49 protein-coding genes and 1 tRNA gene (1 of these 50 running past the window's edge) are annotated in these 57,671 nt (G+C 53.4%); 46 read left to right on the top strand and 4 right to left on the bottom strand.

From position 1 onward, the window contains the following. The 19 genes from NFS35_RS22855 to NFS35_RS22765 all read left to right on the top strand — a co-directional run. Positions 1-290, top strand: partial view of an ABC transporter permease gene (locus NFS35_RS22855; protein ID WP_251209375.1) — the end only. The gene continues 2,299 nt to the left of window position 1, outside the view; 290 of the gene's 2,589 nt are visible here — the last part of the coding sequence; its start codon lies beyond the left edge, outside the window; its stop codon occupies positions 288-290. Positions 291-442: 152 nt separating this feature from the next. Beyond that, positions 443-1,357: a chemotaxis protein gene (locus tag NFS35_RS22850; RefSeq protein ID WP_251209374.1), complete on the top strand. Its 915-nt coding sequence runs from the start codon at positions 443-445 to the stop codon at positions 1,355-1,357. 104 nt (positions 1,358-1,461) lie between these two features. Next, positions 1,462-2,250, top strand: a complete 789-nt coding sequence (locus NFS35_RS22845; RefSeq protein ID WP_251209373.1) for a hypothetical protein — start codon at positions 1,462-1,464, stop codon at positions 2,248-2,250. Positions 2,251-2,319: 69 nt separating this feature from the next. Then, positions 2,320-4,107 carry a hypothetical protein gene (locus NFS35_RS22840; protein WP_251209372.1) on the top strand — a complete coding sequence of 596 codons (1,788 nt, stop codon included), beginning with the start codon at positions 2,320-2,322 and terminating at the stop codon, positions 4,105-4,107. A gap of 77 nt (positions 4,108-4,184) precedes the next feature. Beyond that, on the top strand, positions 4,185-4,820 hold the full coding sequence (gene hisH / locus NFS35_RS22835; RefSeq protein ID WP_251209371.1) for an imidazole glycerol phosphate synthase subunit HisH: 636 nt from the start codon (positions 4,185-4,187) through the stop codon (positions 4,818-4,820). Positions 4,821-4,842: 22 nt separating this feature from the next. Next, positions 4,843-5,601 (top strand): imidazole glycerol phosphate synthase subunit HisF, encoded by a 759-nt coding sequence (hisF, locus tag NFS35_RS22830; protein ID WP_251209370.1) that lies wholly within the window; start codon positions 4,843-4,845, stop codon positions 5,599-5,601. Positions 5,602-5,681: 80 nt separating this feature from the next. Then, entirely contained in the window at positions 5,682-6,356 is a 675-nt protein-coding gene (locus NFS35_RS22825; protein WP_251209369.1) for a uracil-DNA glycosylase, read from the top strand. Between the two features lie 51 nt (positions 6,357-6,407). After that, positions 6,408-7,685, top strand: a complete 1,278-nt coding sequence (locus NFS35_RS22820) for a diaminopimelate decarboxylase (protein WP_251209368.1) — start codon at positions 6,408-6,410, stop codon at positions 7,683-7,685. A gap of 59 nt (positions 7,686-7,744) precedes the next feature. Beyond that, a complete protein-coding gene (locus tag NFS35_RS22815) occupies positions 7,745-8,851 on the top strand; it encodes a S66 family peptidase (protein ID WP_251209367.1) in 1,107 nt (368 codons plus the stop codon). Between the two features lie 153 nt (positions 8,852-9,004). Further along, positions 9,005-9,087: transfer RNA gene (locus NFS35_RS22810), tRNA-Leu, on the top strand. 182 nt (positions 9,088-9,269) lie between these two features. Continuing rightward, positions 9,270-9,590: a hypothetical protein gene (locus NFS35_RS22805; RefSeq protein ID WP_251209366.1), complete on the top strand. Its 321-nt coding sequence runs from the start codon at positions 9,270-9,272 to the stop codon at positions 9,588-9,590. Positions 9,591-9,716: 126 nt separating this feature from the next. Beyond that, positions 9,717-10,688 (top strand): aldolase catalytic domain-containing protein, encoded by a 972-nt coding sequence (locus NFS35_RS22800; protein ID WP_251209365.1) that lies wholly within the window; start codon positions 9,717-9,719, stop codon positions 10,686-10,688. 180 nt (positions 10,689-10,868) lie between these two features. Further along, on the top strand, positions 10,869-12,140 hold the full coding sequence (locus NFS35_RS22795; protein WP_251209364.1) for an O-acetylhomoserine aminocarboxypropyltransferase/cysteine synthase family protein: 1,272 nt from the start codon (positions 10,869-10,871) through the stop codon (positions 12,138-12,140). A 66-nt stretch (positions 12,141-12,206) separates the two neighbouring features. Further along, the gene (locus NFS35_RS22790) at positions 12,207-12,554 is read left to right on the top strand and encodes a hypothetical protein (protein ID WP_251209363.1); all 348 of its coding nucleotides are present in this window, start codon (positions 12,207-12,209) and stop codon (positions 12,552-12,554) included. A 137-nt stretch (positions 12,555-12,691) separates the two neighbouring features. Further along, entirely contained in the window at positions 12,692-15,388 is a 2,697-nt protein-coding gene (gene polA / locus NFS35_RS22785; RefSeq protein WP_251209362.1) for a DNA polymerase I, read from the top strand. Between the two features lie 166 nt (positions 15,389-15,554). Next, positions 15,555-16,160: a dephospho-CoA kinase gene (gene coaE / locus NFS35_RS22780; RefSeq protein WP_251209361.1), complete on the top strand. Its 606-nt coding sequence runs from the start codon at positions 15,555-15,557 to the stop codon at positions 16,158-16,160. A 21-nt stretch (positions 16,161-16,181) separates the two neighbouring features. Continuing rightward, positions 16,182-16,979, top strand: coding sequence for an MBL fold metallo-hydrolase (locus NFS35_RS22775; protein WP_251209360.1), 798 nt, complete (start codon positions 16,182-16,184; stop codon positions 16,977-16,979). Positions 16,980-17,152: 173 nt separating this feature from the next. Further along, positions 17,153-17,425: an ACT domain-containing protein gene (locus NFS35_RS22770; RefSeq protein WP_251209359.1), complete on the top strand. Its 273-nt coding sequence runs from the start codon at positions 17,153-17,155 to the stop codon at positions 17,423-17,425. Between the two features lie 63 nt (positions 17,426-17,488). Further along, entirely contained in the window at positions 17,489-18,853 is a 1,365-nt protein-coding gene (locus NFS35_RS22765; protein WP_251209358.1) for a PFL family protein, read from the top strand. Between the two features lie 67 nt (positions 18,854-18,920). Here the strand turns inward: NFS35_RS22765 and NFS35_RS22760 are convergent, their stop codons facing one another. Continuing rightward, a complete protein-coding gene (locus NFS35_RS22760) occupies positions 18,921-20,204 on the bottom strand; it encodes a tRNA(Met) cytidine acetate ligase (protein ID WP_251209357.1) in 1,284 nt (427 codons plus the stop codon). A gap of 317 nt (positions 20,205-20,521) precedes the next feature. On the opposite strand from NFS35_RS22760, the gene pta reads away from it, so the two are divergent. The 5 genes from pta (at position 20,522) to NFS35_RS22735 (ending at position 27,926) form a co-directional block, all read left to right on the top strand. Continuing rightward, positions 20,522-21,523, top strand: coding sequence for a phosphate acetyltransferase (gene pta / locus NFS35_RS22755; RefSeq protein WP_251209356.1), 1,002 nt, complete (start codon positions 20,522-20,524; stop codon positions 21,521-21,523). Positions 21,524-21,580: 57 nt separating this feature from the next. After that, entirely contained in the window at positions 21,581-22,777 is a 1,197-nt protein-coding gene (locus tag NFS35_RS22750) for an acetate kinase (protein WP_251209355.1), read from the top strand. A gap of 170 nt (positions 22,778-22,947) precedes the next feature. Beyond that, complete coding sequence (locus NFS35_RS22745; protein ID WP_251209354.1) at positions 22,948-24,063, top strand: C39 family peptidase; 1,116 nt, start codon at positions 22,948-22,950, stop codon at positions 24,061-24,063. Between the two features lie 101 nt (positions 24,064-24,164). Continuing rightward, the gene (gene gltX / locus NFS35_RS22740; RefSeq protein WP_251209353.1) at positions 24,165-25,616 is read left to right on the top strand and encodes a glutamate--tRNA ligase; all 1,452 of its coding nucleotides are present in this window, start codon (positions 24,165-24,167) and stop codon (positions 25,614-25,616) included. Between the two features lie 210 nt (positions 25,617-25,826). Continuing rightward, the gene (locus NFS35_RS22735) at positions 25,827-27,926 is read left to right on the top strand and encodes an ATP-dependent helicase (RefSeq protein ID WP_251209352.1); all 2,100 of its coding nucleotides are present in this window, start codon (positions 25,827-25,829) and stop codon (positions 27,924-27,926) included. Here NFS35_RS22735 and NFS35_RS22730 read toward each other — a convergent pair. Further along, on the bottom strand, positions 27,830-28,150 hold the full coding sequence (locus NFS35_RS22730) for a DUF1292 domain-containing protein (RefSeq protein ID WP_251209351.1): 321 nt from the start codon (positions 28,148-28,150) through the stop codon (positions 27,830-27,832). The two genes, NFS35_RS22735 and NFS35_RS22730, sit on opposite strands and share 97 nt — an antisense overlap. A 163-nt stretch (positions 28,151-28,313) precedes the next feature. On the opposite strand from NFS35_RS22730, the gene NFS35_RS22725 reads away from it, so the two are divergent. The 13 genes from NFS35_RS22725 (at position 28,314) to NFS35_RS22665 (ending at position 43,804) form a co-directional block, all read left to right on the top strand. Then, positions 28,314-30,194 carry an alpha-amylase family glycosyl hydrolase gene (locus NFS35_RS22725; RefSeq protein ID WP_251209350.1) on the top strand — a complete coding sequence of 627 codons (1,881 nt, stop codon included), beginning with the start codon at positions 28,314-28,316 and terminating at the stop codon, positions 30,192-30,194. Between the two features lie 112 nt (positions 30,195-30,306). Then, the gene (locus tag NFS35_RS22720) at positions 30,307-30,585 is read left to right on the top strand and encodes a hypothetical protein (protein WP_251209349.1); all 279 of its coding nucleotides are present in this window, start codon (positions 30,307-30,309) and stop codon (positions 30,583-30,585) included. A 239-nt stretch (positions 30,586-30,824) separates the two neighbouring features. Then, positions 30,825-31,874 carry a lactonase family protein gene (locus NFS35_RS22715; protein WP_251209348.1) on the top strand — a complete coding sequence of 350 codons (1,050 nt, stop codon included), beginning with the start codon at positions 30,825-30,827 and terminating at the stop codon, positions 31,872-31,874. A 65-nt stretch (positions 31,875-31,939) separates the two neighbouring features. Continuing rightward, on the top strand, positions 31,940-33,091 hold the full coding sequence (gene aroC, locus NFS35_RS22710; RefSeq protein ID WP_251209347.1) for a chorismate synthase: 1,152 nt from the start codon (positions 31,940-31,942) through the stop codon (positions 33,089-33,091). A 26-nt stretch (positions 33,092-33,117) separates the two neighbouring features. Continuing rightward, the gene (gene tgt, locus NFS35_RS22705; RefSeq protein ID WP_251209346.1) at positions 33,118-34,254 is read left to right on the top strand and encodes a tRNA guanosine(34) transglycosylase Tgt; all 1,137 of its coding nucleotides are present in this window, start codon (positions 33,118-33,120) and stop codon (positions 34,252-34,254) included. 111 nt (positions 34,255-34,365) lie between these two features. After that, on the top strand, positions 34,366-34,686 hold the full coding sequence (gene yajC, locus NFS35_RS22700) for a preprotein translocase subunit YajC (protein ID WP_251209345.1): 321 nt from the start codon (positions 34,366-34,368) through the stop codon (positions 34,684-34,686). Between the two features lie 177 nt (positions 34,687-34,863). Next, positions 34,864-35,949 (top strand): 3-isopropylmalate dehydrogenase, encoded by a 1,086-nt coding sequence (gene leuB / locus NFS35_RS22695; protein WP_251209344.1) that lies wholly within the window; start codon positions 34,864-34,866, stop codon positions 35,947-35,949. Next, positions 35,950-36,300, top strand: a complete 351-nt coding sequence (locus tag NFS35_RS22690; RefSeq protein WP_251209343.1) for a MazG nucleotide pyrophosphohydrolase domain-containing protein — start codon at positions 35,950-35,952, stop codon at positions 36,298-36,300. Continuing rightward, positions 36,297-37,964: a dihydroxy-acid dehydratase gene (ilvD, locus tag NFS35_RS22685; protein ID WP_251209342.1), complete on the top strand. Its 1,668-nt coding sequence runs from the start codon at positions 36,297-36,299 to the stop codon at positions 37,962-37,964. Before NFS35_RS22690 ends, ilvD begins: the two co-directional genes overlap by 4 nt. A 208-nt stretch (positions 37,965-38,172) precedes the next feature. Next, positions 38,173-39,855 (top strand): biosynthetic-type acetolactate synthase large subunit, encoded by a 1,683-nt coding sequence (gene ilvB / locus NFS35_RS22680; protein ID WP_251209341.1) that lies wholly within the window; start codon positions 38,173-38,175, stop codon positions 39,853-39,855. A gap of 21 nt (positions 39,856-39,876) precedes the next feature. Then, entirely contained in the window at positions 39,877-41,286 is a 1,410-nt protein-coding gene (locus NFS35_RS22675) for a L,D-transpeptidase (protein ID WP_251209340.1), read from the top strand. A 133-nt stretch (positions 41,287-41,419) separates the two neighbouring features. Continuing rightward, positions 41,420-42,502 (top strand): 3-phosphoserine/phosphohydroxythreonine transaminase, encoded by a 1,083-nt coding sequence (gene serC, locus NFS35_RS22670; protein ID WP_251209339.1) that lies wholly within the window; start codon positions 41,420-41,422, stop codon positions 42,500-42,502. 117 nt (positions 42,503-42,619) lie between these two features. Continuing rightward, positions 42,620-43,804, top strand: coding sequence for a phosphoglycerate dehydrogenase (locus NFS35_RS22665; RefSeq protein WP_251209338.1), 1,185 nt, complete (start codon positions 42,620-42,622; stop codon positions 43,802-43,804). Positions 43,805-43,966: 162 nt separating this feature from the next. Here NFS35_RS22665 and NFS35_RS22660 read toward each other — a convergent pair whose 3' ends face one another. Further along, complete coding sequence (locus NFS35_RS22660; RefSeq protein ID WP_251209337.1) at positions 43,967-44,251, bottom strand: hypothetical protein; 285 nt, start codon at positions 44,249-44,251, stop codon at positions 43,967-43,969. 34 nt (positions 44,252-44,285) lie between these two features. Next, positions 44,286-44,426 (bottom strand): hypothetical protein, encoded by a 141-nt coding sequence (locus tag NFS35_RS22655; RefSeq protein WP_251209336.1) that lies wholly within the window; start codon positions 44,424-44,426, stop codon positions 44,286-44,288. Between the two features lie 234 nt (positions 44,427-44,660). On the opposite strand from NFS35_RS22655, the gene NFS35_RS22650 reads away from it, so the two are divergent. From NFS35_RS22650 to NFS35_RS22610, 9 genes are all read left to right on the top strand, one after another. Continuing rightward, the gene (locus NFS35_RS22650) at positions 44,661-45,914 is read left to right on the top strand and encodes a DUF1015 domain-containing protein (protein ID WP_251209335.1); all 1,254 of its coding nucleotides are present in this window, start codon (positions 44,661-44,663) and stop codon (positions 45,912-45,914) included. Between the two features lie 31 nt (positions 45,915-45,945). Then, the gene (gene glgB / locus NFS35_RS22645) at positions 45,946-48,420 is read left to right on the top strand and encodes a 1,4-alpha-glucan branching protein GlgB (protein WP_251209334.1); all 2,475 of its coding nucleotides are present in this window, start codon (positions 45,946-45,948) and stop codon (positions 48,418-48,420) included. 38 nt (positions 48,421-48,458) lie between these two features. Then, complete coding sequence (locus NFS35_RS22640) at positions 48,459-49,673, top strand: efflux RND transporter periplasmic adaptor subunit (protein WP_251209333.1); 1,215 nt, start codon at positions 48,459-48,461, stop codon at positions 49,671-49,673. 64 nt (positions 49,674-49,737) lie between these two features. After that, the gene (locus tag NFS35_RS22635; protein ID WP_251209332.1) at positions 49,738-50,856 is read left to right on the top strand and encodes an RND family efflux transporter; all 1,119 of its coding nucleotides are present in this window, start codon (positions 49,738-49,740) and stop codon (positions 50,854-50,856) included. Then, on the top strand, positions 50,843-51,934 hold the full coding sequence (locus NFS35_RS22630; RefSeq protein WP_251209331.1) for an efflux RND transporter periplasmic adaptor subunit: 1,092 nt from the start codon (positions 50,843-50,845) through the stop codon (positions 51,932-51,934). The genes NFS35_RS22635 and NFS35_RS22630 overlap by 14 nt, the downstream gene beginning before the upstream one ends. 11 nt (positions 51,935-51,945) lie before the next feature. After that, entirely contained in the window at positions 51,946-54,783 is a 2,838-nt protein-coding gene (locus NFS35_RS22625; protein WP_251209330.1) for an ABC transporter permease, read from the top strand. A gap of 88 nt (positions 54,784-54,871) precedes the next feature. Then, positions 54,872-55,546, top strand: a complete 675-nt coding sequence (locus NFS35_RS22620) for an ABC transporter ATP-binding protein (RefSeq protein WP_251209329.1) — start codon at positions 54,872-54,874, stop codon at positions 55,544-55,546. After that, positions 55,536-56,558 carry an ATP-binding cassette domain-containing protein gene (locus NFS35_RS22615; protein ID WP_330640417.1) on the top strand — a complete coding sequence of 341 codons (1,023 nt, stop codon included), beginning with the start codon at positions 55,536-55,538 and terminating at the stop codon, positions 56,556-56,558. The genes NFS35_RS22620 and NFS35_RS22615 overlap by 11 nt, the downstream gene beginning before the upstream one ends. Beyond that, complete coding sequence (locus NFS35_RS22610; RefSeq protein ID WP_251209328.1) at positions 56,558-57,451, top strand: mechanosensitive ion channel family protein; 894 nt, start codon at positions 56,558-56,560, stop codon at positions 57,449-57,451. The genes NFS35_RS22615 and NFS35_RS22610 overlap by 1 nt, the downstream gene beginning before the upstream one ends. Positions 57,452-57,671: the final 220 nt, after the last annotated feature.

Below are 57,671 nucleotides of genomic sequence, written 5' to 3'. Positions count from 1 at the left end.
TGCGTTCCGTGGGGATGACCGGGCAGGAGTTCAGGCGCATGATATGGCTGGAAGGCGTGTTCTACGGAGGCAAGGCGCTGTGCATCGGCATCCCGGCGGGGCTGCTGATATCCGCGCTGTTCCACAGAGGGCTGGGGAAGAGATTCGTGATGGATTTCCGGATTCCCTGGACGGGCATATTGGTGTCCGTTGCCGCCGTAGCCTTGCTGTTATATATCATTATGCGCTATTCCATGGCTAAAATCAACAGAAAGAATATCATAGACACCATCCGGAATGAGAATATTTGAGGTCAAAAAATTTTGGTAAGTTTTGAAGATTATAGTTTCCTTTTCCGCACAAATATGTTAAGATAATACTATAGGCTTTTCTCTAGCACGATAAAGAGCGGGAACTATTCTTATTTTGGATAGAATCCGGCCAGGAAAGGATATGGATAAATATGGACGACAGCAAGATTTTATTGGAAAACGGCACGAACGAATTGATGATTTTGGAATTCAAGCTGGGCGACAACTACTATGGCATCAATGTGGCGAAAATCAGGGAGATTACGAAATACGAGCCGGTTACGCCGATTCCCAATGCACACCCCAGCATAGAGGGCGTATTCATGCCGCGGGATGTGATGATTACGGCAATCGATTTGAAGAACTGCCTCGGACGCGGTGAGTCGGAACCCAAGGGACTATTCATCATCACGAATTTCAATAAGCTGGATATCGCGTTCCATGTGGACAGCGTCCTGGGTATCCATACAGTGTCCTGGACGGAGATCATCAAGCCTGAGGTCACGATTTCCACTGCGGAGGAGGGCGTAGCCATCGGCATCGTCAAGAAAGAAGACAGATTGATTATCATTCTTGACTTTGAGAAGATTGTCACGGACATCAATCCCGAGACCGGGCTGAAGATTTCCGACATCAACGAACTGGGAGAGCGGCACAGGAGCACGGTTCCCATTCTGATTGCGGAGGACTCTGCCCTGTTGAACAAACTGATTGTGGACTGCCTGAAGAAAGCAGGATATGAGAACCTGATTCATGTGGAGAACGGAAAGCAGGCCTATGATATCATAACGCATTGTAAGCAGGCGGGTACGCTGCATGATAATGTGCGGGTGGTCATCTCCGATATCGAGATGCCGGAGATGGACGGACACAGGCTGACCAAGCTGATTAAGACGGACGAGGCCACGGCGAGGATTCCGGTAGTCCTGTTCTCATCTCTCGTGAACGACGAGATGCGCAGAAAGGGTGAAGCGTTGGGAGCAGACGCTCAGCTGTCCAAACCTGAGATAGGCAATCTGGTAAAAATAATAGATCAGCTTGTTGAGGAAAGACACTTGAATATATAAAAGTCTGAAAAAGCTGGGATGTGCTCCCAGCTTTTTCCTGTAAAAAGACTTCGGATTTGACAACATGGAAGAGAGGCTTTTCGATGGAAGAGGAGCATTCCAGGGTGGGTAAGATGAAGAATGATGAGATTCTGGAAACGTTTGCACAGTCGGATATGGTGCTGGTAGGACTGGGAGAGGATTTCGACGGAACGGGATTTCTGCGCCGGGAGGAAATGTATCGCTTTGGCGGTGAAAAGTTAAAGGAAAACGGTTTTCACTGGCTGATACCCGCGTGGAACGAATTCTGCGTGAAAAAGACCGGGAACGCTGCTCTGGACGCGGGATTTGAAAAGCTGGCGGGCATCCTGGGGGGAAAGAATCATTTTGTGGTCTCCGTATCCATGCACAGCAGGGCGGGCTCGGTGGGCAGGGTGGTGATGCCCTGCGGCTCTTCGCAGATGAAGCAGTGCGTTGAAGGCTGCGAGGGGACGCTGCTTGCGGTGACGGAGCAGGACAAGGACAGGATGAACCGCTTTTTTGAGGAACTGTACGCGGGCCGCTTCCCGGAGGAGGGCTTTTCCCTGTCAGAAACCTGTCCGGAGTGCAGCGCCGGGTTGGTGCTGAATAATGTGTACGCGGAAAATTATAATGAAGCGGGATATCTGGAACAGTGGAGGCTCTATACAAAATGGCTCCAGGGAACCCTGAATCACAAGCTGTTCGTGCTGGAGCTGGGTGTGGGGATGCGTTTTCCTTCCGTGATTCGCTGGCCTTTTGAGAAAGTGGCATTTTTTAACCAGAAAGCATATTTATGCAGAGTTCATGAAAAATTGTATCAATTGACAAAAGAATTAGCAGAAAAGGGATGTGGAATTTCAAAGAATGCGATTGATTGGCTGGGAGAGCTGTGATAAAATAGGAATGGATATTTTGAGCCGGTAATAATGAAGAGGGCATTCATAGAAATCGGAGGAGAAGACATGTCTTCCAATGAGAGAAACATAAATGGAAATGAAGAAACTGAAAGCTATGGAATAGACGCTGTCACAGAAATGTCGGCAGAGGAGATAGAGAGGCTTTTGGCTGAAAGCGCGGGGACAGGTTCAGGGGAACAGTCTCCTGGGGAGGATATTCAGGAGGATGTCCTGGATATGCTGGAGAAAACCGAGAACCATGATGACGATCTGTCGGATATTCAGGATATGCTGAAAAAATCTGACAGAAAGGAGACGATTGATGCGGGCGACGCGGAAGAGGCAGACGTTCAGCGGAACCCGGTAGATAAGCTGCTGGCAGATATAGAAGGAACTGCAGAAGAGGTGGAAAAGCCCATGAGCGCCAAAGAACGGAAAGCGCTGGAGAAGCAACAAAAAGCGCAGGAAAAGGCCGAAAAGGCTGCAAGGAAAAAGGCGGACAAGGAAGCAGCGAAAGCCGAGAAGCTCCGGAATAAACGCGGCAGAGATGCGGAAGAGGCCGCGGAGCCGGAGAAGAGCAGGAAAGGGGGGACTGGAGAGATAGAAGAGTTCGACCTGCTCCAGGACAAGGACCTGCTTGACAGCATTGTCTCCGATGCGGGGAAACTGGGAGACGAGAAGAGGGATGATGATTCGCGGGAAGGGAAAGGCTTCAGCGTGAATCAACTGGGAGAAGAATATGATGCTGCCCGGGAGAGGGAGACATTAGAAGCGGAAAGGATGAAAGAAAAAAGCGTGAAGCCAGAGAAAGAAGATACAGCGGAATCCAATATCATGGAATTGGATATGGAAGAGATAGATGCTTTTATTCCTGATATCTCCAGTGAACCAAAGGAAGAGCCCAAACCGAAGCAGAAGGGCGGTCTTATGACCAAAATCATTTCGATGCTGATGGAGGAGGAAGAAGAGCCGGAGAACGAAGACATTCCGCTTTCGGATGAAAATCAGGAAATCCTTCGGGATTTAGACCAGGAAAAGGGCGCCGGGGACAAAGGAAAGAAAGCAAAGAAAGCGAAGAAACCGGCGAAGAAAAAGGAGAAGAAGAAAAAAGCACCGAAGCCTGCCAAGCCGCCGAAACCGAAGAAACCAAAGAAAGAGCCTGAGCCTTATGCGGGCAAGAAGATTACCTTTAAGAAAGCATTGCCCATTCTGCTTTTGGGTGCTACGGTGGGAGCGGTGGTGTTCATCTTCGTGAATCTGGCAGTGGATTTTTCCGTGAAGCAGGAGGCGGCGGAAGCTTACAAAAATGGGGATTATGAGACCTGTTACAAGAACCTGTACGGCAAGAAGCTCAGCGATGAGCAGGCACAGATGTATGGAAAGGCAGAGAGCATTCTCTACATGGAGCAGGAGTGCCGCAAATACGATATTGTCATGCAGTATGGCACCGAAGTGCAGGCCCTCGACAGTCTGCTCCAGACGGTGAATGAATATCCGGCGGTTCATGAGTATGCCGCTCAGTGTGAGGCCCTGCCGGAGGTAGAGGAAATCTATGCCAGAATCATCGGCATCCTTTTTGACAGATATGGCATCACAGAGGACCAGGCTAAGGAAATCGCGGCGATAGGTAGCAGCATAGAGTATACCAGAGCCGTCACCGCTGTGGCGGGGGGTAAAGGCTATGGCGCCGGAAGCACTCCGGCAGTACCCCTGCAGCCGGAGGATGTTCCTGAAGAAATCCCGGAAGAAGTCCAGGGAGAGCCGGATAATCAGCCGGATGAAAGCGCGGAAGCGCTTCCGGATGAACTGCCGGAAGAGGCAGGGCTTGACGATGGCCTTTTCTTAGATGACTGATGCAGGAAGACGGAATTGCGATAAATAGTTGCTGCAATAATGCTTAAGACATGGACAGAATGTGAGATAAGAGCAGTATGATTGCGATAATCGATTATGATGCCGGAAATATCAAGAGCGTGGAGAAGGCCCTGATTCATCTGGGACAGGAAGCGACAGTTACCAGGGACGCGGAGACGATTCAGAACGCGGACGGCGTAATTCTGCCGGGTGTGGGGGCTTTCGGGGATGCAATGGGAAAGCTGCGCGCTTATGGCCTGGTGGACGTGATTCGCCGGTATGTGGACAGCGGCAGGCCTTTTCTGGGAATCTGCCTGGGACTGCAGCTTTTGTTCGAGGGCAGCGAAGAGAGCCCGGGCGTGGAGGGGCTCCGTATTCTGAGAGGACAGATTCTGCGGATTCCTCAGGAGAAAGGGCTTAAAGTGCCGCATATAGGCTGGAACAATCTGCGCTATCCCCGGAGAGGGCGCCTGTTCGAGGAAATCGGCGGGGAGGACGCACAGAACGGCAGCTATGTCTATTTCGTGCATTCATATTATCTGCAGGCGGCAGAGGAGGAAATCGTCACGGCCACCGCGGAATACGGCGTGACAATCCATGCTTCTGTGGAAAAAGGAAATGTGTTCGCCTGTCAGTTCCATCCGGAGAAGAGCTCGGAGACCGGAATGGGGATTCTGCGGAATTTCTGCAGGGTATGCGGGTTGGAAGATTGATTTGTCAGGCAGAGGAGACAGAATGCATACAAAGAGGGTGATTCCCTGTCTGGACATCAAGGACGGCAGGGTGGTAAAAGGAATCAATTTTGTGAATCTGAAAGACGCGGGAGACCCTGCGGACGTGGCGGCAGCCTACGACAGGGCCGGCGCGGATGAGGTGGTGTTCCTGGATATCACGGCTTCCTCGGACAGCAGGGCTACCCGGACGGAGTGGGTGCGCCAGGTGGCCTCGGAGCTGTTCATCCCTTTCACGGTGGGCGGAGGCATCCGCACGGTGGAGGATTTCAGGGCCATTCTGCGGGAGGGCGCGGACAAGATTTCCGTGAATTCGGCGGCAATCATGAATCCAGGGCTGATATCCGACGCGGCGGATAAATTCGGAAGCCAGTGCGTGGTGGTGGCCATCGACGCCAAGAGGCGGCACTCCGGCGGCTACAGCGTATACAAAAACGGCGGCCGGGTGGACGTAGGACTGGATGCGGTGGAATGGGCCATGGAGGCGGAGCGGCTGGGAGCGGGGGAGATTCTGCTGACCAGCATGGACGGAGACGGCACCAAGGCAGGATATGATCTGGAGCTGACAAAAGCGGTGGCGGATGCGGTGGAGATACCCGTAATCGCGTCCGGCGGCGCAGGGAGGCCGGAGCATTTTTATGAGGCTTTGGCGGAAGCGGGGGCCGAGGCGGTGCTGGCGGCGTCGCTGTTTCATTATAAGGAACTGGAAATCCGGCAGGTGAAAGAGTACCTGCGGAGCCGGGGAGTCAGCGTCAGGCTGTAGGGAGAGGATAATTGCCTGCTTTTGCTTTAGAATGGATGTTCTGGCATATACAATATGAGGAAGGATGAGGGATACAAACGATGGGAATGATTTCAAATGACTGGCTGGCGGAGCTGGGGACGGAATTCAATAAACCTTATTATAAGACTTTGTATGAGTTCGTGAAGACAGAGTATAATACCACACAGGTGTTTCCGCCTGCGGACGATATTTTCAATGCCTTTCATCTGACTCCCTTAAGCAAAGTGAAGGTGGTCATCATAGGGCAGGATCCCTATCACAATGTGGGACAGGCCCATGGGCTATGCTTTTCCGTAAAGCCGGAGGTGGACGTTCCGCCATCCCTGGTGAATATTTATAAGGAACTGCAGGATGATCTGGGGTGCTATATCCCCAATAACGGCTATCTGGTAAAGTGGGCGGAGCAGGGCATTCTGATGCTGAATACGGTCCTGACAGTCCGTGCCCATCAGGCGAATTCCCACAGGGGGAGAGGCTGGGAAGAGTTCACGGACGCGGCTATACGTGTCCTGAACAAGCAGGACAGGCCTATTGTCTTCATCCTCTGGGGCCGTCCGGCCCAGATGAAAGAGAAAATGCTGGACAATCCGAAGCATTTGATATTGAAAGCAGCACATCCAAGCCCTCTGTCTGCCCGCAATGGATTCTTCGGCAGCAGGCCTTTCAGCCAGACCAACAGGTTCCTGGAGGAGAACGGACTGGAGCCTGTCGACTGGCAGATTGAGAATGTATAATCCGGAATTCCAAGTCGCCTGTGCCGACTTTGGAGAAACAGAGGAGGACTAATGGAAAAGAAAGCATTTGTCACAAAAGAACAGATTGAAGAAATCGTAAAATCATATCCAACCCCCTTTCATATCTATGATGAGAGGGGGATTCGTGAGAATGTGGAGGCTTTGAAGGAGGCCTTTGCCTGGAATAAAGGATATAAGGAGTTTTTTGCGGTGAAGGCCACGCCCAATCCTTTTCTGATTCAGATTCTGAAAGAGTACGGCTGCGGCTGTGACTGTTCCTCTTATACGGAACTGATGCTCAGCGAGGCGGTGGGGCTGCGCGGGGAGGACATCATGTTCTCCTCCAACGAGACACCTGCGGAGGAGTTCGCCCTGGCGGCAAGACTGGGTGCCACCATTAATTTAGACGATATTACGCATATTGATTTCCTGGAAAAGACACTGGGTTATCTGCCGAAGACCCTGAGCTGCCGCTTCAATCCGGGCGGATATTTTTCTCTGGGGACGGACATTATGGACAATCCCGGGGATGCTAAGTACGGCTTTACAAGAGAACAGATGTTTGATGGTTTTCGGATTTTGAAAGAAAAGGGAGTGGAGCATTTCGGCATCCATGCCTTTCTGGCCAGCAATACGGTGAGCAATGAGTATTATCCCACGCTGGCGGGGCAGCTGTTCGAGCTGGCGGTGGAGCTGCAGAAAGAGACAGGGGCCCATATCGCTTTCGTCAATCTGTCGGGGGGAATCGGGATTCCCTACCGGCCGGACCAGGAGCCCAATGACATCCGGGCCATCGGAGAGGGCGTAAGGAAAGCATATGAAGAGATTCTGGTGCCTGCCGGCATGGGGGATGTGGCGGTGTATACGGAGCTTGGGCGCTATATGACGGGGCCTTTCGGGCATCTGGTGACCAGGGTGATTCACGAGAAGCATATCCATAAGGAATATGTGGGGGTGGACGCCTGCGCGGTGAATTTGATGCGTCCGGCTATGTACGGGGCCTATCACCATATCACAGTGCTGGGCAAGGAGGATGCGCCCCATGACCATATGTATGACGTGGTGGGGTCTCTGTGTGAGAATAATGATAAGTTCGCCATTGACAGAATGTTGCCCGAGGTGGAGATTGGAGATTATATCATAATCCATGATACCGGCGCTCACGGTTTTTCCATGGGATATAATTATAACGGGAAATTGAAATCGGCGGAGCTGCTGCTTCGTGAGGACGGGAGTGCAGAGCTGATTCGCCGGGCGGAGACGCCGAAGGACTATTTTGCTACTTTTGACGGATTTGAGGTATTTGACAGGATGTTCCCGGAAGCTTGACTGACTCGTGGGCCGGGACGGCAGAATGGGAAATGTAATAAAGAGCAGGGAGAATTGACATGAGATATCCGAAATTTTTGTCCCGGGGAGGCACAATCGGGTTTCTGGCGCCGTCTTTTGGGTGCAATATCGAGCCGTACCGGACGGCTTTCGATCATGCCGTCAAGAAGTGGCAGGGGATGGGATACCGCACGGTATTCGGCCCGAACTGCTACGCCGGGGAGGGCATCGGCATCAGCAATACGCCTGAGAAATGTGCCAGGGAAGTGATGGAGATGTTCCTCTCAAAGGAGGCGGGTTGCCTGATTTCCTGCGGTGGGGGAGAACTGATGTGCGAAGTCCTGCCTTATGTGGATTTCAGCAAGCTCGCGGAGGCCGAGCCGAAGTGGTACATGGGGTATTCTGACAATACGAATCTGACCTATCTGCTGGCGACTTTGGCGGACACGGCTTCGGTCTATGGCCCCTGTGCGCCCTCCTTTGGCATGGAGCCATGGCATGAGGCCCTGGCGGACGCATTCGGCATCCTGACGGGGCAGGATGCCGCGGAAAGGGATACAGAAAAAGCAGGAGACGGCCGGAACAGCAGCGAGAGGATTTCGGCAGGATGCAGGGCCGTAGTACATGGATACGAGATGTGGGAGAAAGAATCCCTCAAAAGCGAGGAGAACCCGCTGGCACCCTATAATCTGACGGAAAAGCGCAGCATCCGCAGTTATCTGGGCAGAGAAAGCGTTTCGGGAGATCTGCGGTTTCAGGGCAGGCTTCTGGGAGGCTGCCTGGATTGCCTGGTGAACCTGCTGGGTACCCGTTTCGACAGGACCAGGGAATTCACGGAGAGATACCGGGAGGACGGCATTATCTGGTTTCTGGAGGCCTGCGACCTGAACGTATTCGCCATCCGCCGCGGCCTGTGGCAGATGGAGGAGGCTGGCTGGCTTTCCCATGTAAAGGGATTCCTGATTGGCAGGCCCGCAAACGGAGAGGCTATGATGGGGCTGGATGCTTACGGCGCGGTGCTGGAGGTGGCCGGGCGCAAGAATGTGCCGGTCATCATGGATGTGGATCTGGGACATCTGCCTCCCATGATGCCGGTTGTCGTGGGAAGCATGGCGGATGTGGCGGTGCATGGGAATGATATCCGGATTGAGATGCAGTATGTTTGAGGGCTGCCTGGATATAATTTTTAGACAATTTCTTAAAAAAGAATAAATAGTGCGAAAGTGGAAAATGGAAAATTATTGCTTGTCAAAGGACATTTTCTGTGATAGAATTGATGTGTTGTGAGGGATTTTCTGCATAAGCTTCGCAGCATATAGGCCGGCGTGTCGGAATGGCAGACGAGGCAGACTCAAAATCTGTTGTGGGCAACCACGTGCGGGTTCAAGTCCCGCTGCCGGCATCATTTAAAATCGCTTGGATACCAGTAAAATCATGGGTTCCGGCGGTTTTTGTTTTATATTAGGGTGTTGTAAGCAGGAAGATTCAATTTGTGGAGAAGATACCGGAAGATTTACTGGAGAGGACATAGCGTATGTGAAAGCGTTTTTTGATTTTTGCCATCTGGCGGAAGGGGGGAAAAGCATGGATGAAGTGAAAATGCTGATTTCCTGTGTTGTGGAAAAAGAGGGCAGGAAAATCGTGCGGCTCTCTTTTCTGCGGGAAATGGAAGAAAGGCATTCCATGGAAGAAAAGCATTCCATGGAAGAAAAGCATTCCATGGAAGAGGGGCACTCCATAGATTACGCGGAGGGCATCCTGCCCGAGGGAATCGTGGTGAAGTCAGAGGGCTTCACGGAGGAGGAAGTGAGTAAGCTGGAAGCCTATATAAGGGCGAACAGAAAGGATATCCTGAAACAGGCGAAAGAGATTAATCCCCTGCGGAATTGGATAAATGGAAAATAACTCTTGACTTCCGCACTTTAAACCGCTAAAATCATAAGGAGCGATGAAATGAATCAGCGGCATGAATGAAGATATATCCGTGGTAAAGATATTTTCAGGCCGCAAATGCAGAAGGAGTGAGAAGCCATGAAAGAAATATCGAATCTGATTGCGTACCGCCCGGATGTCAAGGTAGTGGATGCCACGCTGCGCGACGGCGGACTGGTAAATAATTTCTATTTTACCGATGAATTTGTAAAAGCGCTGTATCTGGCGAACCTGCGGGCCGGCGTGGACTATATGGAGTTCGGATATAAGGCGTCTAAGGAAATGTTCGATGAGGATAAGTTCGGCAAGTGGAAATTCAGCAAGGATGAGGATATCAGGAAAATCGTGGGTGAGAATGCCACGGATCTGAAGATTGCCGTGATGGCAGACGTGGGCAGGTGCGAGAAGACGGATATCATCGACCGGACGGACAGCCCCATAGACATGATTCGGGTAGCCGCTTATGTGAACGCGATTCCGGGGGCCGTCGATCTGATTGAGGATGCCTCCAAAAAGGGATATGAGGTCAGCTGCAATATCATGGCCATTTCCCATTCCCTGGAGGGAGAACTGCGGGCGGCTCTGGATATCCTGGGGCAGACGCCTGTAGATGTATTGTATATCGTGGACAGCTACGGCGCCATGTATCCGGAGCAGATTGCGCGTTTCGCGGACATGTATCTGGAATTTGCCACGAAATACGGCAAGAAAGTGGGAATCCATGCCCACAATAATCAGCAGCTGGCTTTCGCCAATACCATCGAGGCGGTGGGAGACGGCGTGGACTGGTTAGACGCAACTTACGCTTCTATGGGAAGAGGGGCAGGGAACTGTGCCATGGAGCTGCTGCTGGGTTTCCTGCGCAATCCCAAGTACAATGTATACCCTGCCATCCGGTTCGTGGACAAATATATGAACCAGCTTAAGAATGAAGGCGTGGTGTGGGGGTATGATTTACAGTACCTGATGACAGGGCTTCTGAACCAGCATCCCAGAGCGGCCATCCAGTTCACCAATGAGAAGCGGACGGATTATACAGAGTTCTACAAGGAAATGGTGGCACAGGATTGACAGGGAGCGGAACCTGACTTAAGGCGGGGCGTCTTTGGGCGCTCTGTTTTTTTGCAAAGATATGCTAAGTTTTTTACCAGAGCGAGAAATGGTTGAATTTCCCTGCTGAAATGTGTATACTGAGTAGTAGATTCGCATACAGCCTATCAAAACAGAGTCCAGACACAGGAGGAAACCAGAATGAAAATCGACAGCATATGCGTACAGGGCGGTTACACGCCGGGAAACGGGGAGCCTCGCCAGATACCGATTATCCAGAGCACTACCTTTAAATATGATACCAGCGAGGAGATGGGGAAGCTCTTCGATTTAGAGGCCAGCGGTTATTTCTACACCAGACTGCAGAACCCTACAAACGACTATGTGGCGGCGAAGATTGCCCAGTTGGAGGGCGGTACGGCGGGAATGCTGACCAGCAGCGGGCAGGCCGCAAATTTCTATGCGCTTTTTAATATATGCAGCTGCGGGGATCATATTGTTTCCTCCAGCACCATTTACGGCGGCACTTTCAACCTGATATCCGTCACCATGAAAAAAATGGGCATTGATGTGACATTTGTGAGCCCGGATGCCACAGAGGAGGAATTGAACAAGGCTTTTCGGGAGAATACTAAAGCTGTGTTCGGCGAGACCATCGCGAATCCTGCCCTGACCGTACTGGATATCGAGAAGTTCGCCAGATGCGCCCATGCCCACGGCGCGCCCCTGATTATAGACAATACCTTTGCCACCCCTGTCAACTGCCGGCCTTTCGAGTGGGGCGCGGACATCGTGACCCATTCCACCACGAAGTACATGGACGGCCACGGCGCTGCGGTAGGCGGTGCCATCGTGGACAGCGGCAAATTCGACTGGATGGCCCATGCGGACAAATATCCCGGACTCTGCACGCCGGATGACAGCTACCATGGCATCACTTACGCGGAGAAGTTCGGCAAAGAGGGCGCTTTCATCACGAAATGTACCGCGCAGCTGATGCGGGATTTCGGCTCCGTCCAGAGCCCCCAGAACGCCTTTATCCTGAATCTGGGCCTGGAAAGCCTGCATGTGCGCGTGAAGCGCCACTGTGAGAACGGCCTGGCGGTGGCGGAATTTTTATCCAACCATCCGGAGGTTGCTTATGTCAACTATTGCGGCCTGCCGGGCGATAAGTATTATCCCCTGGCGCAGAAATATCTGCCGGAGGGCAGCTGCGGCGTAGTCTCCTTTGGCTTGAAAGGAGGCAGGGAGGCGGCCGGCTGCTTCATGAAGAAACTGAAGATCGCGGCAATCGAGACCCATGTGGCGGATGCCCGCACCTGCTGCCTGAATCCGGCTTCCAGCACCCATCGCCAGATGACGGACGAGCAGCTGAAAGAGGCAGGCGTGCCCGCGGAGCTGATTCGCATCAGCTGCGGAATCGAGGACAAGGAAGATCTGATTGCGGATATCGCCCAGGCGCTGGAGAACTGAGCCGATTTCCATATTTTGACGAAACGGTGTGTACGATATGCGTAAGAGGGGCAGGAGGTGGCATGCTTGACAGTGTGGAACAGGAGAGAAAATGCGGAGTGCAGGGAATTCGAGAAGCTGATTCCCGGCTTTATCGGGAGGAAGCTGGACTTCCCTACCCTGAAGCGGTTCTATGAGCACAGGGAGTCCTGTGAGGAGTGTAAAGAGGAACTGGATATCCGGTTCCTCGTGTCGGAGGGCATGCAGCGCCTGGAGGACGGCAATGCTTTCGACCTGCAGTCCGAGCTGAGAGAGCGCCTGGACGAGACCAGGCGGAAAATCAAGGTAAACTGTGCTTTCCTGTATGCGGGAATTGCCATGGAGCTTGTGGCCGCGTGCCTGCTTGTCAGCGCGTTCGTTTGGATTTTGCTGTGATATTTTGGAATATGGTACTGCATGTTAGTGAAAATTGCAGTAAACTGCAACGAAAGAGCGCCAGCCATATATGCCTGCTTTGGGCAGATTTGTAAATTCTGGCGGTCTTGAGTATAATTCGGAGAGGCGGAAATGTGATGGAGAAGGGCGGAAAGCTTGTACTGATAGACGGACATAGCATTTTGAACAGGGCCTTTTACGGGGTGCCGGACCTGACGAATGCGGAGGGGCTGCACACAAATGCTATATACGGTTTCTTGAATATTATGTTCCGGATTTTAGAAGAGGAGAAACCGGATTTCCTTGCGGTGGCGTTCGATGTGCATGCGCCTACATTCCGCCATGAGATGTACGAGGCATACAAGGGCACCAGGAAACCCATGCCGGAAGAGCTGCGGCAGCAGGTGCCTGTGATGAAGGATGTGCTGAAGGCCATGGGCGTGACCATCGTGGAGCATGCGGGGCTGGAGGCGGACGATATTCTGGGAACGCTGGCAAAGAAAGCGCAGGCACAGGGGCTGGAGGTGTCTCTTTTGTCCGGCGACAGGGACCTGCTGCAGATTGCGGATAAGCATATCAAAATCAGAATCCCCAAGACCAAGATGGGGAAGACGGAAGTGGAGGATTATTATCCGGAGGATGTGCTGGCCGCCTTTCAGGTGACGCCTCTCCAGTTCATAGATTTGAAGGCTCTGATGGGTGACAGTTCGGATAATGTGCCGGGAGTGCCCAAGGTAGGGCAGAAGACTGCCACGGAACTGATGGTGCAGTACGGCTCCATGGAAAATATTTATGCCCATGTGGAGGAAATATCCAAGAAGAGCATCCGGGAATCCCTGATGGCGAACAGAGAGCTGGCGGATCTGAGCAAAGCGCTGGTCACCATCAGGACGGACAGCGATGTGTCCATTGATTATGAGGCTTCCAGGGCGGAGGGCTTCTATACGGAAGAGGTCTATGAGCTGTTCAAGGAACTGGAATTCAGGAATATGCTCAGCCGCTTCGACGAGGAGAAGAAAGACGACAATAGTGTCATCTCCGGCACTTTCCGGAGGATGGAGAGTCTTAAGGCATTTTTGGGAAAAATAGAGAAGATAAAGGACGGCCGGCGCGCAGGCCTATATCTGGCTGCGGAGGGGGACGTTCTCCTGGCCGCTGCGGCATCCGTGGGGGAAGAGACATATTTTTATGCATTTCCGGCGGAGGAAAATATGCAGCTTTCTTTCTTTGCGGAGTATGAGGAGAAGCAAAAGGAAGACGAGGATGCCGCCGTCTGCGCGGAGGGGCTGAAAGCGCTGTCTGCCAGAGCGCGGATCGCGGCATTTGACATCAAGAGGCTGTACCCATACCTGGAACAGGATACTACTGAACGTTATTTCGATATCCTGATAGGGGCCTATCTGCTGAATCCGCTGAAAAGCGACTATGCGCTGGAAACCATTGCCGCCGAGCATCTGAACCTGCAGATTCCCGGCTGGGCGGAATGTTTCGGCAAGCAGAAGAGCAGGGACGCGGCGCAGGCGCAGCCGGATAAGTTCGCGGAGTACTGTTGTTACGGGGCCTATGTGTCGTATCAGGCGGCAAATGTGCTGGAGAGAAAACTGGAGGATGCCGGCATGGAGACACTCATGCGGGAGATGGAGATGCCGCTGTCTCTGGTGCTGTACGATATGGAGCGCGAGGGCGTGGAGGTGCGCAGGGAAGAGCTGAAAGCTTACGGCGACGCGCTGGTGGAGCGGATTCAGGATCTGGAACGGTCCATCCACGCACAGGCCGGAGCGGAGTTCAATATCAATTCCCCCAAACAGCTGGGAGAGGTTCTGTTCGATACCATGAAGCTTCCCGGCGGCAAGAAGACCAAAACCGGGTATTCCACAGCGGCGGACGTGCTGGAGAAGCTTTCGGAGGAGGCTCCCATTGTCAGGGACATTCTGGAGTACAGGCAGCTGACCAAGCTAAAATCCACCTATGCGGACGGCCTTGCTGTCTATATCGGTGAGGACAGAAGAATCCATACCAATTTCAACCAGACCATCACGGCCACGGGGCGCATCAGCTCCACGGAGCCGAACCTGCAGAACATTCCCATGCGCATGGAGCTGGGCAGGCGCATCCGAAAGGTGTTCGTGCCCAGGGAGGGCTGCGAGTTCATGGATGCGGACTACTCCCAGATTGAACTGCGCGTCCTGGCCCATATGTCGGGGGACGGGCAGCTGATAGAGGCCTACCATATGGATCAGGACATCCACAGAATCACGGCGGCAAAGGTGTTCCATACGCATCCCGGGGAGGTCACGGATCTCCAGCGCCGCAACGCCAAGGCCGTGAACTTCGGCATTGTGTACGGCATCAGCTCCTTTGGCCTGAGCCAGGATCTGAGCATCAGCAAGAAGGAGGCGGCGGATTATATCGAACAGTATTTCGCCACCTATCCGGGGGTCAAGACATTCCTGGACAATCTGGTCAGTGAGGCGAAAGAAAAGGGGTATGTCACCACGATGTTCGGCAGGAGGAGGCCCGTTCCGGAACTGACATCCTCGAATTTCATGCAGCGTTCCTTTGGAGAGAGGGTGGCCATGAATTCGCCCATACAGGGCACGGCGGCGGACATCATCAAGATTGCCATGATACGGGTCTGGAAAGCGCTGCGGGAGAGCGGCCTGAAGTCCAGATTGATTCTGCAGGTTCACGATGAGCTGGTCATAGAGACCTGCCGGGAGGAAGAGGAACAGGTAAGGCAGATACTCCTGACGAACATGCGGGAGGCAGCGGACCTGGCGGTAGCGCTGGAGGTGGATCTGCATACCGGGGACAACTGGTATGAGGCAAAGTGATGGAGCGGGACAGACAAAAACGGAAAAGCCCATCGGAAAGACAGCGCGGCGGATTATATGGCGAAAGGGAGCAAAATCCAGCGGGCACCGTACGGATCGGGCTGCGGTTGCGTGATGGAAAAGGCCGGCAGGAAAACAGGAGGCGGCACTGGACAGGAGGGCGTAAATGCGTTTCATAGGAATTACGGGAGGCGTCGGTGCCGGAAAATCCGAGATATTGAATTATATCCGAAAGCGCTATCCGTGTGAAATCTATCTGGCGGACGAGGTGGCGCATCTGGTGAAGCAGCCGGGGACAGAATGCTATGACGCCCTGGTGGAGCTGCTGGGGCAGGATGTGACGGACGAAAGCGGGCAGATTGACAAGGCAGCCATGGCGGACAGGATTTTTGCGAATCCTGCGCTTTTGGAACAGGTAAACGGCATCATCCATCCGGCGGTCAGGAAATTCCTTCTGGAGCGGCTGGCGGAGGCGAAAACGGCGGAGGAGACAGAGCTGTTTTTCGTGGAGGCGGCGCTCCTGATTGAAGGAGGATATCTTGCGCTGGTGGACGAGATGTGGTATATTTATGCGGATGAGGCTGTCAGGAGAAAAAGGCTCCGGGCCTCCAGGGGCTACAGCGAGGAGAAAATCGCGCGGATTATGTCCAGTCAGTTGACGGAAGAGCAGTTTCGGGAAAACTGTGACTACATAATAGACAACAGCGGCGATTTTGCCGAAAGCTGTCGACAGATTGATGAAAGGCTGTCCGGGACAGCTAAAAGACATTAAGAAGGATGGAATCAGACGAAAATGAGATTATGCAGCATCGCAAGCGGAAGCAGCGGAAACTGTATCTATGTGGGATCGGAGGCCGCCCATCTGCTTGTGGACGTAGGGATAAGCGGCAGGAAGACGGAGGCGGGCTTAAAGGAACTGGATCTCTCGGGAAATGATATAGACGGAATTTTGATAACGCATGAACATGCGGACCATATACAGGGCCTTGGCGTTATCGCAAGGAAGTATGGGATACCTGTTTATGCCACGGCGGGCACTATAGCGGCCATGAGGAACTGTTCGGGGCTGGGCAATGTGGACCAGGGGCTGTTCCATGAGGTGCGGGAGGACCAGAAATTCATCATAAAGGATCTGACCATCAATCCCATGCGGATTTCCCATGACGCCGCGCAGCCGGTGGGCTATCGAATCGCCTATGGCAGCAGGCGGGTGGCTGTCTGTACGGATCTGGGAGTATATAATGACTATACGGTGGAATGCCTTAAAGGAATGGACGCGCTGCTTTTGGAGGCGAACCATGATGTGAACATGCTCCAGGTAGGGCCTTATCCCTATTATCTGAAGCAGCGGATTCTGGGGGAGCGGGGGCATCTGTCCAATGAGAATACGGGCAGGCTCCTGTGCCGTATTCTGCATGACGGGCTGAAAAGCATCCTGTTGGGCCATCTGAGCAAGGAGAACAATCTGCCGGAACTGGCCTATGAGTCCGTGCGGATGGAGATCAACATGGGCGACACCCCCTATAAGGCAGGGGATTTCGATATTCGGGTGGCGCGGCGCAGTGAGGTGACGCCAGCAGTCTTAGTGTGAGAAGAAGTTCTAAGGCCGTAAGGTACACGGCTGGGATTGCAGGCGAATAAATTCGCGCTGCAATCCATCTCAAACTTGCACCAGTTTTTTATTACAGGATGCTGTCGGATGGCAATGGCGGGAACAGTAAAGTGAATCTGGATGCGTTAGGAGCGCATGGAACGGAGGGATATATGAAAAGGACGATTATTACAGTTGTAGGAAAGGACACTATCGGTATTATCGCTAAGGTTTGCACTTATCTGGCTGAGAATGGGATCAACATTCTGGATATTTCTCAGACTATTGTGCAGGGATATTTTAATATGATGATGATTGTGGATACCAGCACCACGTCGAAGCCGTTCGGGGATATGGCGGATGAGATGATGGCTCTGGGGGAGAAGACCGGGGTGCAGATTAAGTGCCAGAAAGAAGAGATATTCGATAAAATGCATAGAATTTAACGGGGGAATGTGTTTCGGAAAGGCCGTTAGACGGCAGTTCGGTGTCGGGCATGGAGGATGACTATGATAAACATATATGAAGTGGCAGAGACCAACAAGATGATTACAGAGGAGAACCTGGACGTGCGCACTATCACGCTGGGCATCAGCCTGTTGGACTGCATTGATTCCGATTTACAGAGGCTGAATGAAAAAATCTATACAAAAATATATGAGGCCGCTAAGGATTTGGTGAAGACCGGGGAAGAGATTTCCAGGGAATTCGGCATTCCCATCGTCAACAAGAGGATATCCGTGACTCCGATTGCCCTGATAGGCGGCTCTGCCTGTAAGACGACGGAGGATTTTGCCTCTGTGGCGAAGACCCTGGACAGGGTGGCCAAAGAAGTCGGGGTGAACTTCATCGGCGGCTATTCCGCGCTGGTGAGCAAGGGAATGACGGCGGCGGACGAGCTGCTGATTCGCTCTATCCCGCAGGCCCTTTCTGCCACAGAGCGCGTATGCTCCTCCGTGAATCTGGGCTCTACCAGGACTGGCATCAATATGGACGCCGTGAGGCTCATGGGAGAAATCATCAAATCCACCGCGGAGCATACCAGAGAGGACGACTCTCTGGGCTGCGCAAAGTTAGTGGTATTCTGTAATGCACCAGACGATAATCCGTTTATGGCAGGCGCGTTCCACGGCGTCACGGAGGCGGATAAGGTCATTAACGTAGGAGTCAGCGGCCCCGGCGTGGTGAAGACCGCCCTGGAGAAAGTGCGGGGCGAAAACTTCGAGGTGCTCTGCGAGACGATAAAAAAGACGGCCTTTAAGGTGACGAGAGTGGGACAGCTGGTGGCCCAGGAGGCTTCGGCGATGCTGGATGTGCCTTTTGGAATCGTGGATCTGTCTCTGGCGCCTACGCCGGCTATCGGCGACAGCGTGGCGGATATCTTATGTGAAATGGGTCTGGAATATGCGGGCGCTCCCGGCACTACGGCGGCGCTGGCGCTTTTGAACGATCAGGTGAAGAAAGGCGGCGTGATGGCTTCCTCCTATGTGGGGGGCTTAAGCGGCGCGTTCATCCCGGTCAGCGAGGATCAGGGGATGATCAATGCGGTGCAGGCGGGGGCCCTGACGCTGGAGAAGCTGGAGGCCATGACCTGCGTCTGTTCCGTGGGCCTGGACATGATTGCCATTCCCGGAGACACGAAAGCGCCCACCATATCCGGCATCATCGCGGATGAGATGGCCATCGGCATGGTGAACCAGAAGACCACCGCCGTCCGCATCATCCCTGTCGTCGGCAAAGGAGTGGGGGAGACCGTGGAATTCGGAGGCTTGTTGGGCTATGCGCCCATCATGCCGGTGAATCAGTTCGGCTGCGAGGCGTTCGTCAACCGGGGCGGAAGGATTCCGGCACCGATACACAGTTTCAAGAACTGAAACAGAACAGATTCCTGTTCCGCTGTACAGTTTCCAAACCGGGCAGGTGACCTGGCCTGGAATCGGTTTATAGAATAATGGGTGATGCAGAAATTTCGTTCAGGGGAGGACGCCTGCTGTCAGCCCGCGCGATTTCCCTGTAAAGCCTGCTGGCAAAGATATCCAGTTCCAAAAGCCTGTTCGCTTCGGCGGACAGGCTTTTTCGCGCGTCGGGCACGCTTGTCACCAGGGGGATGGCGGTGTGCTCTTTGACCGCGCTAAGCAGAGGCGCCGCGGAACGCCTGAAACCCAGCACCCGCGCATAGGGAGCATAATCCAGTTTTTTCCCAAGTTCCATATCATCCTTTTTAATACCGAGCAAAATGTGCAGCAGGCATCTGCTGATTCTGGCGTAGGTCATATTTTTCGTCTTGAGCATATCGCAGAAGTCTTCAAAGCTGGTGTAGAATCTCAGCTGATTTCTGATTCGGTCCGAAAGCTCAGGGGACATATCAAGATATTTCTCATAGCCCGCGGTTTTCTCCGGCAATTCTTCCATCATCAGCCTATAATACAGGATGGATGAAAAATCGTCAGGACGCAGAGGCTTTTGCGCATTCAGATAGTCCGCGAGAACCGCGGAAGCCTCCGGAGGCATATGCGCCGCCAGCTGCTCCAGGCTTTCCCCCTGATACATAGCCTGGCGAAGAGCAAGGGCAGAACAGGCATTTTCCGGAGACGGAATATCTTCCGGCAGCCCGGCATCATGGTAGTCTGCCCCCAGCCGCCTGACTGTGACAGGCAGGACTGCGCTGTTTCGCCTGCGAAGAGCGCGGATATACTCGATGCCCAGTATATTGTTGGGCGAAGAGACGAGGCTTTCAAAGTCTCCGGGCAGATTGGGATGTGTGTCAGGATGCGCCAAGGCTTTCAGGGCCTGTGCCCTGGCAGCGGGATAAGCGCAGCCCTGTCTGAGGGATGCTTTCAGCGCGGCGCTGTACCCGGGCGGTTCCTCCGAGAGAATCTCCGCGATTTCCCCCAAAGCTTCCGCATCGCCGCACTCGCTGCCGAAGCATAGATGGGTGACGACTCCTAAGCGGTCCAACAACGCCGCCGCGCCTGCGGCGAAAAATTCCGCGCTGGCCGTGGCGTACAGAACTGGAAGTTCCAGAACCAGATCCGTTCCGCAGCGCAGCGCAGCCTCCGTCCGTGCCCTCTTGTCCGCCAGTGCGGGAGCGCCGCGCTGGACGAAATCCCCGCTCATGACCACGACGGTGTAGTCGCATTCTGTGAGACGCGCCGATTCCTGGAGCTGATAGAGATGGCCATTGTGGAACGGATTGTATTCGGCGATAATGCCATTCACTTTCATAAAAAGCCTCCTGAAAGCGGATAAACGAAATTCCGCATAAAAATATAAAATGACAATGTGAAAAAAATAACATACTTGAAAGCGTTTACATTTGCGCAACCATGGGGTGTTGACAGGAAACGCCGCAAAGCGCGTGTATCGGAAAATATACAATTAATCGAATATTTATGCTTGTACATTGTTTCCTTTTTTAGTATAATATGGTTAATACAGTTTGTTAAGTGGAAAATTGATTAAGATTTGCGGCCAAATTGGCCGAACTGTACGGCAGAATGAATATGAGAATCGCGAAAAATGCGCTGGAAAGGAGAAAAGATATGTCATATATTGACAAAATCAAGGAAAGAGCCAAGCTCGACAGGAAGACCATTGTGCTACCGGAATCCAAGGATAAGAGAACGCTGCTGGCAGCTGCAAAGATTGTGGAAGAGGGCATTGCGGACATCATCATGGTGGGCAATGAAGAGAAGATCATGGATGGTGCCGGCTGGCTGGAAGTGGACCTTTCCGGCGTCACTGTCATCGATCCCGCCCTGACTCCCAAGCTGGAGGATTATGTGAATCTGCTGTATGAGACCAGAAAGTCCAAGGGCATGACAGAGGAAAAGGCCAGGGACATTCTCCTGAACGATTACCTGACATTCGGCATCGTGATGGTAAAGGCGGGAGACGCGGACGGCATGGTGGCCGGCGCCTGCCATTCCACGGCGGATACGCTGCGCCCTGCCCTGCAGATTTTGAAGACCGCCCCGGGCGTGAAGCTTGTCTCTGCATTCTTCGTCATGGACACCCAGTTCAAGGATCAGGGGGACGACGGCGCTTTTCTGTTCGCGGACTGCGGCCTGAACCAGGATCCCACCTCGGAGGAGCTGGCGGCCATTGCCGAGACCTCCTACAGAAGCTTTAAGTCCCTGATCGGTCCCAAGCCTGTCATCGCCATGCTGAGCCATTCCACCAAGGGAAGCGCGAAGCATCAGATGGTGGACAAAGTGGTGGAGGCCACAAGGATTGCGAAGGAGCAGTATCCCCATCTGGTGCTGGACGGCGAGCTGCAGCTGGACGCCGCCCTGGTTCCCGGCGTGGCTAAGTCCAAAGCGCCCGGCAGCCCCGTAGGCGGCAGGGCGAACATCCTGATTTTCCCCAATCTGGACGCGGGAAATATCGGCTATAAGCTGGTGCAGCGCCTGGGCGGCGCGGAGGCTTACGGCCCCATGCTGCAGGGAATCGCGAAACCTGTGAACGACCTGTCCCGCGGCTGTTCCTGGCAGGATATCGTCGGCGTAGTGGCGCTTACCGCCGTACAGGCCCAGCTCGCCTGACAGATGTAAGATTTGACCTCATAAAAGGCATTAAGATAAGAAAGGAAGCATTTTATTATGAAAGTTTTAGTCATCAATTGCGGAAGTTCCTCCCTGAAATTTCAGCTGATCGACTCGGAATCCGAGCGGTGCCTTGCGAAAGGCCTCTGCGAGAGAATCGGCATCGAGGGGAGCATGATAACCTATGCCCCTGAAAACGGCGAAAAGGAGAAGACAGTTACTCCCATGCCGGACCATACCGAGGCGATCCGCCTGGTGCTGGAGGCGCTGACCAATCCGAAGACAGGCGTCTTAAGCAGCCTGGAGGAAATCGGCGCGGTAGGCCACCGCATGGTACATGGCGGCGAGAAATTCGCAGGTTCCGTAGTGATAAATGATGAAGTCCTGGCAGCGGTAGAGGAGTGCAACGACCTTGCGCCTCTGCACAATCCGGCGAATCTGATTGGCGTCAATGCCTGTAGGAAACTGATGCCGGGCACCCCCATGGTGGGCGTGTTCGATACCGCTTTCCACCAGACCATGCCGGAGGAGGCTTATATGTACGGTCTGCCGTATGAATATTATCAGAAATACAAAATCAGAAGATACGGTTTCCACGGCACCAGCCACTCCTATGTATCCAGGCGGGCTGCTGAGGTCCTGGGAAAGGCATATGAGGATTTGAAGATCATCGTCTGCCATCTTGGCAACGGCGCCAGCGTCTCCGCTGTGAAGAACGGCAGATGCGTGGACACTTCCATGGGCCTGACTCCCCTGGAGGGCCTGATGATGGGCACCCGTTCCGGCGATATCGACCCGGCCATCATCGAATTCCTCGCCCACAAGGAGGGCAGGAGCATTGACGAGATCATGGCTGTGCTGAACAAGAAATCAGGCGTGCTGGGCCTTTCGGACAATCTTTCCTCTGATTTCCGTGACCTGGAGGACGGGTACCATGCCGGGGATGCCAATGCCGTCCGCGCCATGAAAGCATATTGCTACCGGGTGGCGAAATATGTCGGTTCCTATGTGGCGGCCATGAACGGTGTGGACGTCATCTGCTTCACGGCCGGCATAGGCGAGAACGCTCCGCTGGTGCGCACCTTTGTATGCGGGTATCTGGGATATCTGGGCGTGGAACTGGATCAGACAGCCAACGGAAAGCGCGGCGAGGATATCGCCATCACCACGCCGGAGAGCAGGACTACAGTCATGGTGATTCCTACCAATGAGGAGCTTGCCATTGCGCGAGAGACCGTTCGGCTGGTCAAATAGGCCGGAAATAGTTGAAAGGAGCCGGTAATGTCCAGCTCCTTTTTTGCGGCATAATTTTCTGGTATTTACAACTATGATACAGATATGTAGAAAATCTGTAACAAAGATAAGCTATTCTCGTATATATATTCATGGGCAATGAAATATGCTGCGGCAGACGGAGGAATAGCGTGAGAGACGGAAGAGGATATGACGGAGAGGAATACTGCGGAGAGGGCAGAAGGAGACAGATGCCCCGCCGGATGCGGGAGAGGGACAGGAAAGAGGTGTATTCCATGGCGAAAAAGCGCAGGGGCATTTACTTTCTGATCATATGCCTGCTTCTGGCGATGAACCTGTTGCTCCTGCTGGAACTGCAGGCACAGGTCAGGGGATTGAACAGAAATCTGAATCAGGCGCTGAGCAAAATGAGCGCCGGCTGGCAGGAGAATGCCCCGGAGCCGGAAAGCCAGTCAAAGCAGGATGTGCCGAATCAGAAGTATGAATCAGCGGGACCGGCAGGAGCGGAGGCAAAAGACGGCAATGTGGATTATGTGAGCCAGTGCGGTCTTTCGGAAGTGGACATGCCCGTGGACAGGAGTCCGGAGGAAGTGCTGCGGCGGTTGGAAGAACTGGCGCAGGACAACGAGCAGATCGCCGAAATCTATGAGAACCATTCTCTTTATTCGGACGCTATGCTGAAAGCGCTGGCCAACAACCCGGAGATGGCGGATTTTGTGAGGAATTCACTTTATACTGATAGAAATTCCGGCGATAGAAATAATGCTAAGGCAAGCCTTTCCAACCTGGAGAAAGGGCAGGATTTTCCGCTCTTCTTACAGTGGGATCCCAGATGGGGCTATAAGGAATACGGGGATGACAATATCGGTCTTTCCGGGTGCGGGCCTACCTGCGTATCCATGGCCATGTATTATCTGCTTAGGGATGAGACCGTCACCCCGGAAAAGGTGGCGGAATATGGGATGGAAAACGGCCATTATGTACTGGGGACCGGCACGGCCTGGGCGCTGCTGGAAGAATTTCCCATGACCTACGGAGTGAGCGTGAGCCAGCCGAAGGCTTCGGAGCAGACCATGAAAGACGTGCTGGATGAGGGCGGCGTCATCATCTGTTCTATGGGCCCGGGGGATTTTACGGCGGGGGGACATTTCATAGTCGTCTATGGTTATGACTCCGGAGGATTCTATATCAATGACTCTAACTGCGTGGCCCGCAGCAGGGAGAAATGGGATTATGGGAGGCTGGAGTGGCAGATTAAACATATGTGGGTCTACAGCGAAACCTAGCGCGGAGCACAGAAAGACGGTATTTGGATTTTTATGGTTGCAGTTTTGCCCAAAAGGTACTAAAATAGGTACATGACTAACTTTAGAGAGAGGAAGCGACCATGAAAATCAGAACAAGATACGCGCCCAGCCCTACGGGAAAGATGCATGTAGGCAATCTGCGATCGGCTTTGTATGAGTTTTTGATTGCTAAGCATGAAGGCGGGGATTTCATGCTCCGCATCGAGGATACCGATCAGGAGCGCTTCGTGGAGGGAGCCACGGAGATCATCTACCGCACGCTGGAAAAGGCCGGAATCACCCACGATGAAGGCCCGGACAAGGACGGCGGCTATGGCCCCTATGTACAGAGCGAGAGAATCAAGACCGGAATCTATATGAAGTACGCCAAAGAGTTGATTGAAAAAGGAGAAGCTTATTACTGCTTTTGCGATAAAGAACGGCTCGCGTCCCTGAAGACCGAGGTGGTGGAGGGAAAGGAAATCACCATCTATGACAAGCACTGCCTGTCTCTGCCAAAGGAAGAGATCGAGGCGAACCTGGCAGCGGGCAAGTCCTTTGTCATCCGTCAGAACAACCCGTCGGAGGGCACCACCACTTTCCACGACGAGCTGTATGGGGACATCACTGTGGAGAACGCGGAGATGGACGACATGATCCTCATCAAATCGGACGGCTATCCCACATATAATTTCGCCAATGTGGTGGACGACCATACCATGGACATCACCCATGTGGTGCGGGGGAACGAGTATCTGTCCTCCTCGCCCAAGTATACGCGCCTTTACGAGGCTTTCGGGTGGGAGCCCCCCAAATATGTACATCTCCCCCTCGTGACGGATGAGAATCACAAAAAGCTGGCGAAAAGGGGCGGGAGCTCTTCCTTTGAGGATTTGATAGAGCAGGGCTTTCTGCCGGAGGCCATCGTGAATTTCATCGCTCTGCTCGGGTGGAGCCCGGAGGAGAACCAGGAGATTTTTACCTTGGACGAGCTGATCCGGCAGTTCGATTACCATAGGATCAGCAAGTCCCCCACGGTGTTCGACATCGTGAAACTGCGGTGGATGAACGGCGAGTATATCAAGGCCATGGATTTTGACGCGTTTTATGAGATGGCCGAGCCGTATCTGAAGAAAGCGCTGACCAGGGGGCAGGATCTGAAGAAAATTGCCGCCATGGTGAAGACCCGCATCGAGGTGTTCCCCGACATCGCGGAGATGGTGGATTTCTTTGAGGAGCTGCCCGAGTATGACGTCTCCATGTACACCCACAAGAAGATGAAGACGAACACGCAGTCGTCCCTGGAGGTGCTGACAGAGCTGCTGCCCAGGCTGGAGGCCCAGGAGGATTACGGTAATGACGGACTGTATCAGATGCTCTCCAAGTACGTGGAGGAAAAGGGCGTAAAGAACGGCTATGTGATGTGGCCGATTCGTACCGCCGTGTCAGGCAAGCAGACCACCCCCGCAGGCGCCACCGAAATCATGGAGGTGCTGGGCAAGGAGGAGTCCCTGCGCAGAATCCGTAAAGGAATCGAGAAGCTGCAAAGTTAAACCATATTCTGTTTCTATCATCAGGAGGGCTGCCGGGAAAGCGCGTCAGACGCAGGATGGCGCGGCGTGGCGGAACGTTTCCGGCAGCCCTGATGTTTCTCAGGCTCGTCAATCAATCATTGTCGGTATTTCGACAGATTTTCAGGTAAAATTGGATTCAGGGCATTTTAAGGCTATATCTATGCACGGATCCGGAAAAAGGAGGGAATCATGAATCTTGCAAACGCAAACGAAGCACAGAAAAACGCAATCATGCACCTGAGGGGCCCGTGCCTGGTTCTGGCGGGGCCGGGAAGCGGGAAGACCTACACCATCACGAACCGTATCCTGTATCTGCTGGAACAGGGAGTCCTGCCGGAGCGGATACTGGTAATCACTTTCATGAAAGAGGCGGCTCTGTCCATGCAGAACCGGTTCCGGGAAATGGCGGCTTCCGCCAGTCAGAATACCGCCAGAGGCCCGTCGTTCTATCCGGTCAATTTCGGAACCTTTCATTCCATCTTTTACCACATTCTGAGAGAGTCAAAAGCTCTCAAATCAAACGAACTGCTGAAGAATTCGGAAAAGAAAAATCTTATCATTCCCATACTAAAGACATATGAGAGCAGACAGGAGGACAGGGGCGATAGAGCATACGCCCCGGGCGATAGAACATACGCCCCGGGCGATAGAGCATACGCCCCGGGTGAGGCAAAGCAGGAACCGAATGCCTTGAACGAAGACGCGGCCCGGATTCTGTCCGCTATCGGATACTACAAGAACACCATGCAGATGACTGCTGCAGCCGCCAAGGCACCGACAAAATGGCAGCAGGATTTCGAGGCTGTCTGCAGGGAATATGAGCAGGCGGTGAAAAGGACAGGCCGTCTGGATTTTGACGATATGCTGTACAACTGCAAGCAGCTCCTGCAGGAGAATGACACAGTCAGAGCCTACTGGCAGAACCGTTTCCAGTATATTCTGATTGATGAGTTCCAGGACATCAATCCTGTGCAGTATGAGGCGGTGAAACTGCTGTCCGCCAGCCCCTACAATATCTTTGCGGTGGGTGACGACGATCAGGCCATATATGGCTTCCGCGGCTCCCAGCCGGAATGCCTGAAGCGCTTCCAGGCGGAATTCGGGGCCAGGCAGCTGCTCCTGGACATGAACTACAGGAGCAAGCCGGAAATCGTTCAGGCCTCACTTGCGGTCATCGAGGAGAACAAAGACAGGTTCTTAAAGCAGCTGCGGGCAGCGGCCCCACCGGGCAATCCGGACGGCACGGCGCCTGTGGACGTTCACGGCTTTCCGGACAGAGAGGGACAGTACGGCCATCTGCTGCGGGGGATCGCCGATGGGCTGCAGACAGGGGAAAGCTGCGCGGTATTGTTCCGGACCAATTCCTATATGCAGGGCTTTGCTGCCAGACTGAAAGCCGCCGGTATCCCCTATGAGATGAAAGAGGGCGCTGCCAGTATCTATGACCATTTCATTGCAAAGGACATCATGGCCTATCTGTGGCTGGCAGGGGAAAAGGGGGCCAGGGAACATATGCTGCAGGTCATGAACAAGCCCTCCCGCTATATCAGCCGGGAAGCGGTAGGCCCGGGGCAGGCGGACTTTAAGAAGATGCGGGAGTACTACGATAAGGCCCAGCTGCCGGAGCAGCACAGAAGAGAGGCGAAAGACAGGCTGTTCTGCCTTGAAAGACAGCTGATGAGCGTCAGGGGCAGGCCTTTAAGGCTGACAGTGAGCTATATCCTGAAAGGGATAGGCTATGAGCGATACTTAAAGGAACTTTCCAGGAGAGAGCCGGAGAAATGGGAGGAATGGCAGGAGCTGCTGGAATGGCTGAAAGAGGATGCTGCATCCTATAAAGATGTGGAGGAGTGGGCGGCCTTTCAGGCGGAGTATGCCAAAAGTTTGGAGCAGGAGAAAGAGGCGGCGGGCAAGAATCCCAAAGGCCCTCGGAAAGAGAGCCGGGACGGAAAACGGGCCGTCCAGCTTCTGACCGTCCATGGAGCCAAGGGTCTTGAATACGACAGAGTGTGGATTCCTGACTGCAATGAGAAAATCTTCCCCCACGGCACCATGCCAGAGGAAAGCGCGGTGGAAGAGGAGCGCAGGATATTCTACGTAGCCATGACCAGGGCGAAAAAGAACCTGGAGCTTTCCTATCTTACCGGTACAAAGGAACGCCCCAGGCAGCCGTCCAGATTCCTGAATCCGCTTTATTCGCCGTCCGTCAGTTCGTCAAATTCGCAGCTGTCGAGATATTCGTCAAAGGCATCCGCCACGGCGTCGTATTCGTCGTCGTCCTCGATATAGTCAAGGACAGGCTCCTCATCGGGGTCATCGGGATTCTCGCTGTAGCGGTAGAACCAGACCTCTCCGTCCTCGTTTTCACCGTTCTCGTCTATGGGGAGCAGCACGATATAATCTTTGTTCGCCACTGTCAGAATGGTAATCACGGCACAGTTGACTACAGAACCGTCATCCAGCTCCAGCTCAACAGTCATCTCTTCATCATCATAGTCATTTTTCTTTCCCATGGGAAAACCTCCTCTAAGCTTGATACCGCTTATTATACCCGACTTACTTCCATAGCGCAAGCAAAAAGGATAAGCTGTAGAAAGTTCATTTTTGACTTTCTATTATTCTGATAATGTGATATACTGGAAATACTTATCTTAAATGGAATATGGAGGGGAAGCGATGACTAAAAATTTTTCGCATAAGCAGCCGTACCCTTTAGGCGCCCACTTAGAGGGCGGTGGAGTTCGTTTTTCCTTTGTGTCCAGGGCAGAATCCTGCGGAATCCTGTTGTATGACAGGCAGACAGGCAGACTGTCGGAAAAAATCCCCTTTGCCAGGGAAGACAGAATCGGTAATGTCTATTGCAGGGCAATAGGAGATATAGACACGAAAGCGCGCACATATCTGTTCTATGAGGATGAGTGCCTGGTTCCTGATATAAGAGGGCGCGTGTTCCCGAAACGGGTTCCCTATGGGAAAGAGCGCACCGCAGAAGACATGAAAGCCGGCTTCCTGGCGGAGGACTTTGACTGGGAAGAGGATTGTTTTCCGCGGATTCCTTATCATCTATCGATTGCGTACTGTCTGCATGTAAGGGGATTTACGAAGCATGCCTCCTCCGGGGTAGAACACAAAGGCACTTTCGCCGGAATCATGGAAAAAATCCCTTATCTGAAAGAAATAGGCATCACAACCCTTGAACTGCAGCCGGCATATGAATTCACGGAAATTCCCCTGAAAGAGGAATGTCTGCGGAAAAATCCCCAGAATCTGATTTACGCCATGGCTGCCGGCGAAACGGATAGGCCCGCCGTGAAAAAGCTGAATTACTGGGGCTATAAAAAAGGTTATTATTATGCGCCGAAAGCTGCCTATGCCGCATCCGACGACGCTGCCGGGGAGTTCAGGGAGCTGGTGAAAGCGCTTCATAGAAACGGGATGGAGCTGGTGATGCAGTTCTACTTCCCGAAAGAAATAAAGAACAGTGAAATTCTTGATATCCTGTGTTTTTGGGTGCTGGAGTACCATGTGGACGGTTTTCATCTGTTGGGAGAGGATTTGCCCATGGACATGCTGGCAGGAGACGACGTGCTGGCAGATACGAAACTGTGGTATTACGGCTTCAATACGGACAATATTTACGAATGGAATGAGCATCCGAAGTATCCCCATCTGGCCGAATACAATGACGCATGGTATATAGACATGCGGAAATTTTTGAAAGGCGATGGGAATATGCTGGGCGCTGTGCTTTATCATATGCGCCATATTCCTCAGAAAGCGGGAGCCATTCATTATCTGAGCAATTATTTCGGCTTTACCCTGGCGGATCTTGTGTCCTATGACTACAAACATAATGAAGCGAATGGGGAGGAGAACCGGGACGGCAGCGACTACAACTGCAGCTGGAACTGCGGCGATGAAGGAGCCACCCGCAGGCGCAGCATACGTGCCTTGCGTCTGAAGCAGATGAAGAATGCCATGTGCCTGATTCTGCTTTCCCAGTCCACACCGCTGATTTTTATGGGAGACGAATTCGGAAATTCCCAGAAAGGGAACAACAATCCTTACTGCCAGGACAATACAGTGACATGGCTGGACTGGAGAGGAATCGAACGATATGCCGGGCTGCATGCTTTCTGGAAGATGCTTGTGGGCTTCAGGCAGCGCAATCCTATCCTGCGGCCCGAAAAAGAACTTCGCCTGATGGATACTCTGTGCTGCGGTTATCCTGATATGTCCTATCATGGAAAGTACGCATGGAGGCCTGAGACAGAGGGGTATTACAGACATGCGGGCATCATGCTTTGCGGAAAATATGCCCCGGCCAGTAAGGATGCTGACGGCGATTTCCTGTATATTGCCATGAATATGCACTGGGAGAACCGCAGCCTGGCATTGCCGAAGCTCCCCAAAGGCATGAAGTGGGAACTTGCCTTTTCCACTGAGCCGGAGAGCCTGCGGAAAGAAGATGCGGACGAGCAGAGTGATACTCTTCTGCGGCAGGTGCCGCCCAGAAGCATCGCCATGTATGTGGCAAAAGACGCGGGGAAAAATTGAACTTGCACCATTTGACGAAAATTTCATATGATACCATAAACATATCATATGGAGAGATTTATGAATTGTATCTTTTTATTGCTGCTGCTTAGCTGCTGCGGCGGCTGGGGAAATGGCTGCTGCGGGGACAGCTGTCGCGGAAACGGCTGCTGCAGGAATGACGACCGGGGAAATGGCTGCGGCTGCAGGGAGACCGGACGCGGGAACAGGATGGATGGCTGTTGTGACGGAAGGGACCGCGCGGACAGAGGATGCGGTGACAGAGACCATGAATCCAGGCATTCCGAGCCTTGCTGCCGCGAACAGGAAAGGCCTTGCCCTGAGCCTGAACCCTGCGGCTGTGCCCGGGAGGAAAGGGCGTGCGATTGCGACGGTCCCTCTTCAGGCATAATCCCGCCGCCCTGGCAGGAATATCCCAGATTCCCCCGCAGGGATAATGGGGAAAACTGTGAATCGTAGAAATATCTGCGGTATAGAGCAGTAGGATATGTGAGCGGAAACAGCGGTCCCATAGAGCTGGCTCCATGAAGTTTGACTCCATGGAGCCGCTGTTTTTTTGGAAAAACTATTTAAAACTAAAAGAGACTATGATATAATGGGCATATCCACTACGGAATGGAGGGGTTTTTCATGGAAAAAGAAAAGTATGTGGCATATGTCTCTACATATACGCGCGGAGACAAAAATGGAATAAAAATATACGATGTGGATATAGAGAAAGGGCGCTTCATAGAGAAGGACAAAGTGGAGATTACCAATTCCTCTTATGTGACCATCTCCCACAATGCGAAATATCTGTACTCCATCACGGATTTCGGTGTGGAGTCCTATCTGATACTGAAGGACGGCAGCCTGGAATTCATCAATTTCGCGCCCATCAACGGTATGCGCGGGTGCTATCTCTCCACGGACTATACGGACAGATATCTGTTCGTGGCAGGCTATCACGACGGGAAACTGACCGTGCTGAAACTGAATGACGATGGGGCCGTAGGCGATATTACTGATGAAATCTATCATAAAGGCCTGGGCATCATTGCTGAGCGCAATTCAAGGCCCCATATCAACTGCGCCCGTATGACCCATGACAATAAATATCTGCTGGTGGCGGATCAGGGCATGGATCATGTGAATGTATACCGCTTTGACGCTACGCTGGGCAAGGTACAGCTGGCGGATATCGTCCACAGCGAGCTGGATGCCAACCCCAGGCATATCAAGATTTCCAGGGACGGGCATTACATTTATATCGTAAACGAGTTCAAGTGCACTATCGATGTGTTTTCCTATGAGGAAAAGAAAGGACAGCCTATCTTTGAGAAGCTTCAGACAGTGTCTACCTGTGAGCAGGAGATGGGCAGTTTTAACGCGGCCAGTGCGCTGACTTTTTCCGATGACCACAAATATCTGATCAGCAGCAACGCCGGAGCCAATTCCGTGGTGATGTTTGAGGTGGATGAAGCCACGGGGCATCTCCGCGAGATTTTTGAGCTGCCTGTGGGCGGAGAGTATCCCAAGGACGCCAGTCTGTTCCCCGACAATAAATTCCTCGTATCCCTGAACCATGAGTCCAATACCATGACGTTCTTCCATGTGGATGTGGAAAAAGGGACGATGATCATGAACGGGCCGCCTGTCAAGGTGGATGTGCCGAACTGCATTACATTCCACAGACTGTAATATTTCATGGGTTGCTGGAGGCAGCAGCCCATTTTTCATGACGACAGAAAGGATAGAGGACAGAGATGGCCGGATCTGCATATGGCACTATTTTTAAGATTACGACATGGGGGGAGTCCCATGGAAAGGCTCTGGGCGTGGTGATTGACGGCTGTCCGGCGGGACTGCCTTTGGTGGAGAGCGATGTCCAGCGTTATCTGGACAGGCGCAAGCCGGGCTCCAGCAGCATTACCACCCAGCGGAAAGAGGCTGACGCGGTGGAAATCCTCTCCGGCGTGTTCGAGGGCAGGACTACCGGGACACCGATTTCCATGATGGTGCGCAATACTTCCCAGATTTCCAGAGATTACAGCGAGATAGCCTCCTACTACCGCCCGGGACATGCGGACTATACCTTTGATGAGAAATATGGTTTCCGGGACTATCGGGGCGGCGGGCGTTCCTCCGGCCGGGAGACCGTGGGGCGCGTGGCGGCAGGAGCCGTGGCTTGTAAGATTCTGGAAAGGCTGGGCGTGCGCGTGTGGGCCTACACCCGCTCCATAGGCCCCATAGAAGCGGACATGAGCAGATTCGACAGGGAGGTGAGCCTGCAGACTGCTACGGCCATGCCGGAGAGAGAAGCGGACGCCGCCGCTGTGGAATATCTGGAGAAAGCCAAGCAGAAGACGGATTCCGTGGGAGGCTGCATGGAATGTATCGTGCAGGGACTGCCAGCGGGAATCGGCGATCCGGTCTTTGAAAAGCTGGATGCCAATCTGGCAAAAGCCATCATGTCCATCGGCGCGGTGAAAGCTGTTGAAATCGGCGACGGGGTAAAAGTGGCGGAGCGCTGCGGGAGCGAGAATAATGATGCTTTCCGTATGGAAGACGGGAACGTAGTAAAAAAGACCAACCATGCCGGCGGCATTCTGGGGGGCATCAGTGACGGAGATACTGTGGTAATCCGGGCTTATGTGAAGCCCACTGCCTCCATTTTCCTCGGCCAGCAGACGGTGAACCAGTCCCATGAGGAGATAGAAGTCCATATCAAGGGACGGCATGACCCGATTATCGTACCCAGAGCCGTGGTAGTCATGGAGAGTATGACGGCGCTGACGGTGCTGGATGCCATGCTGCTGAACCTGTCCGCGCGGCTGGACCGGGTGGAGGACTTCTACAGTCGGATTAACAAAAACACCGCTGTGCAAAGCACCGCAGCGCAGAGACCTATAGAATAAGGATTAAAGTTGAGGAGGACAGACAGATGTATCGCATCCTAAAAAAGGAAGGAAGAGCGAAGCGGGGGGTGCTGGAGACGGTCCATGGCGCCATTCAGACCCCTGTGTTCATGAACGTGGGCACCGCGGCTGCCATCAAGGGGGCCGTGGCCGCATCCGATTTGGAACAGATAGGGACGCAGGTGGAGCTTTCCAATACCTATCATCTGCATGTACGGCCCGGAGACAAGGTGGTGAAGCGGCTGGGCGGGCTGCATAAGTTCATGTCCTGGGACAAGCCCATCCTGACGGATTCGGGGGGCTTTCAGGTATTCTCCCTGGCGGGGCTGCGCAAGATTAAAGAAGAGGGAGTATATTTTCATTCTCATGTAGACGGGAAAAAGATTTTCATGGGGCCGGAGGAGAGCATGCAGATTCAGTCCAATCTGGCCTCCACCATCGCCATGGCTTTCGACGAGTGCGCGCCCAGCAAGGCGGACAGAGAGTACGTACAGGCCTCTGTGGAGCGCACTGCCAGATGGCTGGAGCGCTGCAAGAAAGAGATGGACAGGCTGAATGGCCTGGAGGATACTATCAATCCTAAGCAGCTGCTCTTCGGCATCAATCAGGGCGCGGTTTACCCGGATATCCGCATAGAGCATGCGAAACGGATATCGGAGCTGAATCTGGACGGCTATGCGGTGGGCGGGCTGGCTGTGGGGGAGACCCATGAGGAGATGTACCATATTCTGGACGAGGTGGTGCCGTTTTTGCCGGTGGATAAGCCTACTTATCTGATGGGAGTGGGCACGCCTGCCAATATTTTAGAGGGTGTGGAGCGAGGGGTGGATTTCTTCGACTGCGTATACCCTACGAGGAACGGCAGGCATGGACATCTCTATACCAACCATGGGAAGATCAACCTGTTCAACGCGAAGTATGAGCTGGATGACCGTCCTATTGAAGAGGGCTGCGGCTGTCCGGCCTGCCGGAGGTATTCCAGGGCTTATATCCGGCATCTGCTGAAAGCGAAAGAGATGCTGGGCATGCGGCTCTGTGTGCTGCATAATCTGTATTTTTATAATACGATGATGACAGAGATACGGAATGCGCTGGATGAGGGGCGGTTTGCGGCTTATAAGAGGGAGAAGCTGGAGGGGATGGCGGCACCCTGGCTGGAATAGCAGGAATAAAATTTGCTCAGCCCCTTGACCGATTGGTATTTTTTGTGTATTATACTTATTTAGACAAGCTACGAACGTCTGGCAGTGGGCGGATGTTAGAATGGAGGAAAGATGGGTATATTGTTGACAGAAGCTGATGCGGCGGCAGGAGGAGGAGTCGGTTTGATAAGCATGCTCCTTATGTATGCTGTGGTCATTGGTGCGATGTGGTTCTTTTTGATGCGTCCCCAGAACAAGGAGAAGAAGAGAGTGGCTGCCATGCTGGCGGCACTGGAGATTGGGGATGTGGTTTTGACCACATCAGGTTTTTACGGCGTTGTAATCGATATGAGAGATGACATGGTCATCGTGGAATTCGGCAGCAACAAGAATTGCCGTATCCCGATGGAAAAGTCCGCAATCAGCCGCGTGGAGAAAGCCGGAGAGAACTGAATGTTATCCGATTGATTCATTTTAGGCTTTTTGTGAAAAGAATGAGGGAATCAGGTCTGTGCCCAGGCGGCATAGGCCTGTTTTTTTGAAGAAGTGATTGATTCTTTATAATATTTTGTTGATATTTATGCCTGAATCAGTTATGATAAAAAGAAATGCTTTGAAAGGAAAAGGAAGATGGAATTACATATAACATGCATTCCCGGCGACGGAATCGGGCCGGAGATTATAAGAGAAGCTAAAAAGGTTCTGGAAAAGGTTGCTGCGGTATATGGACATAAGATGATTTTTGAGGACATTCTCATGGGAGGCGCGTCCATCGACGTGCATGGGGTTCCCCTGACGGAGGAGGCCATTGCCAAGGCAAAGGCGGCAGATGCGGTGCTGATGGGCTCCATCGGCGGCGACACTACGAAATCCCCCTGGTACAAGCTGCCGCCCAATCTGCGTCCCGAGGCGGGGCTTCTGGCTATCCGGAAAGCGTTGAATCTGTTCGCGAACCTGCGCCCCGCAGTGCTTTATGACGAGCTGGCAGGAGCATGTCCCCTGAAAGAAGAAATCAGCAAAGCGGGCTTCGACATGCTGATTATGCGGGAACTGACAGGCGGCCTGTATTTCGGCGAGCGCAGGACTGTTGAGGAGAATGGAGTGCGTAAGGCCATCGATACCCTGACCTATGACGAGAATGAAATCCGCCGCATCGCCATCAAAGGCTTTGACATCGCCATGAAGCGGCGGAAGAAAGTGACCAGCGTGGACAAGGCCAATGTATTGGATTCCTCCAGGCTGTGGAGGAAAGTGGTGGAGGAAGTGGCCGCGGATTACCCGGAGGTGAAGCTGGAGCATATGCTGGTGGACAACTGTGCCATGCAGCTTGTGAAAGACCCGGCTCAGTTCGATGTCATTCTTACCGAAAATATGTTCGGAGACATCCTGTCCGATGAAGCCAGCATGGTCACAGGTTCCATCGGCATGCTGGCCAGCGCCAGCTTAAACGACAGCAAATTTGGCCTCTACGAGCCCAGTCACGGCTCCGCGCCGGATATTGCGGGGCAGGACATCGCGAATCCTATCGCTACGGTTCTGAGCGCCGCCATGATGCTGCGCTACAGCTTCGACCTGGACAAGGAGGCGGATGCGATTGAGCAGGCCGTGAAGCAGGTGCTGAAGGACGGATACCGCACGGGAGACATCTATTCTGAAGGCTGTACAAAAGTGGGCTGCAGCGAGATGGGCAGCTTGCTGGAGGGGAGGATAAGATAGATGCAGGATACTGTTGAAAGGCACATGAGAAGATATGGATTATCTGGCAATGCGGAGATACGCTATATCGACCTGGTCAGCGAAGTGGGTGAGCTTGGCAAGGAGATTCTGAAAACAGTTGACTACGGCAAAAAGAGCGTTATTTCCGGACGACATGAATATAGTGATAATGCGAAGATGGAAATGGGAGACTGCATTTTTGCCCTTTTGGCATTGTGCTGTGGGATGAGGATAGATGCCAGAGAAGCATTGGAGACTGCCTTGGCGAAATATGATGAGCGTTTTTCAACAGGAGGCGGAATAAGTTCGGAAATCATAGATGAAATACCAAATCAGGAGGGACTAACATGAGGAGTGACGCAGTAAAGACGGGCGCCGCGCAGGCGCCCCACAGAAGCTTATTCAACGCGCTGGGCTACACAGAGGAGGAGAGGCAGCGCCCTTTAATCGGCATTGTCTGTTCCTACAATGAGATCGTGCCCGGCCATATGAACCTTGACAAAATCGCGGAGGCCGTGAAGATGGGCGTGGCCATGGCGGGCGGCACTCCCATCATGTTTCCTGCCATCGCGGTGTGCGACGGCATCGCCATGGGACATGTGGGCATGAAGTATTCTCTGGTGACCAGGGATCTGATAGCGGACAGCACGGAGTGTATGGCATTGGCCCACGGCTTCGACGGGCTGGTGTGCATCCCCAACTGCGACAAGAACGTGCCCGGACTCCTGATGGCAGCGGCCCGTGTAAATATCCCCACCATCTTCGTGTCAGGCGGCCCCATGATGGCAGGGCGCGTCCACGGTCAGAAGAAGAGCCTGTCCTCCATGTTCGAGGCCGTAGGCAGCGTGGCGGCGGGCACCATGACTATGGAGGAGCTTTGCGAGTATGAGGAGAAGGTCTGCCCTACCTGCGGCTCCTGCTCCGGCATGTATACGGCTAATTCCATGAACTGTCTGACGGAAGCCATCGGTATGGGACTGAAGGGCAACGGTACCGTTCCGGCGGTTTATTCTGAGCGTATCCGTCTGGCAAAGCATGCCGGCATGAAGATTATGGAGCTGGTTGAGAAAGATATAAAACCCCGTGATATCATGACGGAAGAAGCCTTTCTGAATGCCCTTACTGTGGACATGGCCCTGGGATGTTCCACCAATTCCATGCTGCATCTTCCTGCCATTGCCAGAGAAGCGGGAGTGGATCTGAACCTGGATATCGCCAACGAACTGTCTGCAAAGACCCCGAACCTGTGCCATCTGGCCCCGGCAGGCCCTACCTACATGGAAGATTTGAACGAAGCGGGCGGCGTCTACGCGGTGATGAACGAACTGACGAAGAAAAATCTGCTGAATCTCGACTGCATGACCGTAAACGGCACGTCCATCGGCGAAAACATCAAAAACTGCAGGAATCTGAATCCGGAAGTCATCCGTCCAGTGGAGAATCCCTATTCCGAAACCGGCGGAATCGCTATCCTGAAAGGCAATTTGGCTCCTGACAGCGGCGTGGTGAAGCGCTCTGCGGTAGTGCCCGAGATGCTGGTGCACCAGGGCCCTGCGAGAGTGTTCGACTGCGAGGAGGATGCCATCGATGCCATCAAGGGCGGCAAAATCGTGGCCGGAGATGTGGTGGTCATCCGCTACGAGGGACCCAAGGGCGGCCCCGGCATGCGCGAGATGCTGAATCCCACTTCTGCCATCGCGGGCATGGGGCTGGGTTCTTCCGTAGCGCTGATTACGGACGGACGCTTCTCAGGCGCGTCCAGAGGCGCCTCCATAGGCCATGTATCTCCCGAGGCGGCGGTGGGAGGCCCTATCGCGCTGGTGGAAGAGGGCGATATCATCAGCATCAATATCCCGGAGAACAGGCTGGACATTCTGGTAGACGATGAAGTCCTCGCGCAGAGGCGTGCAAAGTGGCAGCCCAGAGAACCCAAAGTCACCACAGGATACCTGACCAGATACCGTGAGATGGTCACCAGCGGCAACCGCGGCGCAGTCCTGGAAATCCAGAAATAAGGACAGTGCAGGCGGAAAAAGGACGTGGGCATCGCAGATTTTCGGAATGTGGGATGCGGCTTATAGATGTGAAATAACAGCGCCGTCCCAGCAGCGGCTGCAAAACTGCGGGCGAAAAGCAGCCGGGAATTCTGTGCAAAGACTGGCGACGTGAGGATATGGGCGGAACGAATTATCGTAGTCGGCAACTGAATAGGAGGAACCAGGAATGCAACTGACAGGATCGGAAATTGTAGTGGAATGCCTGAAGGAACAGGGCGTGGATACCGTCTTTGGATACCCGGGAGGCACCATCCTGAACATATATGACACCCTGTATAAACACAGCGATGAAATCAGGCATATATTGACATCCCATGAACAGGGAGCGGCCCATGCGGCGGACGGATACGCCAGGGCTACGGGAAAGGTGGGCGTGTGCATGGCCACCAGCGGTCCCGGCGCCACGAATCTTGTGACAGGAATCGCCACGGCTTATATGGATTCCGTGCCCGTGGTGGCGATTACGGCCAATGTGACGCTTCCCATGCTGGGGAAGGACAGCTTCCAGGAGGTGGACATCGCAGGCGTGACCATGCCTATTACAAAACATGGTTATATCGTCAAAAACGTGGAAGAACTGGCGGATACCATAAGGCGGGCATTCACCATCGCGAGAAGCGGTCGTCCCGGCCCTGTGTTGGTGGACATCACCAAGGATGTGACTGCCGCTGTCTGCGAATACACTCCAAAGCCTGTGGAGGAGAAGCGCAAGGTATATCGCTATACGGAAGAGGAGATGAATCAGGTAGTGGAATATATCCAATCTGCCCAAAAGCCCTATATCTATCTGGGCGGCGGAGCGGTCATTTCCGAGGCCTGTGACGAGGTGGCGGCTTTTGCGGAGCTGATAGACGCCCCCGTGTGCGATACGCTGATGGGAAAAGGCGCCTTTGACGGCCGCAGCCCCCGCTATACCGGCATGATAGGCATGCATGGCACAAAGACCTCCAACCTGGGAGTCAGCCAGTGCGATCTGCTGATTGCCCTGGGAGCCAGATTCTCTGACCGTGTCATCGGCAATCCAAAGAAATTCGCGGAGAATGCCAGGATTGTCCATATCGACATCGATGCGGCGGAAATCAACAAGAATATCCGCGCGGATGCCAGTCTGGTAGGGGATTTAAGGACGGTGCTCCAGGAGCTGAACAAGTGCCTGACGAAGCAGGAGCATGGCGAGTGGATGAGGATGATCGCTGATTTGAAAACGAAATATCCGCTAAAATATGACGATTCCCAGTTATCCTGCCCCTATGTGATAGAGACTATAGACAAGGTCACAAAAGGGGAGGCCTTGATTACCACGGACGTGGGACAGCACCAGATGTGGGCGGCCCAGTATTATCGCTACACGAAGCCCCGCACTTTCCTGTCTTCAGGAGGCCTGGGAACCATGGGATATGGCCTTGGGGCCTGTATCGGCGCGCAGCTGGGACAGCCGGACAAGATATGCGTCAATATCGCCGGAGACGGATGTTTCCGTATGAATATGAATGAGCTGGCTACGGCAAGCCGTTATAATATTCCCATTATCCAGGTGGTCATCAACAACCATGTGCTGGGCATGGTGCGGCAGTGGCAGACCCTGTTCTATGGGAAGCGTTATTCACAGACGGTATTGAGCGACAAGGTGGACTTCTGCAAGGTGGCGGAGGGACTGGGATGCGAAGCTATCCGGGTGACTGCGAAAGAAGAGGTACAGCCTGCCATAGAGAAGGCTATTGCTCTGAAAGCGCCGGTTCTGATTGAGTGCATCATACCGGAGGACGACAAGGTATTCCCTATGGTTCCGGCAGGAGCGCCTCTTGTAGAGGTATTTGACGGAGATGATCTGAAAGCAAAAAGCGAATGATAAAAGGATTTTTCAAATGCTATGAGAAAGCTATTTCGGCTTGTGTTGATATTCCTGCTCAGCGGTCTGATTCTGGCGCTGGGAGGGATGCTGGCCCTCACCTTGTATTACCGCAGCAACTTTCCTGTAAATACATGGATTAACGGGGTATACTGCACCGGAAAATCAATAGAGCAGGTAAATGAAGAACTGGTGAACGCACAGGAGGCATCCGTGATAACAATCGTGGATGCCGATTGTGTGAGTTGGGAAATCGATATGCCGGCCGCTGACATCAGGCCGGATTATTCGGATGCATTGAAAGAATATCTGAGACGGAATGCCTCTGTCTTCTGGATGGACAATCTCAGGAAACCTGTATCCAGCAGGCTGGCGCCGGGAAAATATATTGCGGACGAAGAGATGCTGCGGGCTTGTTTCCAGGAGCTGCCTTTTGTATCGGAGGAACGCAAAAAAGCCGAGGGCGTCAGAGTGCTCAAATCAGACGAGGGCTTTACGCTGCAGGACGGCAATCTGCATCGGCTGAACACGGAGAAGGCCTGCGCCTATGTGATGGAATGTCTGGCCAAGGGACAGACCACCATAGATCTGGCGGAGGGAGAGTGCTATAAAGATATTGAAGACAGCGCCGTGGACAAAAGGCAGAGGGATATCTGGGAACAGGTGAGCGGGTTCGTTGACCAGGAAAGTCAAATCATATATGACATGGGGGCGGAGCAGATTGCGCTGACGCCGGCGGTTCTGGCCGGTTTCCTGGAGGCAGAGGGAAATGGCTGTCCTGTTCTGGACGAGAACGGACAGATTGTGGTCAGCGAGGAAAAAGTCCGGCTCTGGGTGGAGGCTCTGGCGGCAGACTATGATACCTGTGGCACAGAGAAGCAATTCGCGGCTACCAGAGGGGATACGGTGGCGGTAAAATATGTCACTTACGGGACGAAACTGGATGTGGAGGCCGAGGAAACATATCTTCTGGAGGCGCTGCAGGCCCGGAGGTCAGGCACGGATGTGCATGTGCCCGCATATATTCAGGAGGGGTATGTGCGGGGGCTGGATGACATTGGCGGCACCTACATCGAGGTGGACATGTCAGAGCAGAAAATGTATTATTATGCGGATGGAGAGCTGAAGCTGGAGACGGATATCGTCACTGGCAATACAGGACTGCAAAGAGGAACCCCGGAGGGCATCAATTTTGTCTACGCGAAACAGCGGAACCAGATTCTGCGCGGTGCAGACTATGAATCTTTCGTGAAATACTGGATGCCGGTGAAAGGGAATATCGGAATCCATGACGCCAGCTGGAGAGTCAGCTTCGGCGGGAAAATCTATCAGACGAACGGTTCCCATGGCTGCATCAATACGCCTGCGAACGCCATGTCAGAGCTCTATGAGATGGCGGAAATAGGGATGCCGGTCATCATGTTCTACTGATGAGCGATATGTCCATTGACCAGCAGAATGCGCAAAATCACTAATATAGAAAAAGTTTAGCGATGTACTTGACTAAAGTGTTTGAAGAGGGTATTCTGTAATTAGGCGTAAATAGGATACGAGGAGGATGGAGATGAAGAGAGTATATAATTTTTCCGCAGGGCCTGCCGTTCTGCCCGAGGAGGTGCTGCGGGAAGCAGCAGAAGAGATGCTTGACTATAAGGGGACAGGCATGTCCGTCATGGAGATGAGCCACCGGTCAAAGGCCTACGATACGATTATCAAAGAAGCGGAGGCTGATCTGCGTGATTTGATGAAGATTCCGGATAATTACAAGGTGCTGTTCCTGCAGGGAGGCGCCAGCCAGCAGTTCGCCATGATTCCCATGAATCTGATGAAGAATAAGGTGGCGGACTACATCGTCACCGGCCAGTGGGCGAAGAAAGCCTGGCAGGAGGCCTCAATTTACGGAAAAGCGAATAAGATTGCTTCTTCAGAAGATAAGACTTTTTCTTATATTCCGGATTGTTCTGATTTACCTGTCAGCGAGGACGCGGATTATGTCTATATCTGTGAGAATAATACCATTTATGGGACAAAGTTCAAGACTTTGCCCGACACCAAGGGAAAGCCGCTGGTGGCGGATGTATCCAGCTGCTTCTTGTCGGAGCCTGTGGATGTGTCCAAATATGCCGTGATTTACGGCGGCGTCCAGAAGAATATCGGGCCTGCGGGCGTGGTCATCGTTATTATCCGCGAGGATATGATTACCGAGGATGTGCTGCCCGGCACTCCCACCATGCTGCGCTACAAGATCCATGCCGACAATGACTCCCTGTACAATACGCCTCCCGCATACGGCATCTATATCTGCGGCAAGGTCTTCAAATGGCTGAAGAAAAAGGGCGGCCTGGAGGCCATGAAAGAATATAATGAGAAAAAGGCAAAGATTCTCTATGATTTCCTGGACGAGAGCAGGCTCTTCAGAGGAACTGTCCGCAAGGAGGACCGCTCTTTGATGAATGTGCCTTTTGTGACAGGAAATGAGGAACTGGACGCCAAGTTCGTCAAGGAGGCGAAAGAGGCCGGATTCGAGAATCTGAAGGGCCACAGGTCTGTAGGCGGAATGCGCGCCAGCATCTACAATGCCATGCCTTTGGAGGGGGTGGAGAAGCTGGTGGAGTTCATGAGGAAATTCGAGGCGGAAAATCTGTAAGGTCTGCCAGAGCGGCACAGGGCATCGGCAGGAAGCATGCAATCACATTTAGAGGCTAAAGCGGATCGCCATAAGTGGGCCGTATTAAAAATCGGAGTCATCCAGATAGGAGAACACATGTACAAGATTCATTGTATGAATCCCATCGCCCAGGTGGGGTTACAGAATTTAAGCAGTCAAAAGGAAGAGGGGCATTCCTATGAGATTACCGCCGATGTGGAGGCGGCAGAGGGCATTTTGGTGCGCAGCGCATCCATGCATGAGACAGAGCTGCCGAAAGGGCTCCTTGCGGTGGCAAGGGCAGGCGCGGGGGTCAACAATATCCCTCTGGATAAGTGCGCGGAGCATGGCGTAGTGGTGTTCAATACGCCGGGGGCCAATGCCAACGGCGTGAAAGAGCTGGTCATCGCGGGGATGTTATTGGCGGCCAGGGACGTGGTCGGCGGCATAGAGTGGGTGAAAGCGGCAAAGGATGACGCGGATATCTCGAAATCCGCGGAGAAGGCCAAGAAGAATTTCGCCGGCACCGAGATCAAGGGCAAGAAGCTGGGCGTCATCGGTCTGGGCGCAATCGGCGTAAAGGTGGCGAACGCGGCTGTGGCGCTGGACATGGAGGTGTACGGATATGACCCTTATCTGTCCGTCAATGCCGCATGGAGCTTAAGCCGCGCAGTCCATCATGTGACCAATGTGGAGGATATCTACGCGGAGTGCGATTACATCACCATCCATGTGCCGCTGATGGATTCCACCAAAGGCATGATCAATGCTGAGGCTATCGGGAAGATGAAAGACGGGGTCATTCTGCTGAACTTCGCAAGAGACCTGCTGGCCAATGAGGCGGACGTGCTGGCAGGGCTTCAGAGCGGCAAGGTTGCCCGTTATGTGTCCGATTTCCCCAATCCCACCACCGCGGGGCAGAAAGGCTGCATCGTCATCCCCCATCTGGGAGCCAGCACCGGGGAGTCCGAGGACAACTGTGCCGTTATGGCGGTAGAGGAAATCATGGATTATCTGGAGAATGGAAATATACGTAATAGCGTCAACTATCCCTCCTGCGACATGGGCGTCTGCAGCAAGGCCGGGCGCGTGGCGATTTTCCACAAGAACATCGCGAATATGATCACGAAGTTCGCGGCGGAGTTTGGTGAGAAAGGCATCAACATCAGCGACATGACCAACAAATCCCGGGGAGAAGTGGCTTACACCATGCTGGATGTGGAGGAGGTTCCCACTGAGGAGACTATTCGTGCGCTTGAGAACATCAAGGGTGTGTTCCGCGTCCGGATTGTTAAGGGCTAAGGGATTTTAGGAGTTATAAACATTATGAAGCTATATCGCCCATTGTCTTATGGCCGGAAGGAGAAGGCAATGGGCGTTTTGTATTATGGCATTGCCTGCGAAAGCAGCGAGCCTGTTTTCTGCCTGCGGCAGGCACTCGGAGCCGGCGCAGAGCCCGCCCCCTCAGCGGAACAGCAGCGGCGAGCCTCCGTCGAAACCGTCATTGATATCCTGCAGGCTGTCCTTGAGTTTCTGGTTCGTGGCGCAGGAGGCTTCGCTCTGCAGATCCATATACAGAATAAACAGATCCTCCAGGCTCATATTCTTCTCCGCGGCAATTTCCTCCATCACAGGCCTCAGCTTCTCCAGCTGGACGGAGACCGGCACTTTCTGGGGATCGATTTCTCCCAGCACGTCTTCCGCATAGTTATTGATTCGTTCCAACAGTTTTCTGTTCTCGTCTGTCATTTTAATACCTCGTTCCTTTCCTGTAGTCTGTCTGTTAGTGCATCGGGAGAGATTCTTTCAGCAGCCTGAGTACAAGCTTTCCGTCGATGAAAATGATTCCGCGGACGGCGGTTCTGCAGAATTCCGGCAGAGCGGTATCATAATTTTGGGCATCCATGATTAATATCTTCCGCATAAAGTCATCCCTCCACAACTTTTCAACTACAGTTTATCACTAGATCCTTGTTAAGTACAGATATTTTTGATAAAATGTATCTAACCGGCGGATTTAGTCAATTCAGTGTAGAAAATGTATAATTCAGAGATTTCCCGTTCAGAAGGGAGCCATCTATGGCAGAATCAGCTTATCCTGAAAAGAAAGCCGGGGTGTAGATGAACATTAGCTTATATAGAAAAGAGGAAGAAAGCAATGGCAGATATCAAACCATTTTCCGCGTATCGTCCGGCGCCTGGCATGGAGGGCAAAATCGCGGCATTGCCCTATGATGTGTACAACAGGCAGGAGGCCACCGGAGTGGTGGCGGGGAATCCGGATTCTTTCCTGGCTATAGACCGGGCGGAGACAGGCTTCGGGCAGGAGGTGGATACCTATGCCCCGCAGGTTTATGAAAGGGCGGCGCGGCTGCTGCGAGACTGGATATCACAGGGGAAATTCATCAAGGAGGCGCAGCCCTGCTATTATCTTTATGAGCTGACTATGAACGGCAGAAGCCAGACAGGTATCGTGGCCTGTGCCTCTATCGACGACTACTGCGGGAACGTCATCAAGAAACATGAGAACACAAGGGCGGACAAGGAACTGGACAGAATCCGCCATGTGGATACATGCGATATGCAGACCGGCCCGATTTTTCTGGCATACCGCTCCAACGACGGGCTGCGGGAGATTGTCGGGGAGACGAAAAAGAATGCTCCCGTCTGTGATTTTACGTCTGAGGATTCCATCCGGCACCGGGTATGGGTGATTGGGGAGCCCGACCGGGTGAAAGAGATTCGGGGACTGTTCGGGCAGATGGACGCGGTCTATATAGCGGACGGGCATCACCGCTGCGCATCGGCGGTAAAGGTAGGCCTGATGCGGCGTGAATCCTGCCCGGATTATACTGGAGAGGAGGAATTCAATTATTTCCTTTCGGTGCTGTTCCCGGATGAAGAATTATATATCATGGATTACAACCGCGTGGTAAAAGATTTGAACGGCTGTACGAAAGAGGGCTTTCTGGAAAAGGTCGCCGAAAACTTCCGGATAGAGAAAGCGGAGCAGTCGCCATACCGTCCCGACAGAAAAGGCAGATTCGGCATGTACCTGGGCGGCGAGTGGTATAGTCTGACTGCAAAGCAGGGTATCCTTTCAGAGGACGCAGTGGCAGGTCTGGATGTATCTTTGCTGCAGGACTATCTGCTGGGGCCCGTTCTGGGCATTCAGGATCCGAAGACGGACAAGCGCATCGACTTTGTGGGCGGAATCCGGGGACTGGAGGAACTGGAGCGCCGGGTGGACGAGGGATTGGAAGTGGCTTTTTCAATGTATCCTACTTCCATAGGGGAGCTGTTCGCGGTGGCCGATGCGGGGAGGCTGATGCCCCCTAAGTCCACCTGGTTCGAGCCGAAACTGCGCAGCGGATTATTTCTGCACGATATATCGTATGATGACGGGAGATAGAAAGACAAATTAATAGGAAAGGATACAGAATATGACACAAAAACTTTATAACCTGATGAACTGGCCCAAAATCGAGGAAATTATCTACTTGGAGTGCGACAATCCCCACGAAGTGCTGGGGCCCCATAAAGCGGGGAACCAGACGCTGGTGCAGGCGTATTTCCCGGGCGCGGCGGAGGTGTCCGTGGTATTCGGGGAAAGCGGGAAATCGGTGCAGATGGAGCTTGCCGACGAGGACGGTTTCTTTGCGGCGCTGCTGCCGGAGAAAGGAAAGACGCTGCCTGCCTACCACTATCTGGTGAAAGACAAAGAGGGCGGGGAGCGCGTATGCGGCGAAGCCTACCGCGCCGCCCCCCAGATTACCGTAAATGATACGGACAAATTCAATAACGGCATTCATTATACCGTATACGAAAAGCTGGGCGCCCATCCCATGACGATTGACAATGTCAGGGGCGTCTATTTTGCCGTGTGGGCACCTAATGTGATACGGGCCAGCGTTGTGGGAGATTTCAACGGCTGGGACGGACGGATTCATCAGATGCGTCGGCTCTGGGATTCGGGCATCTTCGAGCTTTTCGTGCCTGACGCGAAAGAGGGGGACAATTACAAATTTGAGCTGAAGGCAAAGGGCGGCCTGACCTATCTGAAAGCGGATCCCTACGGCAATGCCGCGCAGCTGCGCCCTGAGACGGCTTCCGTGGTGGCGGATCTGGACAGATTCGTCTGGGAGGACGAGAAATTCATAAAAGGCCGGGCCGGGTTCCAGACGGGAAATGCGCCGGTAAGCGTATATGAAATATATCTGGGCTCTGTGACGGCGCCGCTTTCCGGCAGTTATGCCAATTATCGGGAGATTGCGGCACGGCTGATTCCCTACATCAAGGAGATGGGCTACACCCATGTGGAACTGATGCCCGTGATGGAGCATCCCCTGGACGGCTCCTGGGGATATCAGGTAATCGGATACTATGCCCCTACGGCCAGATACGGTTCGCCGGAGGACTTCATGTATTTTGTCAACGAACTGCACAAGGCGGGAATCGGCGTGATTCTGGACTGGGTTCCGGCCCATTTCCCCAGAGATGCTTACGGGCTGTCCAATTTTGACGGCACCTGCCTGTATGAGCATAGAGATCCCAGACAGGGCAGTCATCCCCACTGGGGAACCTTGATATATAATTACGGCAGACCGCAGGTTTCCAATTATTTAATCGCCAACGCTCTGTTCTGGGTGGAGAAGTACCATGTGGACGGCATCCGGATGGACGCGGTGGCCAGCATGCTCTATCTGGATTACGGGAAAAAGGATGGGGAATGGGTGGCGAACATGTACGGCGGGAAAGAGAATCTGGAAGCCATCGAGATGATCAAGCACCTGAACTCCGTCATGAAGAAGCGCAATCCCGGCGTGCTCAGCATCGCGGAGGAGAGCACGGCTTTCCCGAAGATTACGGGAGCGCTGGAGGAGGGCGGTCTGGGCTTTGACCTGAAGTGGAACATGGGATTCATGAACGATTATCTGGATTATATCAAATACGATCCCTATTTCAGGGCCCATCACCACGGAGAGCTGACCTTCAGCATGGTCTACGCCTACAGCGAGAAGTTCATGCTGGTGTTCTCCCATGACGAGGTGGTGCACGGCAAGGCCTCCCTGATTGGGAAGATGCCGGGAGAGCGGGAGCAGAAGTTCGCCAATCTCCGGCTCACCTATGCCTATATGATGACGCATCCGGGCAAGAAGCTGCTGTTCATGGGGCAGGATCTGGGTGAGTTCGATGAGTGGAACGAAGCGCGGCAGGTAGAGTGGGAGCTGGCCCAGGTGCCGGAGCATCAGGGAATCTCCGAGTTGATGAAAGATCTGAATCATCTGTACCGCGCTACCCCGGAGCTGTATGCCCTGGACGACGCGCCGGAAGGGTTTGAATGGGTGAATCATATTTCCTGGGAGGAGTGCTTCCTGACTTTCCTGCGCAAAGGGCGGAAAGAGGATGAAGTCCTGCTGGTTGTGGCAAATTTCTCTGGCGTGGAGCGGGAAATCACCACAGGAGTGCCTTACGATGGAAAGTACAAAGAAATATTTAATACCGATAATACCAGATACGGCGGCACAGGCATCGTGAACAGCCGTGTGAAGCGTTCAAGGGCAGGGGAATGGGATGACAGGCCGGTTTCTGTCACGGTAAAGGTAGCGCCGCTGTCCCTGAGCATTTTGAAGTACATTCCTCTGACGGAGGAGGAAATCGCCATAGAGGCCGTTGAGCGGGCTGCCGCGGAGAAAGCGGAGGCGGATCGGCTGGCCGCGGAGAAAGGTGAGGCCTACAGAAAAGCTGCGGAAAGGATGGAGGCCTATAGGAAAGCCGCGGAAAAAACCGGAAATAAGGCTGCGGAGAAAAAGACAGCGGAGAGTACAGCGGCAAAGAGGAGCACAGGGAAGAATACGGCGGCGAAGAAGCCTGCCAGGCGCGCCAAATCTGAGGAGCCCGGGGAAAAAGAGTCCTGAGCCAGAGCGTGGAAACAGGATTCGGGGAGGGTTGGTCAATGCAAGGGAATGAGAGGATTCCCCGGGGGATTCCGGGGAGGCTGCAGCGGACGCTTATTTTCATGGCTCTGCCGTTTGTATGCGCATCCTGTGGAATCATGCCGGAAGAGGAGGAGCTTCCGGCAGCCCCTGTGATCCGCAGCTACGAGGCGGCGGAATACGAGCAGGCACTGGTCATGCGCGGGGATATGATTCTGACCAAGAAAGTCAAATGCACTTATGCCTCTGCAAAGCAGGAAAAATACAGCTTCTCACTGGGCGGTATGTATATCGACAAGGTGTATGTCAGCGAGGGGCAGCAGGTAAAGAAAGGCACTTTGCTGGCGGAGCTGGAGCAGGGCGATCTGCCCCGGCAGATATCCGACGGAGAATACGCCCTGCGGGCCCTGCAGGTCGGCAGGGCGTATCTGCCGGAGTACCAGAGGCTGGACCGGGAGAGGCAGGATGCCATCATAGCGGACATGGAGGGACAGATAAAAGAACTGATGGCATGGTCCAGGAATTATGAACCGGGAGAGCCGGAGGGGGCGGCTTATGTAGACCGGGCCAACGCCGTTCTCATACAGCAGATAGAGCTGGAAAAGCAGAAAGATGCCGACGCGCAGACCAATGAAAAGCAGCTGCAGGAGGCCGACGACGCGGTGTACATAGCGGGCATACGCCTGCAGGAACTGAAAGAGGAATTGCGGGAACGGCAGATTTACGCGGATATCAACGGGACAGTCACATATCTCCAGAAGATGAAGGAGGGTGAGCGCTCCGTAAAGGGAAAGGTCTTTGTCACGGTGGCCGATCTGGATACGGTGGTATTTACGGTAAAAGGAGAGGATGCGGGGTACTTCCCTGTGGGGACGCAGGCGACAGTCCTGTGTGAAAAAAAAGAATACCCTGCCCAGTCAGTAGACCCCTCGGTCCTGGGCCTGGCAGAACAGCAGGAGGGGGATGAACCCATGGCCTATCTTCAGCTGCTTCAGCCCGATCCCACGCTGGAAAATGGGGTAAGCGGAACCATCGAGGTCATATTGGACCAGCGTGAGGATGTGCTGTATGTGCCCAGGGATGCCATAAAGGCGGCTGAGGGAGCGAAATTTGTATATATGCTGGATGAAAACGGCCTTCGTGTTCTGCGGGAAATCGCCACAGGGCTGGAGGACGGAGAGTATGTGGAAATCTTAAGCGGCCTTGAGGAAGGCGACAGCGTCATCATAAACTAGAGCGGTCTTCGGATGAAAAGTGCGGAGACGGCATGGATTCTAATAATTCGCAGGAAGAAGAACAGTGATGAAAAGAAAAGCGGCGTTGGTGACGGTCCTGCTCCTGGCTGCAGGGCTGACCGGATGCACAGTGGAAAACATTTTTTCCACGGAAAAAAGTATTTCCATGGAAGTCCCGGATCTTCTGGAGCCGGTGGATGTCAAATTGGATATGGCCGTGGCGCAGAAAGAGGATATCTATCAGCTGTCCATCTACAGCGGAGAGGTGGTCCCCTATACGGAGGAACTGCACTTTACTGTGGACGGCTATCTGGAGAGCGTCAATGTCATAATGGGAGATATGGTGCAGGAGGGAGATGTCCTTGCTGTTTTAAGCGAGGAACAGGTGGCGGAGCAGATAGAGAATCTGGAGAAGGAAATCGACAATCTGCTCACAATGGGAGAGTTCAGCGACAGACAGGCCAGCCTGGACCTCGAGATTGCCCGGGAAGAGCTCCAAATGATGCACGAACAGGGACAATTCGGCTATACCGGCTGGGCAAAAGAACTGGAGATTCAGAAGCTGGAGCTTGCGCAGGCGGAAGCGCAGGAACTGCGCGGCCTGGAACTGCAGAAAAAGCAGGAGACCCTGAGGAAACTGCAGGAAAAGATAGGAAAAAACGAAATAACGGCTCCTTTCAGCGGAAGAATCGTTTACATCGCTGATATGAAAAAGGGCGATGGGATACAGGGCTATACTCCTGTCATCTATATAGCGGATGATAGCCGTTTAAGCCTGTCTGCAGAGTATATTTCAGAGTCATCCCTAAATGGTGCGGACAGAATCTGCGCGAAAATCCTGGATAAGGAAGTGGATATCAGCCTCGTCCCTTATGATACCAATGAGATGGTGAAAGCGGCGCTGGCCGGTGAGGAGATGCAGGCGCAGTTTTCCATCGATACTCAGGAGCCATGGATTTTGGCAGGCCAGTACGCCGTCGTCATGGTCTATCAGTCTTATAAGGAAAATGTATTGACTATCCCGATAAATGCCCTGTATCGGGACGGGAGCGGCCAGTATGTCTACAGGCAGGTGGACGGAGCGCGGGTGCGCTGCGATGTGAAGACGGATATGACGACAGATACGAAAGCGGAAGTGATAGAAGGTCTGGAGGAAGGAGATATGGTCTATGTCCAGGATTAAGGCGTTGGCGACGGCAGCGCTGATTGCGGCTGCTGCTTCGCTTGGCGGGTGCGGCAACAGTGAGCAGGAGGAGCCGCTGTACAGAGAGGATTTCATTGCTCCGGAGCAGGCCAATTATGATACCGTACAGATAGAGACAGGGGATTACATAAGGACAGCGGCGGGATCCGTGCGGATATACTATCCGGTCACGGCGGATCTTCGATGGGACGAAAGCCAGGCCAGGTTCAGGGAATTTCTGGTGCGGAAAGGCGATGAAGTCAAGGCGGGCGATGCCCTGGCGGTCTTTGACATCGAGGTGAGCAGGGCGGACAGGGAGGAGCTGGCGCTTACGCTTGCGAGGACCATTGAGAATCTGGAGACCGGCACGGCCGAGCGGCTGACTGCCATGGAAGAGGCCGACAAAAAGCTGGAGGGGCTTGGCGGCCATGAGCTGCGCATTGAGCAGCTCAGGATAGAAAAGGCCCGGGCGGAATACGAGCAATTCGTCTATCAGACGGAACAAGAGATTACAAGGCTGAGAGAATGCCTGGAGGAGATGGACGAGGAAATCGCCGACAATACCTTGGTTGCTCCTTTCAACGGCGTGATCGATACGATAGCCGCCTGCAGCGAGGGGGATCTGGTGACAAAGGATATGGTCATCATCTCCATGTATTCCACGGACAGTTACTACCTTGTGGCTGAGGACAGCCTTGGCAGGCTGCGCTACAATATGGAGGTCACCGTAGAGACCGGCAGGGGCAGCAATCTGAAGACTTATCAGGGCAAAGTGGTGGCGGCGCCCTCCATCCTGCCCGGCTCGGCGCCGCAGGGAATGGCCCTGATCGAACTGTATGAGGATGTGCCGCCTAAGGAGCTGTCAGGTACTCTGAAGTATCAGTACAATGCAGAGGAGCTGCGGGATGTCCTGTTGGTGGACTGGAGCGCCGTGGAGGCCGAAAAGGGGAAAAGCTATGTGTATGTGCTGGAAGATGATATGGTACAGAAGCGGTATGTGGTGCCGGGACTGAATAACAGAGAGAAGATGTGGATTTTGGACGGTCTCCGCGAAGGACAGACCGTGATCGCGGATTAGGGGGCAGAAACATGTTGAGTTTTGTTTTCCGTAAGATTGAAAGCAGGAAATGGATGGTCATAAGCCTCCTGATCGGCAATCTGCTGATGATAGCCATCGCCGCGGCCAGTCCGATGTATTCCCAGGCTGTCCTGCAGAGGACTCTGACACGGAGCTTAAACGATTACTATGTGGAGCATGGTTCCTGTCCGGGACTGATTGTCCTCAGAGGCGGCTATGCCGCTGCCGGGAAAAAGGAGGAGGAGTTCCGGAAAACAATCCGCGCCGCCGAGCTGATGGAGGAAATGAGGGAAGAACTGGATGTGCCGGCGCTTTTCAAAGTGACCCAGTACTATAAGGGAAATGTGAAGGCTGTCCACGAGGTAGCGGTGGAGGGCAGAAAAAACGAACTGACCATTCGGATAGGATGCTACTCGGATCAGGCGGATCATATCAAAATCGTGAATGGGGACATGTATTCCGGAGAACTGGATGACCACACGTTCGACGTCATTGTCAATGAGAGGACATTCATGGACCAGAACCTGATGCTGGGAGAGATGCTGGAACTGTCGGAGGTGAGAGATCCGGAGAAAGTGCCTTACCGGATCCGGATTGCGGGAATCTTTGAAAACAGCCAGGAACAGGACGAATACTGGATAGGGGAGCCCGGTCTGTGGCGGGATGTCTGCCTGATGGATCAGGGGTTGTTCCAGGAACTGTTCGCCAACGCGGAGCGCATGGATACAGGGTTCAATGCGGAATGGTACGCGACTCTGGATTACCTGCAGATGCGGGGGGACCAGGCGGAGCATTATCTGAGCGTCCTGGAGCGCTATTTCAAGATATTCGACGATATGGGATACAAGAGCCGCACCGTCAACTTCAAGTCCACCATGGAGACCTTTGTGGCAAACGCCCAGAAGCTGAACATCACCATACTGATTCTGCAGATGCCGATTTTTGTGCTGCTGGCCGTATTTATTTTCATGGTATCAGGGCAGATGCTGGAGATGGAGCAGAACGAAATCGCGGTCTATAAGAGCCGCGGCGCGGACAAGAAGCAGATTGTGCTGGTCTATCTGCTGCAGAGCGTGCTGATTTCCGTCCTGGGAATCGTGGGAGGAATTCCGCTGGGTCTTTTGATGTGCAGGATCCTGGGGGCGTCCAATGCTTTCCTGGAGTTCGTGAAAAGAGCGGCGCTGCCGGTGGAGATAGGGCCGAGAGTCTGGATATTTGCCGGGGCGGCCGCATTATTCGGGGTCTGCACCATGGTACTGCCGGTCATCCGGTATGCCAATGTCAACATCGTGGCCCATAAGCGCGGGAAGAACCGAAAGAGCAAAAGCCCCTGGTGGCAGAAGCTGTTTCTGGATGTGATTCTGCTGGGGGTTTCTCTGTATGGCCTGTACCAGTATAATTCCCAGAAAGAATATCTGGCGATAAAGGTCATGGACGGGGCATCCCTGGATCCGCTGCTGTATTTCTGCTCCTCTCTGTTCATGGTAGGGGCAGGGCTGTTCGTGCTGAGAATCTTTCCGCTGCTGGTGAAAATTATTTTCATGATTGGAAAGCGCTGGTGGCCTACTTCGCTTTATGTGTCATTCCTGAGGATTATCCGGACGAAGAGCAATCAGGGTTTCCTCATGGTTTTCCTGATTCTGACGCTGGCCATGGGAATCTTCAATGCCCAGGCGGCGCGGACGATAAATGCCAATGCGGAGGATAAGATTCGGTATTCCGCGGGGGCCGACCTGGTGCTGCAGGAGGTCTGGAAAGACAACAGCGCGATGCTTGCGGACAATGCCCTGGGTGGCGGGGCGGCAGGGCAGTCGGAGCTGGTTTATGAGGAGCCGGATTTCGGAAAGTATCAGACGCTTGAGGGCATAGAGAGCGTGACGAAAGTTTTCGTGGATAAGAAAGTGAATGTGTCCGTGGAAGGAGGGCGGGCCCAGGCCATGCTGATGGGCATCCACACCAAAGAGTTCGGGGAGACTGCCTGGTTCAAAGATTCTCTTCTTCCCGTCCACTGGTACGAATACCTGAACGCCATATCCCAGAATTCCCGGGCGATTCTGGTCTCTTCCAACTTCCGGTCGTATTTCGGCTATGAGGTGGGGGATGTGCTGACATATACGAATGCGAACAATGATTCCATGAGGGGCATCATCTACGGATTTGTGGATTACTGGCCTTCCTATACCCCCATTACATGGGAGAAAGGCAAGGACGGTGTATATGCAGGGGTGAGCAATTTCCTCATTGTGGCCCATCTGTCACAGCTACAGTCTTCCTGGGGCGTGACGCCTTACCAGGTATGGATCAAGGCGGAGGATTCTTCGCAATTCATCTATGAATATGCGGAGGAATCAGGTACGAAGTATTCCGTGTTCCTGGATGCGGCTTCCGAGCTCATTGACCTGAAGAACAATCCTATTTTTCAGGGGACAAACGGCATCCTGACCATAGGCTTCATCTGCGTACTGCTGCTGTGCGTCACGGGTTTTCTGATATACTGGATTCTGTCCATACAGTCCAGGACGCTGCAGTTCGGTATCTTCCGGGCCATGGGCATGTCCATGAAAGAGATATTGACCATGATGGTCAATGAACAGATTTTCATCACGGGCGTATCCATCGGAGCCGGGATTCTGGTGGGGATACTGACCTCCAGACTGTACATCCCGCTGATACAGATTGCCTACACTTCCGCGGACCAGGTGATTCCGCTGGAGATTATCAGGGACAGGAGCGACTACGCGCGGCTGTTCGGCGTGGTGGGGCTGGCTATACTGATCTGTATGTTCATCTTAGGCTGGCTGATTTCAAAGATTAAGATATCTCAGGCGCTGAAGCTGGGCGAAGATTAGGGGGAAAGTATGAAAGAAGTGTGCTTTCGCGCATTTTATCAGTCTATTGAATGACAGGTGTGTCAAAGGCACGCAAAGGGGTATAGATATGGAGAGCATCATTGCGGGAAAAGGAATCAAAAGGGGCTTCCCCATGGCGGGAGGCGATACTTTCTGGGCGCTGAAAGGGCTGAACCTGGAAATCGAAAAGGGACAGCTGGCTATTTTAAGAGGGCGTTCCGGCTCAGGCAAGACAACGCTGATGAATATCTTAAGCGCTCTGGACTATCCCACAGAGGGGGATGTGTTCTTTCAGGGCAATAATATCGCGAAGATGAACGAAAAGGAGCGGGGGCTCCTGCGGCGGGTGAAGATGGGATTCGTGTTCCAGTCGGTGGCGCTGGTTCCCATGATGACCGCTTATGAGAACGTGGAATTTGCCTTGAGACTCGCGAAGTATAAGGGGAACCGGAAAGAGCGTGTGGAGGAATGCCTGAAGATGGTAGGACTTGGCAGCAGGCTGCAGCATCTGCCCCAGGAACTGTCCGGCGGAGAGCAGCAGCGGGTGGCCATTGCCAGGGCCATCGCCCACAGGCCGGAGATTCTCTTCGCGGATGAGCCCACTGCGGAGCTGGATACGAATACAGGGCTGCAGGTAGTGAAGATATTCAAGGATCTGGCGGCTTCGGAGGGCGTGACGATTGTCATGACCACCCATGACACAGGGCTGATGGAAATCGGGGATGTGGTATACCAGTTGGAGGACGGTGAGTTTGTTGCGTGAGGATATCATTATCTGTGAGAATCTGGTAAAAATCTATAAGACGAAAGACCTTGAGGTCCTGGCCCTCCAGGGACTGGAGCTGAGCATCGCCGAGGGAGAGCTCATGGCCATCATCGGCAACAGCGGCAGCGGCAAATCCACTTTCCTGAATATGGTGGGAGGGCTGGACCGTCCGTCTGCCGGAAAGCTGACCGTGGACGGCAGGAATCTGTTCAAATTGAATGAGAAAGAACTGGTAGAATATAAACGGAATACCGTAGGCTTTGTGTGGCAGAATAATGCAAGGAACCTGCTGCCTTATTTAAGCGCCTGGCAGAATGTCCGGCTGCCCATGCGATTCACCCGCGGAGACCATGGAAAGAAGCAGAAAGAGAGGGCGCTGGAGCTACTGGAGATGGTGGGGATGTCCCACAAAAAGGACAGCCGCTTAAGCCAGCTGTCCGGGGGAGAGCAGCAGCGGATTGCCATAGCCATAGCCCTGGCCAACAACCCCAGGATTTTGCTGGCAGATGAGCCTACAGGCTCCGTGGACACCAAAACGGGAAACTATATCCTGGACGTGTTCCGGGATTTGAATAAGAACCTGGGCCTGACTATCGTCATCGTGACCCATGACCGGGAGCTGTCCAAGAAAGTGAGCCGTGTGGTGGCCATCCGGGACGGAAAGACCAGCAGCGAAATGATTGTGAAGCAGAGTTACGCGGATAAACTGGATGCCATCGGCGTGTTCGAGGAGGCCCACGATGAATACGCGGTATTGGACAAGGCCGGGCGCGTACAGATACCCAGAGAATTCCTGGAGAGCATGGGCATCCATGGGAATAAGGTGCGTATGGAGATGGAGAACGGCAGAATCATTATCGGGGCACCGGATGAGGAAGAGGAGAAAGCCTCACAGCGGGTTCGGACAGAAGAGGGACGGGAATCGAATCAAATCGAAAGCGGACCGGGACAGGCAGGAGCCGGATGTGAGTCCGGACGGAAATCGGGAGGAAAGAGAGGAAGACAATGATGGCATATCTGACAGCGGGCAGCGCCGCGGAAAACATCCTGGCGGATGTGGGGGAGAAAGTACAGAAAGGGGCGGTGCAGGAGTTCCTGAGCACCCTGCCTGAGAAGGCTCTGAATCTGGGGCTTCGCATCTTCTTGGCGGCAGTGTTCTTTCTGATAGGCGTAAGGCTGATAAAATTATTGCGGAAAATCATCAGAAAATCCATGGAGCGGGCGAACGCGGAATTGGGCGTGATACAGTTCGTGGATTCTTTCGTGAAAGCTACCCTGTACGCGGTGCTGGCCATGGGGCTGGCATCCTCTTTCGGGCTGGACGCGGCCAGCGTGGTGGCCGTGCTGGGTTCTGCCGGCGTGGCTATCGGTCTTGCGGTCCAGGGCAGTCTGTCCAACCTGGCGGGCGGCGTGCTGATATTGGCCCTGAAGCCTTTCCGGGTGGGGGACTATATCAGGGAAAGCTATTCCGGCCAGGAGGGTACGGTCACGGAAATTCAGATTTTCTACACGAAGCTTCTCACGCCGGACAACCAGACCGTCATCCTGCCGAACGGCAACCTTGCAAACAACAGTCTCGTGAACATCACCATGCAGGAAGTGCGCCGGATGGACATCACGGTGGGAGTCTCCTATCAGGCGGACCTGAAGAGGGCGAAGGAAGTGCTGCTCAGGGTACTGGAGGAGGATGAGGCTGTGCTGAAAGACAGGGACAGGCTGGTCTTCGTGTCGGAGCTGGGCAGTTCCTGTGTGGTGCTGGGGGTCAGGTGCTGGTTCAGGCAGGAGGATTTCTGGCAGGGGAAATGGCGTGTCACGGAAAACAGTAAGCTGAAGCTGGATGAGAACGAAATTGAGATTTCTTATAATCAGCTGGACGTGCATCTGGATGGGAAAATAAATTAGTTTGTGGTATTTGAGCTATAGGTGGATTAGAAGATTCATAGAGCAGGCCGGCTTCTGAATGGGGCGGCCTTTTTTACTTTATAGGAAATTGCGTCTTTTGGAGTGACAAAAAGAAACATACGTTTTGCGAACATATGTTTGACAAAAAATAAATGTGGGCATAAAAAACAGGCGGTACGGAATTTTAAAAGATATAGAATCCATCTTCTCCGAAATCGTC

This window comes from Acetatifactor aquisgranensis, assembly GCF_943193215.1.
Taxonomy (GTDB): Bacteria; Bacillota; Clostridia; order Lachnospirales; family Lachnospiraceae; genus Acetatifactor; species Acetatifactor aquisgranensis.
Note: the sequence above shows the minus strand (reverse complement) of the source record. Positions and strands in the feature narration are given on the sequence as shown.

Coding starts and splice junctions, on each gene's coding strand:
- NFS35_RS22650 (WP_251209335.1), top strand. CDS start 44,661: ATGGCAGATATCAAACCATTTTCCGCGTATCGTCCGGCGCCTGGCATG.
- ilvB (WP_251209341.1), top strand. CDS start 38,173: ATGCAACTGACAGGATCGGAAATTGTAGTGGAATGCCTGAAGGAACAG.
- NFS35_RS22620 (WP_251209329.1), top strand. CDS start 54,872: ATGGAGAGCATCATTGCGGGAAAAGGAATCAAAAGGGGCTTCCCCATG.
- NFS35_RS22690 (WP_251209343.1), top strand. CDS start 35,950: ATGCAGGATACTGTTGAAAGGCACATGAGAAGATATGGATTATCTGGC.
- NFS35_RS22720 (WP_251209349.1), top strand. CDS start 30,307: ATGGCTGCTGCGGGGACAGCTGTCGCGGAAACGGCTGCTGCAGGAATG.
- NFS35_RS22805 (WP_251209366.1), top strand. CDS start 9,270: ATGGATGAAGTGAAAATGCTGATTTCCTGTGTTGTGGAAAAAGAGGGC.
- NFS35_RS22660 (WP_251209337.1), bottom strand. CDS start 44,251: ATGACAGACGAGAACAGAAAACTGTTGGAACGAATCAATAACTATGCG.
- NFS35_RS22815 (WP_251209367.1), top strand. CDS start 7,745: ATGAGATATCCGAAATTTTTGTCCCGGGGAGGCACAATCGGGTTTCTG.
- NFS35_RS22850 (WP_251209374.1), top strand. CDS start 443: ATGGACGACAGCAAGATTTTATTGGAAAACGGCACGAACGAATTGATG.
- NFS35_RS22630 (WP_251209331.1), top strand. CDS start 50,843: ATGTCCAGGATTAAGGCGTTGGCGACGGCAGCGCTGATTGCGGCTGCT.
- NFS35_RS22735 (WP_251209352.1), top strand. CDS start 25,827: ATGAATCTTGCAAACGCAAACGAAGCACAGAAAAACGCAATCATGCAC.
- NFS35_RS22640 (WP_251209333.1), top strand. CDS start 48,459: ATGCAAGGGAATGAGAGGATTCCCCGGGGGATTCCGGGGAGGCTGCAG.
- NFS35_RS22655 (WP_251209336.1), bottom strand. CDS start 44,426: ATGCGGAAGATATTAATCATGGATGCCCAAAATTATGATACCGCTCTG.
- NFS35_RS22795 (WP_251209364.1), top strand. CDS start 10,869: ATGAAAATCGACAGCATATGCGTACAGGGCGGTTACACGCCGGGAAAC.
- aroC (WP_251209347.1), top strand. CDS start 31,940: ATGGCCGGATCTGCATATGGCACTATTTTTAAGATTACGACATGGGGG.
- glgB (WP_251209334.1), top strand. CDS start 45,946: ATGACACAAAAACTTTATAACCTGATGAACTGGCCCAAAATCGAGGAA.
- NFS35_RS22800 (WP_251209365.1), top strand. CDS start 9,717: ATGAAAGAAATATCGAATCTGATTGCGTACCGCCCGGATGTCAAGGTA.
- NFS35_RS22765 (WP_251209358.1), top strand. CDS start 17,489: ATGATAAACATATATGAAGTGGCAGAGACCAACAAGATGATTACAGAG.
- gltX (WP_251209353.1), top strand. CDS start 24,165: ATGAAAATCAGAACAAGATACGCGCCCAGCCCTACGGGAAAGATGCAT.
- NFS35_RS22820 (WP_251209368.1), top strand. CDS start 6,408: ATGGAAAAGAAAGCATTTGTCACAAAAGAACAGATTGAAGAAATCGTA.
- tgt (WP_251209346.1), top strand. CDS start 33,118: ATGTATCGCATCCTAAAAAAGGAAGGAAGAGCGAAGCGGGGGGTGCTG.
- NFS35_RS22750 (WP_251209355.1), top strand. CDS start 21,581: ATGAAAGTTTTAGTCATCAATTGCGGAAGTTCCTCCCTGAAATTTCAG.
- serC (WP_251209339.1), top strand. CDS start 41,420: ATGAAGAGAGTATATAATTTTTCCGCAGGGCCTGCCGTTCTGCCCGAG.
- NFS35_RS22675 (WP_251209340.1), top strand. CDS start 39,877: ATGAGAAAGCTATTTCGGCTTGTGTTGATATTCCTGCTCAGCGGTCTG.
- NFS35_RS22770 (WP_251209359.1), top strand. CDS start 17,153: ATGAAAAGGACGATTATTACAGTTGTAGGAAAGGACACTATCGGTATT.
- hisF (WP_251209370.1), top strand. CDS start 4,843: ATGCATACAAAGAGGGTGATTCCCTGTCTGGACATCAAGGACGGCAGG.
- NFS35_RS22665 (WP_251209338.1), top strand. CDS start 42,620: ATGTACAAGATTCATTGTATGAATCCCATCGCCCAGGTGGGGTTACAG.
- NFS35_RS22760 (WP_251209357.1), bottom strand. CDS start 20,204: ATGAAAGTGAATGGCATTATCGCCGAATACAATCCGTTCCACAATGGC.
- NFS35_RS22730 (WP_251209351.1), bottom strand. CDS start 28,150: ATGGGAAAGAAAAATGACTATGATGATGAAGAGATGACTGTTGAGCTG.
- NFS35_RS22625 (WP_251209330.1), top strand. CDS start 51,946: ATGTTGAGTTTTGTTTTCCGTAAGATTGAAAGCAGGAAATGGATGGTC.
- NFS35_RS22775 (WP_251209360.1), top strand. CDS start 16,182: ATGAGATTATGCAGCATCGCAAGCGGAAGCAGCGGAAACTGTATCTAT.
- NFS35_RS22610 (WP_251209328.1), top strand. CDS start 56,558: ATGGCATATCTGACAGCGGGCAGCGCCGCGGAAAACATCCTGGCGGAT.
- NFS35_RS22715 (WP_251209348.1), top strand. CDS start 30,825: ATGGAAAAAGAAAAGTATGTGGCATATGTCTCTACATATACGCGCGGA.
- coaE (WP_251209361.1), top strand. CDS start 15,555: ATGCGTTTCATAGGAATTACGGGAGGCGTCGGTGCCGGAAAATCCGAG.
- NFS35_RS22725 (WP_251209350.1), top strand. CDS start 28,314: ATGACTAAAAATTTTTCGCATAAGCAGCCGTACCCTTTAGGCGCCCAC.
- ilvD (WP_251209342.1), top strand. CDS start 36,297: ATGAGGAGTGACGCAGTAAAGACGGGCGCCGCGCAGGCGCCCCACAGA.
- leuB (WP_251209344.1), top strand. CDS start 34,864: ATGGAATTACATATAACATGCATTCCCGGCGACGGAATCGGGCCGGAG.
- NFS35_RS22840 (WP_251209372.1), top strand. CDS start 2,320: ATGTCTTCCAATGAGAGAAACATAAATGGAAATGAAGAAACTGAAAGC.
- NFS35_RS22825 (WP_251209369.1), top strand. CDS start 5,682: ATGGGAATGATTTCAAATGACTGGCTGGCGGAGCTGGGGACGGAATTC.
- polA (WP_251209362.1), top strand. CDS start 12,692: ATGGAGAAGGGCGGAAAGCTTGTACTGATAGACGGACATAGCATTTTG.
- yajC (WP_251209345.1), top strand. CDS start 34,366: ATGGGTATATTGTTGACAGAAGCTGATGCGGCGGCAGGAGGAGGAGTC.
- pta (WP_251209356.1), top strand. CDS start 20,522: ATGTCATATATTGACAAAATCAAGGAAAGAGCCAAGCTCGACAGGAAG.
- hisH (WP_251209371.1), top strand. CDS start 4,185: ATGATTGCGATAATCGATTATGATGCCGGAAATATCAAGAGCGTGGAG.